At 63.4% G+C, this 57174-nt stretch carries 53 protein-coding genes, 1 tRNA gene and 2 pseudogenes (1 of these 56 only partly in view); 39 read left to right on the top strand and 17 right to left on the bottom strand.

The features are described 5' to 3' along the window. From DIE13_RS21870 to DIE13_RS21795, 16 genes are all read left to right on the top strand, one after another. Positions 1-1386: the 3' portion of a prohead protease/major capsid protein fusion protein gene (locus tag DIE13_RS21870; RefSeq protein ID WP_260435107.1), read on the top strand. 687 nt of this gene lie to the left of the window's left edge; only the last 1386 of its 2073 coding nucleotides appear in the window; its start codon lies beyond the left edge, outside the window; it ends in the stop codon at positions 1384-1386. Positions 1387-1451: 65 nt separating this feature from the next. Beyond that, complete coding sequence (locus tag DIE13_RS21865) at positions 1452-1787, top strand: DUF2190 family protein (RefSeq protein ID WP_124829204.1); 336 nt, start codon at positions 1452-1454, stop codon at positions 1785-1787. Between the two features lie 2 nt (positions 1788-1789). Beyond that, the gene (locus DIE13_RS21860) at positions 1790-2086 is read left to right on the top strand and encodes a hypothetical protein (RefSeq protein ID WP_124829202.1); all 297 of its coding nucleotides are present in this window, start codon (positions 1790-1792) and stop codon (positions 2084-2086) included. Further along, entirely contained in the window at positions 2083-2505 is a 423-nt protein-coding gene (locus DIE13_RS21855; protein ID WP_124829200.1) for a hypothetical protein, read from the top strand. The genes DIE13_RS21860 and DIE13_RS21855 overlap by 4 nt, the downstream gene beginning before the upstream one ends. 33 nt (positions 2506-2538) lie before the next feature. After that, positions 2539-3471, top strand: a complete 933-nt coding sequence (locus DIE13_RS21850; RefSeq protein ID WP_124829198.1) for a phage tail tube protein — start codon at positions 2539-2541, stop codon at positions 3469-3471. 75 nt (positions 3472-3546) lie between these two features. Beyond that, a complete protein-coding gene (locus DIE13_RS21845; RefSeq protein WP_124829196.1) occupies positions 3547-3885 on the top strand; it encodes a hypothetical protein in 339 nt (112 codons plus the stop codon). Beyond that, positions 3837-4268 (top strand): DUF1799 domain-containing protein, encoded by a 432-nt coding sequence (locus DIE13_RS21840; RefSeq protein WP_221622216.1) that lies wholly within the window; start codon positions 3837-3839, stop codon positions 4266-4268. Before DIE13_RS21845 ends, DIE13_RS21840 begins: the two co-directional genes overlap by 49 nt. 43 nt (positions 4269-4311) lie before the next feature. Next, complete coding sequence (locus DIE13_RS21835; RefSeq protein WP_124829194.1) at positions 4312-7155, top strand: phage tail length tape measure family protein; 2844 nt, start codon at positions 4312-4314, stop codon at positions 7153-7155. Next, entirely contained in the window at positions 7152-7649 is a 498-nt protein-coding gene (locus DIE13_RS21830; protein WP_124829192.1) for a hypothetical protein, read from the top strand. Before DIE13_RS21835 ends, DIE13_RS21830 begins: the two co-directional genes overlap by 4 nt. A gap of 71 nt (positions 7650-7720) precedes the next feature. Beyond that, entirely contained in the window at positions 7721-8266 is a 546-nt protein-coding gene (locus DIE13_RS21825; RefSeq protein ID WP_124829191.1) for a DUF1833 family protein, read from the top strand. Next, entirely contained in the window at positions 8266-8655 is a 390-nt protein-coding gene (locus DIE13_RS21820) for an NlpC/P60 family protein (RefSeq protein ID WP_124829333.1), read from the top strand. Before DIE13_RS21825 ends, DIE13_RS21820 begins: the two co-directional genes overlap by 1 nt. A gap of 91 nt (positions 8656-8746) precedes the next feature. Further along, entirely contained in the window at positions 8747-11782 is a 3036-nt protein-coding gene (locus DIE13_RS21815; RefSeq protein WP_185731212.1) for a host specificity factor TipJ family phage tail protein, read from the top strand. A gap of 66 nt (positions 11783-11848) precedes the next feature. After that, positions 11849-14341, top strand: coding sequence for a tail fiber domain-containing protein (locus DIE13_RS21810; protein ID WP_124829187.1), 2493 nt, complete (start codon positions 11849-11851; stop codon positions 14339-14341). Positions 14342-14424: 83 nt separating this feature from the next. Further along, positions 14425-14709: a phage holin family protein gene (locus tag DIE13_RS21805; RefSeq protein WP_124829185.1), complete on the top strand. Its 285-nt coding sequence runs from the start codon at positions 14425-14427 to the stop codon at positions 14707-14709. A 2-nt stretch (positions 14710-14711) separates the two neighbouring features. Then, a complete protein-coding gene (locus DIE13_RS21800; protein ID WP_124829183.1) occupies positions 14712-15287 on the top strand; it encodes a glycoside hydrolase family 108 protein in 576 nt (191 codons plus the stop codon). A 113-nt stretch (positions 15288-15400) separates the two neighbouring features. Beyond that, entirely contained in the window at positions 15401-15925 is a 525-nt protein-coding gene (locus DIE13_RS21795) for a hypothetical protein (RefSeq protein ID WP_260435105.1), read from the top strand. A 279-nt stretch (positions 15926-16204) separates the two neighbouring features. On the opposite strand, the gene DIE13_RS21790 is transcribed toward DIE13_RS21795, so the two are convergent. From DIE13_RS21790 to DIE13_RS21775, 4 genes and pseudogenes are all read right to left on the bottom strand, one after another. After that, positions 16205-16897, bottom strand: a complete 693-nt coding sequence (locus DIE13_RS21790) for a hypothetical protein (RefSeq protein ID WP_124829179.1) — start codon at positions 16895-16897, stop codon at positions 16205-16207. A gap of 708 nt (positions 16898-17605) precedes the next feature. Next, positions 17606-17932: pseudogene (locus DIE13_RS21785) on the bottom strand (DDE-type integrase/transposase/recombinase); the annotation flags it as partial. A gap of 101 nt (positions 17933-18033) precedes the next feature. Further along, entirely contained in the window at positions 18034-18861 is an 828-nt protein-coding gene (locus DIE13_RS21780; RefSeq protein WP_124829177.1) for a hypothetical protein, read from the bottom strand. A 667-nt stretch (positions 18862-19528) separates the two neighbouring features. After that, positions 19529-20434: an NYN domain-containing protein gene (locus tag DIE13_RS21775; protein WP_185731211.1), complete on the bottom strand. Its 906-nt coding sequence runs from the start codon at positions 20432-20434 to the stop codon at positions 19529-19531. A gap of 343 nt (positions 20435-20777) precedes the next feature. Between DIE13_RS21775 and DIE13_RS21770 the strand changes: the two genes are divergently transcribed. Continuing rightward, a complete protein-coding gene (locus tag DIE13_RS21770) occupies positions 20778-21404 on the top strand; it encodes a hypothetical protein (RefSeq protein WP_260435126.1) in 627 nt (208 codons plus the stop codon). Positions 21405-21473: 69 nt separating this feature from the next. Continuing rightward, a tRNA-Cys gene (locus tag DIE13_RS32960) sits at positions 21474-21582 on the top strand. A 271-nt stretch (positions 21583-21853) separates the two neighbouring features. Here the strand turns inward: DIE13_RS32960 and DIE13_RS21765 are convergent. Together DIE13_RS21765 and DIE13_RS21760 are read right to left on the bottom strand one after the other, a co-directional pair. Beyond that, on the bottom strand, positions 21854-22402 hold the full coding sequence (locus tag DIE13_RS21765) for a GNAT family N-acetyltransferase (protein WP_124829171.1): 549 nt from the start codon (positions 22400-22402) through the stop codon (positions 21854-21856). Positions 22403-22441: 39 nt separating this feature from the next. After that, the gene (locus DIE13_RS21760) at positions 22442-23065 is read right to left on the bottom strand and encodes a helix-turn-helix domain-containing protein (protein ID WP_124829169.1); all 624 of its coding nucleotides are present in this window, start codon (positions 23063-23065) and stop codon (positions 22442-22444) included. A gap of 124 nt (positions 23066-23189) precedes the next feature. Here DIE13_RS21760 and DIE13_RS21755 point away from each other — a divergent pair, with 124 nt between their 5' ends. Both DIE13_RS21755 and map read left to right on the top strand, forming a co-directional pair. Beyond that, positions 23190-23426 carry a ParD-like family protein gene (locus DIE13_RS21755; RefSeq protein WP_124829167.1) on the top strand — a complete coding sequence of 79 codons (237 nt, stop codon included), beginning with the start codon at positions 23190-23192 and terminating at the stop codon, positions 23424-23426. Next, on the top strand, positions 23426-24241 hold the full coding sequence (gene map, locus DIE13_RS21750; RefSeq protein WP_124829165.1) for a type I methionyl aminopeptidase: 816 nt from the start codon (positions 23426-23428) through the stop codon (positions 24239-24241). Before DIE13_RS21755 ends, map begins: the two co-directional genes overlap by 1 nt. Positions 24242-24351: 110 nt before the next feature. On the opposite strand, the gene DIE13_RS21745 is transcribed toward map, so the two are convergent. Next, positions 24352-24858 (bottom strand): GAF domain-containing protein, encoded by a 507-nt coding sequence (locus DIE13_RS21745; protein ID WP_124829163.1) that lies wholly within the window; start codon positions 24856-24858, stop codon positions 24352-24354. A gap of 130 nt (positions 24859-24988) precedes the next feature. Continuing rightward, positions 24989-25906, bottom strand: a complete 918-nt coding sequence (locus tag DIE13_RS21740) for a LysR family transcriptional regulator (protein ID WP_124829162.1) — start codon at positions 25904-25906, stop codon at positions 24989-24991. Positions 25907-26016: 110 nt separating this feature from the next. On the opposite strand from DIE13_RS21740, the gene DIE13_RS21735 reads away from it, so the two are divergent. Next, a complete protein-coding gene (locus DIE13_RS21735) occupies positions 26017-26883 on the top strand; it encodes a pirin family protein (RefSeq protein WP_124829160.1) in 867 nt (288 codons plus the stop codon). A 126-nt stretch (positions 26884-27009) separates the two neighbouring features. Next, positions 27010-27501, top strand: coding sequence for a GNAT family N-acetyltransferase (locus DIE13_RS21730; RefSeq protein WP_124829158.1), 492 nt, complete (start codon positions 27010-27012; stop codon positions 27499-27501). Between the two features lie 12 nt (positions 27502-27513). Here DIE13_RS21730 and DIE13_RS21725 read toward each other — a convergent pair whose 3' ends face one another. From DIE13_RS21725 to DIE13_RS21715, 3 genes are read right to left on the bottom strand one after another with little or no spacing between them, the layout of a single operon-like run. Beyond that, positions 27514-28374: a cytochrome c oxidase assembly protein gene (locus DIE13_RS21725; protein ID WP_124829156.1), complete on the bottom strand. Its 861-nt coding sequence runs from the start codon at positions 28372-28374 to the stop codon at positions 27514-27516. A gap of 10 nt (positions 28375-28384) precedes the next feature. Continuing rightward, the gene (locus DIE13_RS21720; protein WP_124829154.1) at positions 28385-28825 is read right to left on the bottom strand and encodes a copper chaperone PCu(A)C; all 441 of its coding nucleotides are present in this window, start codon (positions 28823-28825) and stop codon (positions 28385-28387) included. An 8-nt stretch (positions 28826-28833) separates the two neighbouring features. Continuing rightward, the gene (locus DIE13_RS21715; RefSeq protein ID WP_124829152.1) at positions 28834-29469 is read right to left on the bottom strand and encodes an SCO family protein; all 636 of its coding nucleotides are present in this window, start codon (positions 29467-29469) and stop codon (positions 28834-28836) included. A 283-nt stretch (positions 29470-29752) separates the two neighbouring features. On the opposite strand from DIE13_RS21715, the gene otsB reads away from it, so the two are divergent. Together otsB and otsA are read left to right on the top strand one after the other, a co-directional pair. After that, positions 29753-30505 (top strand): trehalose-phosphatase, encoded by a 753-nt coding sequence (gene otsB, locus DIE13_RS21710; protein WP_124829150.1) that lies wholly within the window; start codon positions 29753-29755, stop codon positions 30503-30505. Next, positions 30502-31881 carry an alpha,alpha-trehalose-phosphate synthase (UDP-forming) gene (gene otsA / locus DIE13_RS21705; protein WP_124829148.1) on the top strand — a complete coding sequence of 460 codons (1380 nt, stop codon included), beginning with the start codon at positions 30502-30504 and terminating at the stop codon, positions 31879-31881. Before otsB ends, otsA begins: the two co-directional genes overlap by 4 nt. Positions 31882-31961: 80 nt before the next feature. Here the strand turns inward: otsA and DIE13_RS21700 are convergent, their stop codons facing one another. Continuing rightward, positions 31962-33791 (bottom strand): ABC transporter ATP-binding protein, encoded by a 1830-nt coding sequence (locus tag DIE13_RS21700; RefSeq protein WP_124829146.1) that lies wholly within the window; start codon positions 33789-33791, stop codon positions 31962-31964. Positions 33792-34355: 564 nt separating this feature from the next. Here DIE13_RS21700 and DIE13_RS21695 point away from each other — a divergent pair. The 3 genes from DIE13_RS21695 to DIE13_RS21685 all read left to right on the top strand — a co-directional run bounded on the left by DIE13_RS21695 (position 34356) and on the right by DIE13_RS21685 (position 36960). Further along, complete coding sequence (locus DIE13_RS21695; RefSeq protein ID WP_124829144.1) at positions 34356-35420, top strand: glycosyltransferase family 4 protein; 1065 nt, start codon at positions 34356-34358, stop codon at positions 35418-35420. Between the two features lie 237 nt (positions 35421-35657). Continuing rightward, the gene (locus DIE13_RS21690) at positions 35658-36458 is read left to right on the top strand and encodes a hypothetical protein (RefSeq protein ID WP_124829142.1); all 801 of its coding nucleotides are present in this window, start codon (positions 35658-35660) and stop codon (positions 36456-36458) included. Between the two features lie 37 nt (positions 36459-36495). After that, positions 36496-36960: a DUF2214 family protein gene (locus DIE13_RS21685; RefSeq protein WP_124829140.1), complete on the top strand. Its 465-nt coding sequence runs from the start codon at positions 36496-36498 to the stop codon at positions 36958-36960. A gap of 157 nt (positions 36961-37117) precedes the next feature. Here the strand turns inward: DIE13_RS21685 and gudD are convergent, their stop codons facing one another. Next, complete coding sequence (gene gudD, locus DIE13_RS21680) at positions 37118-38470, bottom strand: glucarate dehydratase (protein WP_124829138.1); 1353 nt, start codon at positions 38468-38470, stop codon at positions 37118-37120. 422 nt (positions 38471-38892) lie between these two features. On the opposite strand from gudD, the gene DIE13_RS21670 reads away from it, so the two are divergent. Further along, entirely contained in the window at positions 38893-39654 is a 762-nt protein-coding gene (locus DIE13_RS21670; RefSeq protein ID WP_124829134.1) for a FadR/GntR family transcriptional regulator, read from the top strand. 218 nt (positions 39655-39872) lie between these two features. On the opposite strand, the gene DIE13_RS21665 is transcribed toward DIE13_RS21670, so the two are convergent. From DIE13_RS21665 to pdxY, 3 genes are all read right to left on the bottom strand, one after another. Continuing rightward, a complete protein-coding gene (locus DIE13_RS21665) occupies positions 39873-41021 on the bottom strand; it encodes a branched-chain amino acid ABC transporter substrate-binding protein (RefSeq protein WP_124829132.1) in 1149 nt (382 codons plus the stop codon). A gap of 354 nt (positions 41022-41375) precedes the next feature. Further along, positions 41376-43520 (bottom strand): phosphocholine-specific phospholipase C, encoded by a 2145-nt coding sequence (locus DIE13_RS21655; RefSeq protein ID WP_124829130.1) that lies wholly within the window; start codon positions 43518-43520, stop codon positions 41376-41378. 272 nt (positions 43521-43792) lie between these two features. Further along, positions 43793-44653, bottom strand: a complete 861-nt coding sequence (gene pdxY, locus DIE13_RS21650; RefSeq protein ID WP_124829128.1) for a pyridoxal kinase PdxY — start codon at positions 44651-44653, stop codon at positions 43793-43795. 175 nt (positions 44654-44828) lie between these two features. Between pdxY and DIE13_RS21645 the strand changes: the two genes are divergently transcribed. After that, on the top strand, positions 44829-45890 hold the full coding sequence (locus DIE13_RS21645) for an alpha/beta fold hydrolase (RefSeq protein ID WP_124829126.1): 1062 nt from the start codon (positions 44829-44831) through the stop codon (positions 45888-45890). A gap of 25 nt (positions 45891-45915) precedes the next feature. On the opposite strand, the gene DIE13_RS21640 is transcribed toward DIE13_RS21645, so the two are convergent. Then, positions 45916-46914 (bottom strand): LLM class flavin-dependent oxidoreductase, encoded by a 999-nt coding sequence (locus DIE13_RS21640; protein ID WP_124829124.1) that lies wholly within the window; start codon positions 46912-46914, stop codon positions 45916-45918. Between the two features lie 640 nt (positions 46915-47554). On the opposite strand from DIE13_RS21640, the gene hpnI reads away from it, so the two are divergent. The 10 genes and pseudogenes from hpnI to DIE13_RS21590 all read left to right on the top strand — a co-directional run. Next, a complete protein-coding gene (gene hpnI, locus DIE13_RS21635; RefSeq protein ID WP_124829122.1) occupies positions 47555-48730 on the top strand; it encodes a bacteriohopanetetrol glucosamine biosynthesis glycosyltransferase HpnI in 1176 nt (391 codons plus the stop codon). Between the two features lie 176 nt (positions 48731-48906). Then, positions 48907-50349, top strand: a complete 1443-nt coding sequence (gene hpnJ / locus DIE13_RS21630; RefSeq protein WP_311767805.1) for a hopanoid biosynthesis associated radical SAM protein HpnJ — start codon at positions 48907-48909, stop codon at positions 50347-50349. A gap of 3 nt (positions 50350-50352) precedes the next feature. Beyond that, positions 50353-51237, top strand: coding sequence for a hopanoid biosynthesis-associated protein HpnK (hpnK, locus tag DIE13_RS21625; RefSeq protein WP_124829120.1), 885 nt, complete (start codon positions 50353-50355; stop codon positions 51235-51237). After that, complete coding sequence (locus tag DIE13_RS21620; RefSeq protein ID WP_124829119.1) at positions 51234-52277, top strand: HpnL family protein; 1044 nt, start codon at positions 51234-51236, stop codon at positions 52275-52277. The genes hpnK and DIE13_RS21620 overlap by 4 nt, the downstream gene beginning before the upstream one ends. Before the next feature lie 87 nt (positions 52278-52364). After that, a complete protein-coding gene (locus DIE13_RS21615; RefSeq protein ID WP_124829117.1) occupies positions 52365-52922 on the top strand; it encodes a hypothetical protein in 558 nt (185 codons plus the stop codon). 267 nt (positions 52923-53189) lie between these two features. After that, positions 53190-53879: an ABC transporter permease gene (locus tag DIE13_RS21610; protein WP_124829115.1), complete on the top strand. Its 690-nt coding sequence runs from the start codon at positions 53190-53192 to the stop codon at positions 53877-53879. After that, a complete protein-coding gene (locus DIE13_RS21605; RefSeq protein ID WP_124829113.1) occupies positions 53876-54589 on the top strand; it encodes an ABC transporter permease in 714 nt (237 codons plus the stop codon). The genes DIE13_RS21610 and DIE13_RS21605 overlap by 4 nt, the downstream gene beginning before the upstream one ends. A 21-nt stretch (positions 54590-54610) precedes the next feature. Further along, positions 54611-55411 carry an ABC transporter ATP-binding protein gene (locus DIE13_RS21600; protein ID WP_124829111.1) on the top strand — a complete coding sequence of 267 codons (801 nt, stop codon included), beginning with the start codon at positions 54611-54613 and terminating at the stop codon, positions 55409-55411. 21 nt (positions 55412-55432) lie between these two features. Continuing rightward, positions 55433-56473 carry a GlxA family transcriptional regulator gene (locus DIE13_RS21595; protein ID WP_124829109.1) on the top strand — a complete coding sequence of 347 codons (1041 nt, stop codon included), beginning with the start codon at positions 55433-55435 and terminating at the stop codon, positions 56471-56473. A 106-nt stretch (positions 56474-56579) separates the two neighbouring features. Continuing rightward, a pseudogene (locus tag DIE13_RS21590) lies at positions 56580-57174 on the top strand (IS3-like element IS407 family transposase); the annotation flags it as partial.

The raw sequence follows: 57174 nt of genomic DNA, 5'->3' as shown, positions 1-57174 counted from the left end.
CAAAACGATACCCGTACCCAGTCGACGCCCGTACAAGCCCCGGCGCCGGCATCCCCCGACGTCGCTACGCAGCAAGCCGAGAGTGCGCGTGCTGAAGGAGCGCAGGCCGAGCGCCAACGCGTGATCGATATTCGCCAAGCGGTGCGCGCGAGCACGCTGGACGACCAGGACGCGCTGATTACCGGCTTCATCGATCAGGGCATCGGCGCGGACGCAGTGCGTGCGCACGTTCTGCGCATGCAGGCAGAGCGCTCTGCCGCTGCCGGTATCCGTGGTCAAGCGGATATCCAAACGGTCCAGGACGAAGCGGATACGCGTCGTGAAGCGATGACGGATGCGCTCATGCATCGAATCAACCCGCGCCACGCGCTGACCGACGTCGCACGCCAGTATCGCGGCATGAACCTGCGCGAGCTGTGCCGTTCTGGCCTGGAGGCCGCGGGCGTCGATACGCGCGGTATGGACGTGCGTGCACTGGCCGGCGCGGCGCTCGGGATGGGGGCGCGCGGTGCCTACAACACGACGTCGGATCTTCCGGTCGTCTTCGGCAACGTGATCAATCGCACGCTGCGTGAGGCGTACACCGCCGCACCGCGTTCGTTTTCGGCCTGGGCGCGTCAGGGCATGCTCACCGATTTCCGCGCTGCGACGCGCGTGATGGTGGATGGCGCGATCAAGCTCGAAAAGGTGAACGAGGCCGGCGAGTACAAGTATGGGTCGCTCGTTGACGGTGGCGAGGTGATCCAGCTCGGCACGTACGGGAAGATCGTCAACTTCACGCGAGCGATGATCATCAACGACGATCTGTCGGCACTCGAACGCGTCCCGGTGTTCTTCGGCCGTGCGGCTGCGAACCTCGAATCCGACCTGGTCTATTCGGCGCTGACCGGCAACGTGAAGATGTCGGATGGCAAGGTGCTGTTCGATGCGGCTCACAGCAACGTCGGAGCAGCTGGCGCGATTGGGATCGACACGCTCTCGGCGGGCCGCTCGGCAATGCGTACGCAGAAGGCTCCGGGAGACGGTACGGCGCTCAACCTGGCGCCCAGGTTCCTGATCGTGCCGGCGGCGCTCGAAACGGCGGCCGGGCAGTACACCAGCAACCAGTACACGCCGAACGTCGCGCGAGAGCAGAACCCGTTCTTCGGTGTGCTGACGCCGATCGTCGAGCCCCGCCTCGATGCGATCAGTCCCGACGCCTGGTATCTCGCAGCTGATCCGTCCGTGATCGATACGGTCGAGTACTGCTATCTCGAAGGCGAGGAGGGTCTGTACACCGAGCAATCGCTCGATTTCGACGTCGACGGCCTGAAGGTCAAGGCACGGCTCGATTTCGCGGCGAAGGCGGTGGACTTCCGGGGCCTGTACAAGAATCCGGGCAAATGATGCATGCGCTGCGCTCCCAGTGAGCGCGGCACTGTCGGCATATCAATTTCTACAGGAGTCTGACGATGAAAAACTACATTCAGAAAGGAAACACGCTGACGGCCACTCTCGCGGCGGCCGTTGCATCGGGGCAGCTCGTGCTGCTCGGCAATTCGAAGACGCCCGCTGTGTCGACCGGTACGTTTGCAGCGAACATGCCGGGCGAGTACGCGCTCGAAGGCGTCTTCGAGGTTCCGGCGGATACGGCAGCGGTGGCCGTCGTTGGCGACCTGGCGTACTTCGACGACGCGGCCGGCGTGGTGACGGCGACGGCGGGTGACCATGCAGTCGCCGGCATCTTCGCGGACGTGAAGGCGGCGAACGCCGGTGTTGCGCGCGTGCGTCTGCTCCGGACGTCGTAACCATGTTCGATCCGTCCGTGATCTGGGCGGCGATTGCTGCCGTCGGGATGCTCAAGACGGCGCAGGTCGATGGGGTTGCGGATCCGGTGCAGATCGGATTCGAAACGCCCGACCTGCTTGAGCTTGGGGCACAGGTGACGGTCGCGGAGTACCAGATGGAGTATCGCGCGCAAGACTTGCCGGACCTGGCGCGCGGTTCGGAACTCGCGATCGACGGCTCGCGCTATCGCGTGCGTAGGCCGCCACGCCGCAAGGGAGACGGCTACTTCATGATCGCTGATCTGGAGGAGATCAAGTGACCACGAAGCGAGAAATGTATATGCGGGATCTCGTTGCCCTGGTAGAGGCCGACATCGAGCTGCAGGCGCAGGGCGTGATCGTGGAGCGCTCCATCTTCGACGCGATCAGTCGGGAAGAAGGGCGCGTACTCGTGATCAGTCGCGGGCGCGACGTCATGGTCGACGACAACATCGGGCGGGTCACGCGGCGGTGTGAACTGCTGCTTACGGCGGTGATTCGCGCCAGCGCCCCGGACGGTGCCGCCGACGAGATCTTCGAACGCACTCATCCGATTGTGATGGCGTTCTCGTCTGACGATCTGCTCGGGGTCGTTGAAGTCGAGTCCGACGAGCCGCGCACCGCGAGTTCGGAGGGCGGGATCGGTGTCCTGACGATGAAGTACACGTTTGACTATCAGACGGCGACGAAGGCGCTGTAGCGCCGCCGCTCTATCCATATTGAAGGAGCCGACATGGCGAAATCCACCCGCAACACAGTCATTCTCGCGAAGCGGCAGGCCGCAATCGGTGCGCCGGCCATTCCGACGGGAGCTGACGACGCGATGCTGATCAGCAATCCGAGCCATACCCCTGTCGCAGCAACGATGGTCAGTCGAGACCTGATTCGGCCGTATTACGGAAGGAGCCAGGAACTGACTGCGGCTGCGCATACCGAACTGACGTTCGACGTCGAGATTGCGGGGGGCGGTGCTGCAGGTACGCCGCCGGCATGGGGGCGGCTGCTGACGGCATGCTACTTCACCGAGACGATCGAAGACGGCGTGTCGGTGAAATACGCGCCGGTGAGCGTCAAGCCGACCACGCCGCTGACGATCTACTACTACCTCGACGGCCTGCTGCATCAGTTGACGGATGCTTACGGGACCGTCTCGTTCGACATCACGGCGGGCGCGATCCCGAAGATGTCGTTCAAGTTCATGGGGGCGTACAACCCGGTGACGGATACGCCGTTGCCGGCTGGTACGGATTTCTCGAAGTTCCTGACGCCCAAGCTCGGCCTCACCGCGCACACGACCTGGTCGATGCACGGTTACACGGGCCCGCTGCAGCAGCTGTCGCTCGATATCGCGAACTCGCTCAACTGGTTCCAGCTCATCGGCGACGAAGGCGCAGAAGTGGACGATCGTCAGCCGACGGGGAAGATCGTCATGGAGCTCGGGAAGGTGTCGGACAAGGATTGGTGGACGGCATCGAAAGACGCTGTGCTCGGTCCGTTGTCGATCCAGCAAGGGCAGTCGGCCGGCAACATCGTGTTGTTCGAGGCGCCGCAGGCGCAGATCAGCAATCTGACCTACAGCGACCAAAACAACAAGGCGATGCTGAACGGCGATCTCGGCATCAATCCGGAAAACGGCAACGACGAACTGATCATCACGGTCATGTAATCGTCGACCAAAGTTGCTTTTTTTGATCCGCAATCACGGGCCGCTCTGCGGCCCTTTTCTATTTAGAGGACCGCAATGGCCTACGTTCTCACGCAACGTGCAGCATTCACCAACAAGGTCGTTATTCGCGAGCCGGGTGACTCTCCCGACGGGGCATTCGTCGAATCGACGTTTGTCGCGCGGTTCAAGTGGCTCAGCGAAGACCAGGTCACGGACATGATGAAAGAAAACAAACCGGTTCGTGTGGCATTGGGTGATCTCGTCATGGGTTGGTACGACCTGAACGACGAGTCGGGGCAGAGCATCCCGTTCAGTGCAGATTTGCTCGGGCAATTGCTCAGTCGCGGCCACGTTGCAGTCGCACTGTGGCAGTCCTTTCTCGATGGCCAGTCCGGCGCCCTGCGAAAAAACTGATCGATGCGGCGAGGCATTGGGCCGGGGCCTCGCCGCATGAGTTTCAGGTCGACGACGGAGTAGTCGACGCGCTCGCGGCGTTCGGTGCTCGACAGGACGACGTCGACGCGGCACGTGAGCGCGGAACGAAGAGCGACTTCGAGGTATTGCCACCGAACTGGAATGCGGTGCAGCTGTTTCTCGCGCTTACGACGCAATGGCGCTGCGTCGGGCTCGGAACGATGACGCGCTCGCAGATCGTACGAACCGGCATCGATTACGTCGCGGTCGAACCGGTCATGCGTGTGATGGGCATCAAGCGGCGTCGGCAGCGCGAGGCATTCGAGCAGCTGCAGGTGATGGAGCAGGCAGCGCTTGAGGTGCTGCATGCCGAGTTGACGTGAATCGTATTTATCCCGGCTCAGGGTATTTTCAGGGAGCGAAAACATGACTGGAACAACCGCATCTCTCGGTCAACTCGTCGTCCAGATCAGTATGGATCCGAGCGCCTATCAGGCTGGCTCTCGATCGTTGCAAAGCAGTTCGAAGACGGTCGGGCAGGCGATCGGAAATGCGGGCACCACCGGCGCCGCTGCGATGGACAAGGTGTCCGTCCATACGGCCGGCGCGCGCAAGGAATTGCTCGTGATGGCCCACGAGCTGGCGACAGGAAATTTCAAGAATTTCGGCGGCTCGCTGATGGTCTTCGGTGAGCAGATCGACGCGTTCAAACTGATCCTGTCGCCGGTCGGGCTTGCCGTCACTGCGGCGGCTGCGGCGGTTGGTTCGTTTGCGGTAGCGGCATATAAGGGATATGAAGAATCCAAGGCGTTCAACAACGCCCTGATTCTGACTGGCAACTACGCCGGACTGACCTCCAGTAGCTTCGAGGCCATGGCCCAGACGCTCAGCGATCGCACGCATACGAGCATGGGCACCGCGCGTGAGGCAATGATTGGGCTTGTGCAGAGTGGCCAGATTGGCAGTGAGTCGATGGTGGCCCTCGGCGATTCGGCCATTCACATGCACGAGGTGACGGGCCAAAGCCTCGAGGACATCCAGAAGGATTACGCGCGGATGCCGGACGGCGTCGCGAAGTGGGCTGAGCAGCATAACGCCAGCATGCATTTCATGACGACCGCGCAATACGAGTACGTCCGCGAACTCGAAGATGCAGGCGACAAACAGGGGGCGATGCTCGAGGTGGCCCGCACGCTCGATGCGCACTGGACGTCTGAATCGATCCCGAACCTCGGTGCGCTGGAGCGTGCATGGCGAGGTGTCGGTGACGGGATTCGAAGCGCATGGGAGTGGATGAAATCGATTCGTCGAGACGAGACGACCTCCGAAAAGATTGCAGCTGCAAGCGCCGATGTGTCGCGACTGAAGAATGCGCTCAATTCGCCCACCGGCAAGATGAACGCGGACCTGTACCAGGGACAGCTGAACGCAGCGCAGGAGAAGCTGGACAACCTCAACCACGAGGCGTCCCGGGAGCAGTGGTCGGCGGCCGTTAAGGCGCAGGAGGCTGCAACGCAGCAGGCGGGCATTGCGGCGTCCGACTACATCAAGAAACTCCGTGACGAGGAGAAGGGTGTCCAGCGGGTCAATGATGCTCTGAAAGAGTACCGGCAGCATGTCGCCGCGTATAACACGGCCAATCCCGACAACAAGGTCACTGCAGCGCAGCAGGCAGCCGACGAAGCTGCGATTCGGAAGCGGTACAGCGACCACAGTGGTGCCGGGGCGGCAAATAGATTGCGGAAGAGCATCCTCGACGCCGCGCTGCAGGAGACGAAAAACGATCTCGAGCTGATCACTGCCGCGTACAAGTCGCAAGATGATCAGCTGCAGGCATTGCACAAAGCCACTTTGGTTTCGGATCAGGCGTTCTATCAGGCCGAAATTTCGCTCGCGAACGAGACCGCTCAGAAGCAGATCACGGCCTATGAGCGAGAGAAGACGACGCTGCAGGATGCCTACTGGAAGGCTCCGGCAGACGAACGGATCCGGATTACGAAGGAGATCGGCGAGGTCGATACGAAGATCGCGAAGGTACAGCAGGACAACCACGCGAAGATCGCCGTACTGATGACGCAGGAAACGCAAGCGCAGCGCGAATACCTGAAGTCGATTCAGGATGCGCACAATGCGCTTCTGGCGCAGACCGGCGTGACGGCTCCGAAGGCACTGACCGACTACGACCAAAAGTATCGCGGTGCGATGTTGCAGGCGGTGACGACCGGCGATCTCTCGGGTGCAGCATTCCTCGACCAGAATCGCCTACTCACTGACCTGAGCGCGCGGTACAACGATATCGTGGCGCAGGCCAAGGACGCACAGGCGCAGATCTCGCTCGATCAGCAAACTGGCTTAAGTGGTTTGTTTGATGGGTTCTCGCGGCTTCGTGATAACTCGGAGTCGACCGTACAGTCGCTGCAGGTCCTGTATGACCAGGTCAACAGACTGTCCTGGTCGACGACGGACGAGGGCGTGCTGCGCAGTCTCGACCAGCTGCGCGACAAGATCCGGCAGTCGATGCTCGACAGCCGAGGCTATCTGCAGGACTTCACGACTGCAGGTAAGGACGCATTCAGCGGGATGTTTTCCGACATAGTTACGCGATCGAAAACGCCTGCAGATGCGGTCGCATCGATGGTTAGCAGCATGCTTGCGTCGTTTTCTCGGCTCTTTGCGGAGCGAACGTTTTCGTCGCTGATGAATTTGATCATACCGTCGCTCACCTCGGCTGGTTTATCGGCCGTGGGAAATGCATACGGATTTACGATGCCGTCGTCCATCAGCGGCAGTGGGTCCCTCTATGGTCTCGGTGCCGGGATGGAGATGCCCGGATTCACGCTGGCGCGAGCAGGCGGTGGATCGGTCTGGGGGGCGGGCACGAGTACCAGTGACAGCATCAACGCTCGTCTGTCGGATGGTGAGTTTGTAACGCGCGCGTCGGTAGCGTCGCGACCAGGTGTGCGATCGTTCTTGACCGCGTTCAATAATGGCGCGAGTTTGGGTGATGCCGCTCGCTATGCTGGTGGCCTTCCAATGTTGCAAGCGCCGAGCGCGAGTACGTCGCCGCCTGTCGAGGTGCACATTCATGGAGCACCGGAAGGCACGCAGACGACGCAGACGACCGGTGCGAACGGTGCCCCTCGAATCGACGTGTTGTTGCCCGCCATCGATCGACATATCGCGTCCGGAATCTTGTCTGGTAGAGGGGCGACCGCGAAGGCGATGCAAGGGCAATACGGACTCAATCGGGCGGTGGGGGCGAACAGATGACAGATATTGCCGAATGGCCCGCCACGCTGCCCGGGCCGCGTGCGAGCGGGTACGGTATGCAGCCGAAAGCGCGGTTCGCGAGCACGGACCTGGATAGCGGTCGCACACGTAATCGTCGGCGCTCGACGAATGCGCCGACGTCTGTCACCGTTAAGTGGCGCTTCACGCATGCTCAGATGGCGACGTTCGAGGCATTCGTCGAATACGAGATCAACGCCGGCGCTGCCCCTTTCTCGGTCGATCTAGTCAACGGCATTGGTGTCACGCCGGTGCAGGCGATGTTCACGGGCGATCCACCGTATCAGCCAGCGATCAGCGATTCTCGAGCATGGTTCGACGTGACCGCGACGTTGCAGGTCAAGCGTATGCCGGTGGTCAGCTTCGACGTCTACGAGGTGCTAAAGCAACATACCGAGCAGGAAATCGCTGCAATGTCTGACCCACTGCATACCTTCTTGCACGTTCAGTTGCCCGGTCCGTTGCGATGGGATTGATTTAGCTCGTTTTCTTCCTCAGGCTCCGCCCGCCCTGCAGCGATGCCCGGCGGGCTTTTTATTTGAAAATCATGGCGACAATCGACGAAGCGCTTGCGGAAGTCTATGCAAGCAATCCTCAGGATGATTTCGTTCTGAACACGTTGGAACTACGACATCCATCGTTCATCGATGACGCCGGCAATCCGACTGCAATCCGTGTCGTGGCTGGTCACGATTCGCTCGTGGCGCGACTTGAATCCGATGCACCGCTCGATGCGGCTCAAATGGTTCGATTCGAAGCGATGGCGTTCAACTTCAAGTTGCCTTCGATGCAGGAGGGGCAGGCCCCGGAACTGCAGATCACGCTCGACGGCGTAAGCGGCGAGGTTGTCGAACACCTGGAAAACGCCGTGACAATGACGGCGGACGTCGAGGTCACATTCCGCCGGTTCCTCGCGGCGAGTCCGGAAGCTGGTCCCCGGGATGGTAGGCCGATCACGCTCTATGCGTCGATGGCCAAAGCAACTTTGACGCAGGTGACGATGACGGCAAACCTGACGGACATCCACAACAAGGCGTTCCCGTGGCGGACATACTTGCCGGCCGTTTTTCCGGGATTGGTAAGGGGCTCGTGATGACGGCGGACGAGATCAACCGATATGTCGGCCTGCCATGGGTGGCGGGCGCATGCGGTCCCGGTGCGTTCGATTGTTGGGGGTTGCTTGCATGGGTGCAACGCGAGCATTTCGGTTTCGTGTTGCCGGAACGCTCTGTTGATCCCAATACGATGCGAGATCTATACCGCGAGCAGGTTACGGCGGGGCGCTGGCGAGTCGTGCCGAGACCATTGCATGGGTGTGGGGTGCTGCTGCGCGGCGGGGATCAGCCCCACGTCGGTGTGTATTTAAGAAACGACGGCGGTGGCGTTCTCCATGCATCGGAGGGAGTCGGCGTCGTCTTTACGTTGAAGCGGTATTTGGGGGAGGCGGGGTATGCGCGTGCGACCTGGTACGAGTTCCTATAGAGCGACTGTTATTCGTGTGACTGATCCAATCTGTCCGATGCGAGGTCGACAGGTCATTGCACTTGATGAGCCAATATCGATTCGAGAATGGTTGCGCGATGCTGCGATCGATCACTCGCGCCTGATTGTGAACGTCAGCGGCGACTTCTGGCTGCGCCATGAATGGGATCTTCTGATCCCGCACGGCGCTGTCGTGGTGGGGATGCCGGTTCCGCATGGCGGAGGAGGATCGAATCCGCTGTCGATGATTTTGCAGATCGCGGTGATGGCTGCAGCGCTTACGATTCCCGGGGCGCAGTGGGGTTTAGCGTTGACGGCGGGCACGTGGGGATTCGGATTGGCAACGGCCGGAATCATGTTGGGTGGAACGCTGCTCGTCAACGCGCTCGTGCCGCCGGCTAGGGTGAATCCGGCTGTTACCGGGACGACGACGAGCCCGACATATGGCTTGCAGGCAAATGGCAACCAGGCGCGTTTGCTCGATGCGATCCCTGTTATCTACGGGCACATGAAGAGTAAGCCGGACCTTGCATCGCAACCCTATACCGAATACGTCGGCAATGAGCAGTATCTGTATCAGCTCTTTTGCATCACGCAAGGGAAGTATCAAGTCGAGCAGATCCTGATCGGTGACACACCGATCGAGAACTTCAGCGAGATCACCTACGAGGTCATCGGGCAAAATCAGCCTGTCACGCTGTTTCCTGACAACGTCGTGACCAGCTCGGAGGTTGCCGGGATCGAGCTGCAGGCACCGAACGATAGCGGCGATTGGGTTGGCCCGTTCGTCGCGAATCCGGCTGGCAGCAGCGCGAACTTCATTGGCCTCGATCTCGTGCTGCCGTCGGGTTTGTTCTATGCGAACGACGATGGCTCTCTCGGATCACTGGCGCTCACGTTTGAGGCTCAGGCTCGCCGAGTCGATTACGCAGGAAATGCGACTTCGGACTGGATCCGGCTCGATATGCGAGAGCTGAAGATGGCCACGTCGCAACCGCAGCAGATGAGTTATCGGTACGGCGTCGCGTCAGGGCGCTACGAAGTGCGCATGCGTCGAACGACGAATCTGAACACCGACAGTCGGGCACAAAACCGGGTTCAATGGGTCGGCATGCGTGCGTATCTGCCTAGCGAGCGGTATTACGGTAACGTCACTCTGCTTGCCATGCGCATGCGGGCGACGAATAACCTGAACAACAACTCGGCGCATGACGTGAACGTGGTCGGCACGCGCATGCTGCCGATCTGGGACGGCACGACATGGAGTGCGGAGCAGCCGACTCGCCGCATTGCTTGGGCGTTCGCGGATGCCTGCCGCAACGCGGATTACAGCGTTGGTTTGCCCGACCGACGGATCGACCTCGACACGCTACTCGAGCTGGATGCGACATGGCAGGCGCGGGGGGACAATTTCGACGGCGTCTTCGACACGAAAGGTACGTTCTGGGATGCGCTGACCACGATTGGTGCCGCCGGGCGGGCGATGCCTATGTACTTCGGCGATGTCGTGAGCATCGTGCGCGACGAACCGAAAACCGTGCGGACGGCCATGTACACGCCGGATCGGATGTTACCGGCATCGCTGGAGATTCAGTATTCGTTCAATTCGAGCGACACGCCTGACTCAGTCGAGGTGCAGTACTACGATGCAACCACGTGGTCATGGCAGACGGTGATGTGCGTGCCTGCTGGGTCAGCCGGCGCCAACCCGGCGAGCGTCAAGATGATTGGCGTCACTGATCGGCAGCAGGCTTGGCGCGAGGGCATCTACAAGGCATATGCGAATCGGGATCAGCGTAAGCAGGTGTCGTTCTCGACGGAGCTGGAAGGATTGATTCCGCGTTATGGTGACCTGGTCGGTGTGGCGCACGATCTGCCGCGCTGGGGCATCTCAGGGACGGTTGATGGCGAGGAAAACGGCATCGTGCTCGTTGATCAGCAACTCGAGTGGGCGGTCGGCGCGCAGCACTATGTGTATTTCTCAATGCCGAACGGTGCTCCGACAGGTGGGATTCGCGTGCGGCAACCGACGGGCGATACCGAGGGCACGAGCATGGAGCTGATGGATCCGCTGCCGGCCGGATTTTTTTTCAGCGACGGCTTTTCATCGGAACCGACGACGTTCGCATTCGGCCCAGCGATCGATCGAGCGATGCAGGACGTTCGCCTGATTTCAGCGTCGCCGGGAGATAACAACCAGGTAGACCTCGTGACAGTGAACGCAGCCGATAGCCCGCATCTTGCGGAGACGCAACTGGATCCGCCGGCGCCGGTATCGCCTTCGTTGCTGCCAGGCATTATCCATGCGCCGATCATCGTGCAGGTTAATGTTGATTGGCGGATCGTGCCGGGCTCCGTGGCGATCACTGCAGGTGGTGCGCGCGGCGCGGTGACATACGAGTATCAAGGATCGGCGAATAACGGGGAATCTTGGCAACCGCTTGGGACGTCGCGCACAAATTCGCTCACGGCTCCGATCGCGATTGGCGACTGGATCTTCCGTGTACGAGCGTTTGGCGCCAGCGGCCTGCCCGGACCATGGACGCAATGGTCGGGAACGGTCGAGAAGTTTTTCTATCCACCGGCACCACCGGCATTGTCGCTACGTGAACCGTTCACGGGCAGTCAGTTGTCAGTCGAAATCCAGCGCTTGCCGGAGATTGATTATTTCCACGTGCAGGTCGTTGTTGGCGGTGTCGTGAAATACGAAGTCGACATCACGGCGCAGAATTTTACGTGGTCGCTTGAGCAGGCACGGCAGGCAGGTGCGGTCGCGCCGTCGTTTGATATTCGTGTCGCAGGCGGAAACATCGCCGGCTTGGGCAACTTCGCGAGCCTGACCGTCGTCAGCACGCCTCCGGATTCTCCGACTGCTTCGTTTGTACCCGGTTCCGGCTCGAACGGTACGTTGTCGTGGGCGTCGACGGGAACGATCCATACCGCGAGCTACGTCGTTCGACAGGACGGCAGCGTCATCTACGCAGGGACGAACACCAGCAAGGTCGTCGCCGGCAATCTGCAATACGCGATCACTTCTGTCGGCGATTGGGGTTCGGAATCAACACCGACGCTCATCGATACGTCGCTCACGGATCCGCCCGATACGGGCGGTGGCGGTGGGGCGTAAAAGGCAAAGCAACTTTTGAGGCACACAAGGCCGCTCTTCGGAGCGGCCTTTTTATTGGGCGAAACCATGGCGCTTACACCCATTCAGGCCATTGCACGGCTTCCTGTCGATGGCGAGATCCTTCACAAAATCACGCAGGGCCCGGCAACCGGTCCGTCGAGCCAGGTTCAAACGGAAAACGGCTTGGTCTCGACGGCCGCGCGAGCAATCTCGCTGGTGCAGGCCGTCAGTGCGCAGGCAATCGGCGAAATCCAGGCGCTTGCCGCGGCACAGGGATATCAGGTTCCCGTCGCATACGCAGCGGGAATTGTGCTGACCACGGCAAACCAGACGGTCGAGCACAACGGCCAGACCTACGCGCCGATCTCTAGCGCTCTGCCGTTCACGACAAGCGGCACATTCGAGGCGGACAAATTTCGGTTGATCCAGGGCGTCTCGGCTGCCGATCTGGCAGCTTCGACAGGTGCGTCGGGCGTTGGCTTTGCACAAAACTTGACCGGGGCGGCGACGCGTTCGGCTCAGGATAAGTTAGCCGAAATCAAGAGCGTGACGGACTGGCCTATTGGGCCACGCCTCCATTCGGATATGTTCTCTGCGGCGGTACAAAACGCACCTGGTGTCGACAATGTGCCGCCGCCGTATAACGCTATTCCGCATCCGATTACGGTCGTTTTGCGTGTTCCCGCAGGGGATTTTAAGCTGCCTGATCTGGTAGATACTCAAGGGCGCGAAGCGGTATACATCGTTGATCCGGGCGCGAAGTTCGACAACATCGATAATCTCAACGGGACCATCATTCGCGATGGATTTCGTAAAACTAAGCGCTTTCCGTTGGGTACGCTCGATCAGGCTACTGGCCACTACTTTGCGGTTGGCACTTCGAGCAACGATCGGAATCCGCCGGTGCTCGGTGTCACATCGACCCAGCAGATGGCCGACTATGCGCAGCGTGACGCCGTAGGACTCGTTGCCGCCGCATACTCGTACAAATACCTCGTCAATGCTGGGACAGCTACCTATACGGCTACCACAGCAACGATCGGTGCACTCGATTCCGATACGGTTAAGCGGTTGCGTCGCGGCATGGTTATCTATACCGGTCATGCAACTCGATGCTGCGGCATTCTCGATGGTTGGTCCAGCGATGGCTCGACGCTGTCCGTGATGGAGTGGCGTGCGAAGGGCGGTACGGCTGCTGTTACGCCGGCCGACGGTATTGGCCTCACCATCGGCACTGACAAGTTGTGGGCAATGAATGCTGTCGTGAACCTCGAGGCAGATGGCAGCGTCACGCAGGGTATTGGCATTGAAATCTCCGCTCGGAACCACAAGGGTGATTCCTCGACAGACATCGATAATCCCCTCTATCGGATGTGGGGTGTGCTGTCTTCGACGGAGGCTGCTGGTGTACCCGGCACGTACCAATCGCAGGCCGCTTTTGTTGCAAATGGCAACTGGTACTACGGTATCGTGTCACACTCGCAGCAAGTCGGTGTATACGTTCAATCGCCCTCAACTCAGCTGGGCTATCTGTACAAGGGGGTTGGCTATGTGATGCAGGTCATCAACGCCACCACAGGCAATCTATCCTATCGCCTGAATTACACCGGCGATGTTGAGATTGGGCAGCGAGAAGTTGCTTCAACCTCGGGCAAGAGCTTTCGTTTCAATACCAGCGGAAACCCATCCAATGGTGGAGACGTAACCATTATTGCCTCTGGTGGCACGTCTGCTTTTGGTAATGGCTCTTTGGCGATCAATGCCATCGATACCCGTTTCCAGGGGGTGGTTCGACCAGCCACCAGTAACGTTTGGGATCTTGGTTCCGCCACGTATCTCTGGAAAACCATCTACGGTGCTTCAGGTGCGGTAAGCACCTCAGATGCTCGTTTGAAGACCCTGCGGGGTGACGGTGGATTCACGGACGACGAGCTGGATGCTTGGGGTGATGTGAGCCAGAAGGTCTATCAGTTCAATTCCGCCATTGCCCTGAAGTCTGCTGAAGATGCTCGCCTGCATGCAGGCTATCTGGCTCAGGACTTCCAGGCGGCCTTTGCTGCAAGGGGGCTGGATGCATCCCGGTATGGCTTCTGGTGCCAGGATGAAGTGACCGAGGTAGTCAGGGAAGTTCAGTCTGTCACTCGCCAGAAGAGGGACGTCAAACAGACTGAGCAGGTCTATGTTGATGTCGTCGACGGGGTTCCGGTCCAAAAGAAGCGAACCATCGAAGAGGAAGTTGATGCCCTGGAGATGGTTCAAGTCGTGGATGAGAACGGCACGCCCTTGTTCCGCGAGTATGAAGTCACGCGGACAGATGATGACGGCAATTCCCACAAAGCCACTGTGGTTGAGCCCATCACCTACGGCATTCCTGTAATGGAAACGGTGGAGATGGAAGTGGAAGTAACCAGGCCTGCCGGTACACGTCTCGGTCTTCGCTATGAAGAGTGTGCCGTTTGGGAGGCAGCGTATATGCGCCGAGAGGTCGCGAAGTTGACGGCCGAAATCGTGGCGCTCAAGAATCCGGGAGGAAGTGCGCCGCAAACAACGAATCCTTGACGAGACCAGCTGCGCGTAGTCATAAGCCGCAGTAATTAATCACAAGCCGCCATTGCGCGGCTTTTTTTATTTCCGGGGAAGCGATGCAAGAACACGAAAAAACCTTTCTGGAGCTGATCGTCATGGGCGGATTGATCGGGGTTGCAAAGTTACTTGTCAGCAGCGAGCAACTGACGTTTCGCGTGATCGCCGGGCGTGCGTTGCTCGGATCGGCAACGTCGATGGTGGCTGGTGTTGTGCTGCTTCAGATTCCCGATTTGCCGCCGCTCGCGCTGCTTGGTATTGGGAGCGCGTTCGGCATCGTCGGGTCGCAGTACATCGAAGTGCTGCTCAAGCGCAAGGCGCGAAATATTTTCGGAGGAAAGTGAATATGGATTTGAACGGCAAGATTGATGCGCTGATCGGGCGCGAAGGCAAGTTCTCGAATGATCCGAACGACAAAGGGAACTGGTATCTCGGCAAGCTCGAGGGAACGATGTGGGGCATCACGGCCGCCGTCGCGCGCTCGTTCGGCTATACAGGGCCGATGAATCAGCTGACGCGCGACACGGCGATCGCGATCTACGCGCAGCGCTACTGGAGTGGAGTCAAGTTCGACCAGGTCGCCGCGCTCGACGATCGACTCGCTGAGCGACTGTTCGATATCGGCGTCAACGCGGGGCAGGCTACCGGGGTGAAGTTCTTGCAGCGCGCACTCAATACGCTGAATCACGGCGCCAAGGATTTCCCGGATCTGACCGTCGACGGGGGCATCGGCACCATCACGCTCGGGGCGATGAAGGCTTATATCGGACAGCGCGGCCAGCAAGGGCGCGACGTGCTGTTTTTCATGGTGGCCTCGATGCATTCGGTGTTCTATGTCGAAAGCGCTGAGAATCGCCCGGCCAACGAAGATTACGAATACGGCTGGCAAATCAACCGTGCAATGAATGGGGTGCGCGTATGAGCTCGACGTGGGGTGATGTGGCGGCGGCCGTTTCGAAGTTTGCGCCGATTCTCGGTAGCGCGGTGCCGGGTGTCGGCACGATCGTAGGAGCCGGCGTTGGTTTGGCCGCCGGCGTGATCGCGAAGGCGCTCGGCACGGAGCCGGCGCCGGACTGCATCATGGCGGCGATCGCGAGCGATCCGGAGGCGGCCGCGAAGCTACGGCAGGCGGAATTGGATCACGAGCGAGACCTCGCACAAATCGCGGCGCAGCGCGAACAGGCACAACTTGCGTACGAGCAGTCGATCTACGCGGCCGAAGCGGCCGACCGTGACAGCGCACGCAAGCTGGCGGCGCAGCAACCGAGGGACTGGATGCGACCCACGCTCAGTATTGCCGTCGTCACGGCGACGATCGGAATCGTGCTGTTGGTGCTGCTCGGCGTCGCGGACGGCACGCTGAAGGATCCGGTGATTGCTGCGACTGCCGGTGGATTGGTGATGTATTTCGTGCGGGAGTCGTCGCAGGTGCTCGGTTATTGGTTCGGTATGACGAAGGAGGCGAGCGTAACGAACGCGAAGGTGGCCGAATTTGCGACGGCGCCGGGCACCGTCACGCTTGAGCAGGCCGGAGCGTCCGGCACGCCGTCTTCGAACTGACATGGTCCGGAGAAGGACGGAGCCACCGTGTGGATGTAGCTGCATTCATGCAGTCGGTTTCTCACTGATATACCAGTGAATCAGCCGAGGCTCTGATTCCCATTGGTAGGCCGAATAATATTAGGAAAGACTTTGATAGTGACAAATCCCACCATCCCTTGGATTTGCCTAGGGGCGACGAGCGGCATCGTGAGCGCGTTATCGGACGATTTGCTCACCGTTGCTGCGTCGTTCCACGGTGACCCGTCGATGGACATTTCCCGACGGTCACTTCTAGCCTCATTGAGGCTCCCGTGCCATCGTTTTCGGACGCACATATCCCTCGTAAGCCTCGCGTCGCGGCCTCGGCGTTGGATCCACCGGGTTCGGGCCGGTGAATTTTTGATTTAAATGGACCGTGACGGCTACATGCTGGTTGAATACCGGGCTATTTGGCGTTGGCCCGGCAACGAGGGTATTTGTGTTAAAAACGCCAGCGACTGCTGCAATGCGTGATGAAACGTGTCGATTACCTTTCGTGATTTCTTCAATGCACTCAGCAAAAATCACACCGACGGCTGGGTCAGAATGACTCCCCCCGATCACAACAATCCCACCAATCGATCCAGTAAGTTGATCGCGTGCTGCCTTAAGTTCCTTTCTGACGCACTTTTCGATTTCATCTTTTGATGGAGGCGAAGACGGCCAAAAGAGTGCTCTCGGCGCTTTAACCTCGATTGATAAGCGATCGTTGGCTGAGGCGTTGATGTAGAGATCGGGTGACTGTCCTTCCTGAACTGGAGCAGTTATCCCAATTGCGGTTCCGTGATCAGCAAGGTGACTAGCGAAGCTCAGCATGGTCATAGCATGGTGGAATTCGTTGCATAACGATCTTCCGATGATGGGGAAGAGGGGGTGATGCGCCCATCGAGCACAAAAGTGACGAACAAAACTCAGATAGCCCATTGCTTGCCTGTCTTCGACACTTCCCATTACGCCCCCCTCCAACCGCTTTCTTAAGTGCACGATAGCCCACGCAGGTGGGCACTGGAGGAAGTAATGGTTTCCCGCTTGCACTGCTCGTTCAACGGACACCATCGCGGGCCTGAAGGACTGTCCGGTGAGTAGGTCGAGCTGTTCCACGGTAGCGTCAAGCGAATCATCATCCAACGAAAGGTTTCCTTGCGCCAGTTCTCGCCGCATTGCACCAGTGAGGGCTCGTACTCGTTCGATTTCTTGCTCTGATATGAATATTGTAGGGCGAGTCGTCATGTCGACTGTGCTCCCCAGCTTGTAGCGTCCGGTTCGCCCGACTGTCACGATTGGAATGGGAAGCGATTCTTCATTGGGCCAAGACGGTGTCCTAGTTATTCCGCCGCATGAGAAGCATTGGATATCAAGGGCGATCAAACGCCTGGGTTCATAGCCTTCCACTAGTAAATTTTGGCAATGAACGCAATTGAGTTGGACTCCGTGCGCGTTGCATCTGAATATTGGAAATTGGCTGACCTGAATCAATACGGGATAATCGGAAAGGTCGGGGGTAGTTGGTAATATCATTTTTTTATTCATGCAAATTACCCGGAGACGAGTGACAAGGCCAAGCAATATCGAAAAAAATCCTCGTAGCATCGTGGTTCAGTTCCGAACGGTGTTGACTTCCTAGGTGCGCCGAATTGCTTAGCATTCTATCTGATGCATCAGGCCGATGGCCGCTGCGAACCAGCGCATATCGTTGGCCGTATTGCCCGAACCGTTGTCGCGTAGCCACTCGACTTCGGACGGCGTATGCAGTTCGTTGCCAACCCGATTTTCCACTGCAGCCAGCATTACGTCGCGCACGATGTTGCCGCTGTGACCTGCCGTCGTGGCTGCCCAGTTCATCGTCTCACGGTCGCAGCAATCCAGCGCGAACGTTACGCGCAGCGGCTCCCTGTTGTCGCAGCCGAACTCGAAGCCGTCCGAGCACCATCGCTGATTGCTACGCTCGACGGTCTGCAAAGCCGTTTTGCCGTGGCGCCCGGGACGGTCAGTGCCGCGCTAGCATCCGGAGCATTGGCAACGCAGTGAGAAAGAGTCGCCGTATCTGGGCCAGATGGCGGTGGTAAAACCATTATTTTATTTTTTGATTAGTTGAGTTTCGAATTGGTATCCTCGTAATTTCCCGATTTGCAATATCTCAATTCACCACTATCGTTAGAAACGAAATAGCAAAATCTTAACCAATGTCGCATATTGAAGGCATCGATATAATCTATCCTTCCAATGATGTAGCTGTATCGCCAGTGCCCGGTGTTAAATAATGTAGGTGCATTTCCAGCGGTAATCAGAGGCAAGGTTGTCGCCATGTTCGGGGCTATAGATCCTGGTGTCCAGGAGTTTGTCGGGAATCTATCTGAAGTATTCTGCATTATCTCAATGGATTTCGGATTATCGAGAATGTCATCCCCGCCTTCGGGGTTATAGATCTTTGCCACAACGTCCCGTGCCACGGTTTTTCCAACATTTTGGATATATATCTGGTATTTGAAAAACTTTGGGAAGGCCGCCGAAGGTGTCTGTTGCTGAGGATCTGCGGACTTGATTTCCAACCATGCTCTTTCGTCAGTCTTAAATGCCTGCTCTGTTGCACGTAGGCTCTCGCGCGCGATTTCTGCCTGCCATGCCGTGCCAACAGCGGCTACAACAGCAACAAAAAAACTCAAACTGGAGATGTTAAATTTTATAAGCTTAAAAACAGAGCGCATGATAAATTCTTGATTTTTTTGCTGTTTCTGAGTTGCGGGTTGCGATTGTGGATTGCGACTCTTTTTCGATTCGGATCGATTTGTTTTTTCTGGAATAAATTTTATCCTCTTTAGGTGCTTTCGAATTGCCATGTCCGTGACGGCAGTCGCCCCGCATGGCCAGACGGCTGGTTGGCACAGTTGCGCGGCGGAGGCGCTGGTTCCTGACACAACAAAGTCCACAACTGCGCCCCGGTGTGATTCCGAAAATCTAATCTGAAGCGCAATGTAGGTCCCCGTCTATCCGGTAGACCGCCATTGGCCCTCAGGCGGATCTATCCATCTGGTGCGAATTGAAACTTGCGGTTGCGTCAGCTATTGTGCGGCCGCTTGAGTATCTTGTCGATCGAGGCCTGTTGCTGAAGCATTGGCGACCAAGGCAAGCTCGACGAGCGCGATGGCGCTCCAAGGGGGCGTGTGCGAGGTGCTGCCGGCTATCGTTGGTTGCGCGAGTGCGCAGGCAAAATAAAACTGGCCATGCGTTGCCGCGTAGCGGGCTGTATGGCAGCTCGCGTACTTGGGAGCTTACGCCGTCTGCCGGAGCGCTGCGGCCGTACTGCTGGCCGACTGATTGGCCGGGGCTGGCGTGGGCGGCTGACCTCCGTCCTGCTTCTTCTGCTGTACGTTGAGCCTGGTCAGATAAGGTGTTGTTGCAGCATTAGGCGATGCAAGTTGCTGTGCATCCAAACGGTGGGATCGGGTGCTTAGAGGCACAAAAGCCCTCTGCGAGCGGGCTTTTTTACGTGCTACAAATTTGCTACAGCAGGGGCGGAATTCTTGCTGGATAAGCCTTGCGCTTATCATTCCATCCCCTGAACTATGCGGTGAACTGACGTGGCTACTTCGTCGCGGTTTGTTTTCGCACCTCATCGCGAAGATATCGAAGCTCTTCGGACGTAAGTGACCGACCAATCGAATCGCGCGCTTGTGCCAGCACCTTACCGTCGTGCTCTCGGGGAACGCTTGAGCTCGAAGAAGCCATTGCAGACTCGAAAGCTGCTTTCTCCGGTTCGGTAAGTGACGCGAGATATTGCGCGACAACGGCGGGATAGTCGACAGTCTTCTCGGAAACCTTTTCTGGTGGTTTGGCGGGTTGGCTATTCCCGGTCGTAGGCTGCACGGCGCAGGTCCCTTTCATGGCTTGTGCAAATTTAGCCGCAGTTTGAGGAGGGGCCGCCTGTGCAGGCGCTTTTGCCGGTTGAGGTGGCGCGGCCGGATTAATTGTGAGGAATGTTGAGACTTCCTTCCGTGTGATTTGCGTGTTTGTGTCGGACTCTTGACGAAGCAAATTCGAGACATTCGTGCCTTCGACCGTCAACAGGTGAACGCGCACACCGCGTTCTTGAGCGAGCTCAACGCCAATACGCAGGTCCTCGTCGCCCCCTACCAGTACGGCATCGCATATCGCCGAATTTCTGGCCAGATCGGCTAGGTCGGTAACGATTCTGGCGTCAACCCCTTTCTGCTCGCCGACGGCGTTCACGATTCCCAGGCGCAGTTTGATATTGTCGGTCGAAGCCAAGCTTTGTTGGTCTGTCGACTGTCGGCCGTTCACGAGCCCGTCATACCAGTAAATTCTGAGTAACGGTAAGTCGCTGAGGGCGCAAGCCTTTTCCTCCAAGAGCGCAAAGATTGCTGGCACGTTCAGGGTTATTTCGTGGCGCTTCTTTGCGCTACCGCTGATGGAGGCCGAGCCGCCGGCAAACACGTGTCCAGCATCAACAAATACTGCAACCCGATCCAAGTCTGTCCCCGTAAATGTAAAGGCCCTCACTACGGAGTAGTGAGGGCCTGCTGTGTAACCGTCCCTAACGTAAGTGGTAGAGAGACGGTCTCGCAAGTATATGGCCAGTTGCCAGAATTGCAAGCCTTGTCGAGCGAAGCGCACCGAAGAATTTGGGGATGTCGCTGTGCAACACCCCTATGCCTTTTGTGAGAGTTTGCCGACATGTGCGTGGTATGTGTGTGTTACGCATAAAACTATTGTTTTATGCGTGATGAATTGGTAGTATGCGCATGTTGATGACTATGAGGGGCCGACTATGGCTTTCCGGGCAGACGAAGCGGCACGGGTGGGGCTGGCAAGTGTGTTGGACTATTTGGTTCCACGTGCTCAACACTTGGGCGAGAGTGAACGGGCGCGGAGCCGAGAGGCGCTGCTGGAAATTTCCGATAGGCTTGGGCCGGCTGTTGATGGTTATCCAAGTTGGCATCCACTGGTTCGAAACTACAAAGACGATACCTATCCGGTCATGCACCCTAACGAAGAGTGCGGATACCGCGGACTCGACCACACTCGGTATTTCGCAAATGGGTTCATTACGTGTCCATATGACGATGGCCAAACGGTGCTGGATTCGGTGAATGCACTTCCGTATCATCCGGCAGCGCGCATCTCAGCCGAACGACTTGATGTCAAGCTCTATAACCCGAGCTGTACTCCGATACTTGTCGAGTGTGAATGGGCGGAGCCATTGAATCCAGACCGTACAATTCCGCTGAGCGTCGCGATGCCGCTGCTTCTGGAAAAAGAGCTTCCGTGTGTTTGGCGAGCGCAAGTTGCGGAAACATGGGAATCGATGCGCCCTTACTTTTTGGGGCGTCCGTATGGCAGCAGGTCGTCGTTATTTATTAATCAAGAAGCCGGTCAGGCGCTCAAAAAAGTTTGGGAGGCATTGATCTATACTGGAATGTTCGGTCCGATCAAAGTTTGAGTGCCACGTCCTTGGACAAATGGCTTGCTCGATTGTGTGAAGTGCGATTGTCGTGTCGCTCGTAGGGTTGGCAGGGCGGTTGATGTGGGTGGTTAATGGATATAGTTCATTGAATACTAAGGATAGTTGACGGCCTGCAAAGCCGTTTAGGCCGGTTCGACTCCGGCTCGCGCCTCCAGCAAGAAAAGAAAAGCCCCGCTTCGGCGGGGCTTTTCTTTTTTCTGCGCTTCTACAAGTGCATCTATTCCTTCGGATGCGGCAACGGCACCCGCTCGCACTTCGATGTGCTATTGCCGTCGTCGTTGTAAATCACAAGTAGATACTGGCGCCTGGCGGCGATGCAACAATGCGCTGCGATGGGCTCGATTGATGGCACGTTGTCGCTGCGGGCGGAGTGCTGACAGCGGTGCGGAGCAGCCGTACCGCCCGCGTCGTCGTGACCTTGCCGATCAACCATCCACCGGTTGCGCCGGCGTTTCGAGCCTGAGCTGATAAAACGCCGCATCGAGCCAGCGGCCGAACTTGAAACCCGCTTCGGCGATCGTGCCCGAGTGCGCGAAACCGAGCCGCGTATGCAGCGCGACACTGCCGCCGTTGGTCGCGTCGATGCATCCGACCAGCACGTGCACGCCGGCTTCGCGCGCACGCCGGATCAACTCGCGCAGCAGAAACTCGCCGAGCCCGCGCCCGCGATGGTCGCGATGCACGTAGACGCTGTGTTCGACCGTGTACTTGAACGCGGGGAACGCGCGGAACGTGCCCCAGCTCGCGAAGCCGACCAGCGTGCCCGCTTCATCCACAGCGCCCACGACCGGAAAACCGCCTGCCCGCTTCGTTGCGAACCACGTGGCCATGGCTTCCGGCGGGCGCGGCCGGTAGTCGTACAGCGCGGTCGAGTTCACGATCGCCTCGTTGAGGATCTCGAGGATGGCGGCTGCATGCTCGGCCTCGCTGCAATCGATCAGGCGCACGTCGTCGCGCGGTTTCGGGGAATTCATACGGGCTCCTGGGCCTGTCGGCTGTCAACGAATGGTGGATTACACATTTCGCGCGCCGGTGGCGGCGGATACATCGCAGATCGCAACGACATAACGCGCGGCCTGCGACGACGGGTTGCTGAAAATCAGCGGCTGATCGAGCCGCATGGCCAGACAGTCGCCTTCGTGAAGTTCGTGAAGCTGGTCGCCGAACGTGACGTCGACGCGCCCGTGGACGACCCATACCTGTTGATGCAATGCGCTTTCGCGTCTGCCGCTGTCGTATGCGACGCGTGCGCCAGCCGGGAAATCGACCTCGACGAGTTGAATCGGCGACGGCCAGCCGGGCGGCGACACATTGCGCCGGATATAACCGGACGCCGGATCGCGCCATTCCGTTTGCTGTGCATACCGCACCAGCGGTTGCGCGGGCGTATCGTCGCGATCGCCGCCGAACAGTCCGGCCAATGACACGCCGAGGCCTGCCGCGAGCTTGTCGAGCACGACGGCCGTCGGGCTGGCCGACGCGCGCTCGATGAGCGAGATCATCGAACGACTGACGCCGGAGCGCGCGGCGAGTGCATCGAGCGTGTAGCCTCTCAGGGTGCGCAGGTCGCGCACGCGGCGGCCGATGCGTTCGTTGATGCCGGTATCGTCGGCTGTGGAGGCAGTCGTTTCTCGCATGATGGATTATTTTCCAGCAAGCTGGAATTCGATGTCAACGGGATTCATCGTGGCTGGACGCTTGCCCGGCGGTTATGTCGAGCGTAATATATGAAACGACTACAGTTCGTTTAATTAGGGATATATGGGAATCATCAAGATATCCGAGCACATGCACGAGCGGCTGCGCTCGACCAGCACGGCGTTGAGCCGCTCGATCAACGCGCAGGCGGAGCACTGGCTGCGGGTCGGGATGATGTCGGAACTCAATCCGTCGTTGTCTTACGGCGACATCTGCCGGATGCTGATCGAGGCCGAAACTCGCGGTGGCGATACTGGGCCGACGGAGTCGGTGGTACACGGCATCGAGCAGGTGGCGTAATGGCGAAGCGCGAAATTCCGATCCGCGGCGCTGCGGAAATCGCCAAATCGCGCGAGGCTGCAAAGCTCGCGTCCCAGGTGCTGACGATGATCACCGAGCACGTGAAGCCGGGCGTCACCACCGACGACCTGGACGTACTCTGCCGCGAATACATCATCGATGAGCTCGGTGCGATTCCCGCGAACATCGGCTACCACGGCTACCCGAAGACGCTCTGCACGTCGGTCAACCATGTGGTCTGTCACGGCATCCCGTCGTCGCGGCCGCTGCGCGACGGCGACATCGTGAACCTCGATATCGCGGTGATCAAGGACGGCTGGTTTGGCGATACGAGCCGTATGTACTTCGTCGGCGAGCCGGGCGAACTCGCGCGGCGCCTCGTCGCGGCGACCTATGAGGCGATGCATGCGGGGATTCGCGCGGTTCGTCCGGGCGCGACGCTCGGCGACGTCGGCTACGCGATCCAGCAGGTCGCGCATCGCGAAGGGTTCAGCGTGGTCCGCGAGTACTGCGGCCACGGGATCGGCGACGTGTACCATGACGAGCCGCAGGTGCTGCACTACGGCCGCCCGGGCACCGGCGTGCCGCTGCGGCCGGGGATGATCTTCACGATCGAGCCGATGCTGAATGCGGGCAAGCGCGATACGCGCGTGCTGGCCGACGGCTGGACGGTCGTCACGAAGGACCATTCGCTGTCCGCGCAATGGGAGCACATGGTCGTGGTGACGGAGCAGGGCTTCGAGGTGTTGACGGATGACGTGACGCCGCAAGCGTCCGAGGCGTTTTCCGGCACGCACGCAGCCCGAGACGCGTAGCAGGCCGCGTGAAGCGGCGGTGCAACGAAAAAGGCCCCGAACGGGGCCCTTCTGCATGTGCGGTCGCGCGGCGCCTTCCGCGCGGACAGTCGCGATCGGCAGCGTAACGTTTATTGACGGCGCGCCTTGCCCCATGCGTGTTCGACGAACACGCGGCACAGCGCTTCCATCCCGTTGCGGTCCTCATCGTCGAAACGCGCGGCGACGGGGCTGTCGACGTCCCACACGCCGATCAGCGTGCCGTCGGCCGCGACCAGCGGCACGACGATTTCCGATTCCGACGCGGCGTCGCATGCGATATGGCCCGGGAATGCATGCACGTCGCGCACGACTTGCGTTTCGCGGGTCTGCGCTGCCGTGCCGCACACGCCTTTGCCGAGCGCGATCCGCACGCACGCTGGCTTGCCCTGGAACGGCCCGACCACGAGCTCCGTCCCGTCGAAGAAATAGAAGCCGGCCCAGTTCAGGCGATCGAGCGAGTGATAGACGAGCGCGGAGAAGTTCGCGGCGTTTGCGGTCAGATCGCGTTCCGATTCGACGAGCGCGCGAGCCTGCTCGACGAGCGTCGCATAGAGTTCGGCCTTGGAGGCGTGAGGGTCGTTGGACAGCGTGAACATGGCGGGAATGCAATAAGGGTTGTGAAAAGCGCGATGCGCGTTCCGCAGTCTACGGTACGCACGGCTCGTCTGCAGTGTCCGGTGCGCCATCGTGCGGCAGAAACCGCGGCGCAGACCGGCGCGAAGCCTGTCAATCGGGTTCGAGTTCGGCGAACCGCTCAGCCAGGAAATCAAGTAGCGCGCGCACCGCGGGCAGCAGTCCGCGCCGCGACGCGAACACCGCGTGCACGATCTCGCGGCGCGGCGCCCAGTCGGGCAGCACGGTCGCCAGTTCGCCGCGCGCGACTTCGTCGCGCACCATCATCGTCGGCAACTGCACGACGCCCACGCCTGCAATGGCGGCCGCGCGCAGTGCGAGCATGCCGCCCGTCACGAGGCGCGGCTGGTGGTGGATTTCGGCCTGTGCGCCGTCGGGGCCGCGCAGCCGCCATACGTGCGAGGCTTGCGGCACGCCGTGATCGAGGCTGGGCAGGCGAGTGAGATCGGCGGGCACGGCGGGCACGCCGTGTTCGCGCAGCAATGCGGGGCTTGCGACAAGGCACTGGCCGCGCTCGGCCAGCACGCGCAGCGCGAGATCGCTGTCCTCCAGCGGTGGCGGGCGCACGCGGATCACGACGTCGATCCCTTCGCCGACCACGTCGACGCGCCGGTTGGTCGCCTCCAGATGAATTTCGACGCGCGGGCACGCGACCATGAACGCGGCGATCATCGTGCCGACCAGGGAGTCGAGCAGCACGACCGGGCAACTGACGCGGACGATGCCGCGCGGCTCCTCGTGCAGCAGCGCGATGGCTTCGTCGGCGGCATCCGCCTCGACGAGCATCGCGCGACAATGCGCGTAGTAGGTCTGGCCGACGTCGGTGACCGTGAAGCGGCGCGTGGAACGCTGGATCAGCCGCATCCCGAGCCGCGCCTCGAGCAGCGCGATACGGCGGCTCAGTTTCGATTTCGGCATGTTCAGCGCACGTCCGGCCGGCGCGAAGCCGCCGTGCTCGACGACTTGCACGAAGTAATAAAGATCGTTCAGATCCCGGTCGTTATCGTTCATGAAATAGAACGCTGAGTGCGATTTTGTCAGTCTACCGGATCGATCGTTCCATCTCTATATTCCTACTTAGGATGCGAAACACGTGTTTCGCCGCAATTCGGAGAAGGCAAATGAAGAAGATCCAGGGTGTCTACAGTGCGCCGCGCGGCCATTGGGTCGGTGACGGTTTCCCGGTGCGTTCGATGTTCAGCTATCAGTCTCACGGTGCGCACCTGAGCCCGTTCCTGCTGCTCGACTATGCGGGTCCGGCGAGCTTCGAGCCGGCTTCGGCACCGCGCGGGGTGGGCCAGCACCCGCACCGCGGCTTCGAAACGGTGACGATCGTCTATGACGGCGAAGTCGCACACCGCGACTCGACCGGCGCGGGCGGCACGATCGGCCCGGGCGACGTGCAATGGATGACGGCCGGGAGCGGGATCCTGCACGAGGAATTCCACTCCGAAGCGTTCACGAAGCAGGGCGGTCCGCTCGAGATGGTGCAGTTGTGGGTGAACCTGCCCGCCGCCGACAAGATGAATGCGCCCGGCTATCAGACGATTCTGGACGCCGACATTCCTGTGGTCGAACTGCCGGACGGCGCGGGTCGCGCGCGGATCATCGCGGGCGAATTCGAGGGGCGGCGCGGGCCGGCTCGCACGCATACGCCGATCGACGTGTGGGACGTGCGGCTTGCAGCAGGCGGTCGCGTGCGGTTCCCGATCGCTGAAGGGCGTACGCTCGCGGTGGTCGTGCTGAGCGGCACGTTGCTGGTGAACGGCGAGACGGTCGCCCGCGAAGCGCAGTTCGTGCAACTGAGCCGTGACGGCCGCGACGTCGAGCTCGAAGCGAACGGCGACGCCAAGCTGCTGATCCTGAGCGGCGAGCCGATCGATGAACCGGTCGTCGGTTACGGGCCGTTCGTGATGAACTCGCAAGAGGAAATCCGGACCGCAATCGACGATTTCAACAGCGGTCGCTTCGGCCAGATGCCGGCATGACGGGCAGGCCCCGCGCAATGCGGGGCCTTTTCATGCATGAAAGCGGCGGTCGTGTGCCGAGTGCGCTTCGAGGCATAATCGAGAGTTGTTCGCGCGCCGGCCGGCGCGCCCGAATCTGGACCGACCATGAACGCTTCCGCACCTGCCGCATCCCCGCGCGCCATCGATCTCGACTGGCGCTGGAAATCCTTCGACGCGCTGACGGCGCGCGAAGTCTATTCGATCCTCGACGCGCGCAGCGCCGTGTTCGTCGTCGAGCAGAACTGCGTGTATCGCGACATCGACGATGCGGACCAGGCTGCGTGGCATCTGGCTGCGTACGATGCGCAAGGGCGCGTTGCCTGCTACCTGCGCGTGCTGGTGCCGGATGCGCAGAACACCGACGTACGGATCGGCCGCGTGCTGACGACCGCGCCGTTTCGCGGTGCGGGCCTCGGCAACGCGCTGCTGTCGCGCGCGCTCGAGCACATCCGTGCGCAATGGCCGGATACGCAAGTGAGCCTGCATGCGCAGGCCCATTTGCAGCGTTTCTACGGGGCATTCGGCTTTGCGCCGAACTCGGACGTGCACGACGAGGACGGCATTCCGCACGTGTGGATGACCAGCGCGCGAGTCTGACGCGCCGCGCCGTCAGTGGGCGGTGCGCGTCACCGACGGGCGCGCGGCAGCCTGCTCGTCGATCAAACGGCCGCGTGCCGACAGCCGCATCCAGTGTCGCAGCGCGATCAGCGCACCGATCACGCTCATCATCGAACCGGGAATCCAGAGCAGCAGGCCGCCGATCTGCTGGTCGCGCAGCGGGCTCAACCACGTGAACGCGCGTCCGCAGATCGAGTAGATCGGATACAGCTCGTGCGGCGTGAAGAAGATCAGCGCGCCGAGCGCGATCTGCGGCGGGATGGCCGCGACGACGATCAGGATCCGGCGGCCCGGCGACAGCCGCGCGGGCGGCGCGGGGCGCGGATCCACGACGAGCCACCAGAACAGCAGCCCGTCGATCACCATGCTCCAGTTCATCACGCGATACAGACGCCAGTCGAGCATCGCGACGAAGTGGATCGGCGACAGCAGCCAGAAATAGATCAGCCCGACGAACAGCACGACCGCTACGACCGGATGGAACACCACGTCGAGCGTCGCGCGCACGGGCGCCCACGCGAGGGCGGGACGCACGAAGCGCTGTCGCCAGCGAAACGGAATGCCCGCGCGGATCGCCGCGCCAGGGTAGGCGAGCGCGATGAAGAACGGCCCGAGATGGTGCAGCACGAGGTGCTGCGCGCGGTGCATGAAGAATTCGTGCTCGAAGAAATAGTCGAGCCGCGTATGCAGCGCGATGTAGAGCGCCGTCAGCCCGAACCAGAATGAGAATTGCCGCAGCGGCGTCACTTTCGCTTTTTTCACGCCGCGCGCGAACAGCACGGCGGCCGTCAGCACCGCGATGACCACGGTCGGCGACGGTTCCCACGGATCGAGCCAGTACAGGACGTTCATCGCGCGCGCATCACTTCGCCTGGGCCGGCGACTTCACGGCGAACGGCGTGTCGACGGTCTCGCCATCGGAGAACTTCAGGCGCAGGTGCACGGTGTCGCCCGGCTTGATCGTGTGCTTCGGTTCCTCGAGCATGAAGTGATAGCCGCCCGGCGCGATGTCGACCTTGCCGCGTGCGGGGATCGTCAGCTTGTCGACCATTTCCATCTTCTGCGTCGAGCCGTTCGACACGGTCTGGTGCAGCATCGCCATCCCGTAGTCGGGGCTGTCGACGTCGACGAGATCGACCGGCTTGTCGCTCGTGTTGACGAGCGTCACGTAGCCGCCCGCAGGCAACTGGTTCGGCAGCCAGCGCACCCATGCATTCTGCGCGGTGATCCCGCCGGCGGCATAGGCGTGCGCGCCGGTACACAGTGCGGCGAGGAGGGCGAACGTCTTGAGGGTCGTCTTCATGTCGAAATTCAGGTGGCGGAGGCAGTGTCGATGATCCGGCGCACATCGGCGGCGATGGCGTCGGGCGAATCGCGGCCGGTCGCGAGCAGGCGCGCGCGGCCGTTTGCGTCGAAGATGTAGACGGCCGAGCTGTGCGTGACTTCGTAGCCGCCGGACGGATCGCGCTTTTCCATCTGGTATGCGACGCGATAGCGCTTCGCGAGCGATTCGATCTGGCCGTCGGTGCCGGTCAGTCCGCGTGCGTGTGCAGCGTCGAATGCGGCGACGTACGACTGCATTGCCTGCGGCGTGTCGCGCGCCGGATCGACCGAGACAAACAGGATGCGCACGTCGTTGGCCTGCGGGCCGAGTTTCGCGAGCACTTCCATCAGTCGCGCCATCGTTTCGGGGCAGACGTCCGGACAGTGCGTGTAGCCGAAGTACACGAGCGCGACGCGGCCGCGAAATGCGTCGGCGTGGATCGGGCGACCGTCGCCGCCGGTCAGCGTGAACGACAGGTCGGGCAGGTGGCCGGTGACGTTGGTCAGGTGCCAGTTCGGCTCGTCATGCGTGCATGCGGCGAGCGCGACGGTGGTGGCCAGCGCCGCGGCCGTGCGGATGAAGCGGTTGAAGCGCCGGGGCGGCGCGGAACGGGCAGACGACATCCTGGGGCTCGATCGGATGGAACGGTCGTCGGCCGGCGCAGCGCCATGCGTCGCACCGGCCGACGGTTGCCGACTGTAGCGCAATTCCCGCGCCTGCGTCCTTTCGAAACCCATACGGGCGGGCAAGCGGGGCAATATGTCGCAGTTGACGCGGCGAGCGGCGCAAGGCCGGCAGTGCAGCGGTTTCGCCCATCTCGGTACTCAGGCGCGGTAAGATGCGCACAATTTCATTCGCGCAGCGGCGGCCCGGCGTTTGCTGGTCGTCCCTCAGACTATCGAATCGATGCAATCCGTTCCGGCTTCCCTGTCCCTGACCGATACCGCGTTCTTCTTCGACTTCGACGGCACGCTCGTCGAGCTGGCACCGACGCCCGACAGCATCCATGTGCCGCCGTCACTGCTGACGCTGCTCGATGAACTGCGGCGCCGCTCGCACGGCGCGGTCGCGATCGTGTCGGGTCGCGGTATCGACAACCTCGACACGTTCCTGAACATGTCCGGCCTGCCGATCGCTGGCCTGCACGGCGCCGAGCGGCGCGACGCGAACGGCGACACGCAGCGCATCGGCTTCAACGACGAACGGCTGCTGCGCATCGAGCGCGAGCTGGCGTCCGTCGTCGACCGTCACCCGGGCATGCTGCTCGAAATCAAGGGGGCGGCCGTCGCGCTGCACTACCGCAATGCGCCCGAGCGCGAGCCGGTGGCACGCGAAGCGGCCGAGCGCCTCGTTGCCGAATATGCCGATGCGTACGTGCTGCAGCCCGGCAAGATGGTGTTCGAGATCAAGCCGAAAGGCGTCGACAAGGGCCGTGCGCTGGCCGCCTTTCTCGACGAGCCGCCGTTCGCGGGTCGCGTGCCGCTGTTCGCGGGCGACGACCTGACCGACGAGAAAGGCTTCGCGGTGGTCAACGCGCGCGGCGGCCTGTCGATCAAGATCGGCGCGGGCGAGACGTCGGCCCGGACGCGGCTCGACTCGGTCGACGCGCTGCACGCGCAGATCGCGCGCTGGCTCGACGCGGAGCAGCCGGGCGCATGAGCCGACTCATCATCGTTTCAAACCGCGTCGCCCCGATTTCGGAAGGCGAACCGGCGGCGGGCGGCCTCGCGATCGGCGTCTACGACGCCCTGAAGGAGACGGGCGGCATGTGGTTCGGCTGGAGCGGCGAGGTGGTCGCGTCCGGGGCGCCCCAGATCCGCATCGAGGAGCGCGGGCCCGTGACGTTCGCGACCGTCGGTTTGTCTCGCCGCGATTACGACCAGTATTACCGCGGCTTCTCGAACGCGACGCTGTGGCCGGCCTTCCACTATCGCGCGGACCTGATCCAGTACGATCGCCACGAATTCGACGGCTACAGCCGCGTGAATGTCTGGCTTGCGCAGCAGCTCGTGCCGCTGCTGCAGGACGACGACGTGATCTGGGTGCACGACTATCACCTGATCCCGTTCGCGCGTGCGCTGCGGGCCGCCGGCGTGAAGAACCGCATCGGCTTTTTCCTGCATATCCCGTTTCCGGCCGCGCAAGTGCTCGTCAACGTGCCGCCGCATCGCGAGCTCGTCGAATCGCTGTGCGCGTTCGACCTGCTCGGCTTTCAGACCGAGCCCGACCTGCGCGCATTCTGCGATTACGTCGAGTTCGAGGCGGGGGGCGAAGTGGCGCGCGAAGGGCGCACGGTGCGCGTGAGCGCGTTCGGCAAGACGCTGCGGGCGGCAGCCTATCCGATCGGCGTGTATCCGGACGAGATCGCGTCGCTTGCGCAGGCGGGCGAGCATGGCAAGGCGGTGCGCACGCTGGCGACGTCGCTGCGCGGGCGCCAGCTGATCATGAGCGTCGACCGGCTCGACTATTCGAAGGGGCTCGTCGAGCGGTTCCGCGCGTTCGAAAAGTTGCTGGAACACCAGACGTCGATTCGCAACCGCGTGTCGTTCCTGCAGATCGCGCCATCGACGCGCGCCGACCTGCGCGCGTACCAGGACATCCGCCTGCAGCTCGAAGCGGAGTCGGGCCGCATCAACGGACGCTATGCGGAGCTCGACTGGGCGCCGATCCTCTACATTCACCGCCAGTACGACCGGCAGGTGCTTGCCGCGCTGTACCGGCTGGCGCGGGTGGGGTTCGTCACGCCGTTGCGCGACGGGATGAACCTCGTCGCGAAGGAGTATGTGTCCGCGCAGAATCCGGACGATCCGGGCGTGCTCGTGCTGTCGCGCTTCGCGGGTGCCGCGCGCGAGCTGACGGGCGCGCTGATCGTCAATCCGATCGATATCGGCGGGATGGCCGATGCGTTGTCGCAGGCGCTGACGATGCCGCTCACCGAGCGGCGGGCACGTTACGCGGACATGATCGCGCAGTTGCGCGAGAACAACGTGTCGGTGTGGCGCGACAACTTCTTGCGCGACCTGCAGCACGTGTAGCCGGCACGCTGCGTGACGGGAGGAAAAAAGCCGCCGTGCGTCGAGCACGGCGGCTTTTTTATCGGATGTACGCCGCGACGTCAGGCCGCGCGTTCGCCGGTCGGAGTGGTGCCGTCGGGGGCGTGATGACGGCCGTGCTGCTTCGCGAGCAGGTCGCGGTACAGGCCCGGACGATTGCGCAGCACGTCGGGGTTGCCGTCGTCGATCACCTTGCCGTTACTCATGACGATGATCCGGTCGAAATTGCGCAGCGTCGACAGCCGGTGCGCGATCGCGATCACCGTGCGGCCGACCATCAGGCGGTCGAGCGCGGCCTGGATCGCTTCTTCCGACGCGCTGTCGAGCGCCGACGTCGCTTCGTCGAGCAGCAGGATCGGCGCGTCTTTCAGGATCGCGCGCGCGATCGCGATGCGCTGGCGCTGGCCGCCCGACAGCTTCACGCCGCGGTCGCCGACGATCGTGTCGTAGCCTTCCGGCATCGCCTCGATGAACTCCGAGCAGCGCGCGTCGCGCGCGGCGGCAAGCACTTCCTCGCGGGTCGCCTCGGGGCGGCCGTACGCGATGTTGTCGTAGATCGTCCGGTGCAGCAGCGAGATATCCTGCGGCACGAGCGCGATCGCGTGGCGCAGGCTGTCCTGCGTGATGCCCTTCACGTCCTGCCCGTCGACCTTCACGGCGCCGTCCTGCGTGTCGTAGAAGCGTTGCAGCAGTGCCAGCACGGTCGACTTGCCGGCGCCCGACTTGCCGATCAGGCCGACGCGCTGGCCCGGTTCGATATGCAGGTCGAAGTGATCGAGGATCGCGCGGCGGTGCGGGTACGCGAACGTCACGCGTTCGAAATCGACGCGCCCGCCCTTGGCCGCCAGCGGCTGCGCGTCGGAGCGGTCCGGCATTCCGTGCGGCTCGAGCAGCGTCTTCACGGCTTCGGACAGGCGTGCCACGTGCTGCGTGACGTCGACCAGCGCGACCGCGAGATCGCGCGTGCCGTGCAGGATCGTGAAGCCGAGCGAGCTGACGAGCACGATGTCGCCGGAGGTCGCGCGGCCCTGGTCCCACAGCCACAGCGCCCAGCCGAGCAGGCCGGCCGACAGCATCGCGGTGATCACCGCGTGCAGCAGGCGCAGTTTCTCGAGATAGAGCAGGCTTTGCTGGCGCGCGTCCATCTCGGCCTTGACCGTCGCGCCGAAACGCTTCTGTTCGCGCAGCGTCATCCCGAACGCGCGGACGAGGCCCATGTTGCCGATCACGTCGACGAGCTCGCCGTCGACCGCGGCCGCCTTCGACGCGAATGCGTGATGGCGTGCGGAGCCGCGCCCGGCGAGCTTGAACAGCACGACGGCGAGCACGGCCGAGCAGCCGAGCAGGCCGGCGGCCATCAACGGGTTCACGACGATGATCATCAGGATCGCTCCCATCACCGCGATGCACGGTGGCAGCACGTTCCACGCCATCGTGTTCTCGGACGTATAGACGGCGTTCGACGTGGCGGTGATGCGGCTCGCGAGCGTGCCCGGCTGCTTTTCCGAGTAGTAGGTCGGCGAATGGCCGCTCAGGTACTGGAACAGGTCCCGCCGCAGGTCGCCGGTGACCGCGACGAAGGTGTGCGCGGCGACCCAGCCGCCGACGCGCCACAACAGATTGTCGGCCGCGATCAGCCCGACGAGCAGCGCGAAGGCGCTCCACAGCGGGCCCGGATGATGGCGCCCGGCCGCGAGCACGTCGATCAGGTGCTTGATCGCGTATTGCGAGCCGAGCGCGCAGCCGACGGCGGCCAGCACGCTGCAGAGCACGATGAGGTGCGCGACGGGATGCAGGCGGATGTAGCGGAACAGGAACGCGATCGGCCGATGCGCGTAGCTCGACAGCTTCGCATTATGGGCGTTGCGCTGGGCAGGGGTGAGAGATTCCAAAATATGCGTGCGGTGATTCGGTGATTGAGCGTGGCGGCTGGATCGCAGCCGGCGATCGCCCGGACTGAATAATCCGGCATTGTAAACAAGGCCGTGCATTGCGCATGCGCGAATCTTGCCTTGGTCAGGGGCGTGCGATCAATTTTGAGATAAAATCCGGCATCCGTCCTGCCGTGTACGCCGGAATCGCATGCCGACAGCGACGAGATGACTCGGAGCGCCAAAAGGGCCTTCCACTCTAGAACGGACACCCAAGTCCGCGGGTTGCAAAGTGTTGCACCTTTGTAACAAAGTAAAGTGTTTGAAATGTTGTGCGCCGTCTCGGGATTAACCCTAGATAATCGGCTCCGGGTTCGATTCCAGGTTTTTTACGAACCCCTGTCAACGGGTCTTCGTTTCAAACGTTCTATGCCTGTCGCGTCGCCGACGCTCCTTGAGCAGCGCGGGTTTCGACGCTCCCGGCAGGCTGATTCGTCTGATGGTCGGACGAAATGCATCCAGCCCGGACTGCCGGCAGGTTGCCGACCCATACCTGGTTTTTAGCCGATTTTTTAGGAGTTACGCATGCGAATCGCCCAAATCGCTCCGTTGCACGAAGCGGTTCCCCCGAAGCTGTACGGTGGTACCGAGCGAGTGGTGTCTTATCTGACCGAAGCACTTGTCGAGATGGGGCATGACGTCACGCTCTTCGCGAGCGGCGATTCGCAAACTTCCGCGAAGCTCGAAGCGTGCTGGCCGCAGGCACTGCGCCTCGACCCGACGATCCGCGACGTGATGGCACCGCACATGCTGCTCCTCGAGCAGGTGCGCCGCCGCGCGGAAGAGTTCGACGTCCTGCACTGCCACATCGACTACTACCCGTTCTCGCTGTTCTCGCGCCAGCCGGTCCCGCATCTGACGACGATGCACGGCCGTCTCGACCTGCCGGAACTGCAGCCGATCTTCAACGCTTTCAGCGACGTGCCGGTCGTGTCGATCTCCGACAACCAGCGCATCCCGCTGCCGCAGGCGAACTGGCTGTCGACCGTCTATCACGGCCTGCCGGAAAACCTGCTGACGCCGATCCCGAACGTGAAGCCGAGCTACCTCGCGTTCCTCGGCCGCATCTCGCCGGAAAAGCGCGTCGACACGGCCATCCGCATCGCGGAGCAGGCCGGCCTGCCGATCAAGATCGCCGCGAAGCTCGACAAGGCTGACCGCGCGTACTACGAAGAGAAGATCAAGCCGCTGTTCGCGCTGCCGCACGTCGAGTACATCGGCGAAATCAGCGAGTCGGAAAAGACCGAATTCCTGGGAAATGCGCATGCGCTGCTGTTCCCGATCGACTGGCCGGAGCCTTTCGGTCTGGTGATGATCGAAGCGATGGCATGCGGCACGCCGGTGATCGCGTTCAAGCGCGGCTCGGTGCCGGAAGTGATCGACAACGGCGTGTCGGGCTTCGTCGTCGAAGACGAGCTGTCGGCCGTCGCGGCGCTCAAGCGCCTCGATATGCTGCCGCGCGAGAAGGTTCGCGCTGCGTTCGAAGCACGTTTCTCGTCGAAGGTGATGGCGCAGAACTACGTGAAAGGCTACGAAGAACTGCTGCGCCAGAAGCGCCGCACGGTGCTGCGCGAAGTCAACGCAAGCTGATGCCGGACTGCCGGCCGCGGAGGTGCGCGGCCGTCACCGACGCCCCGTCCGGGTTTCCGGCGGGGCGTTGTCACATCTGCGGCGCGGATCTGTTGTATTCTCGCCGCGCCCGGCGCCACGAACGGCCCCGGAAGCGGTCCTGCACGCCATCCCGCCGTCTGTCCAGACGGTAATGTCCCTATAATGGCCGTGCCGTGAAATCCGGCCCCCCGCACGAACATCGAGAGGAGAGCAGTCTTGGCGAGAACGAAAACCACGCGCGCAGCGCCGGCCCCCGGCGCCGGCGTGATCTTCGCGTTGCGCGCGATCGGTCTCGTGCTGTTCGCGCGCTGGCTGTTCTCGATGTCCCAGATGGGCTATCGTGCGTCGCTGTCCGCAATGGTGTCGTCGCCCTGGGCGTTCGTCTACCTCGTGCTGATCTTCCTGCTGCTCGCGCTGCCGGGCGCCGCCGCGCGCGCCGAACGGCCGTTCCATCCGCTGCCGCAGTGGCTGCGCCAGGCGTTGCGCGTCTTCGCGCTGATCGGTTTCCTGTTTGCCGTGTGGTCGATCGGCGCGTTCGCGTGGGCGGCTGGCTGGCGGCGTGCACTGCACGCGGTGACGGCGACCAACGGCTGGCTCGTCGCCGCGCCGGCGCTCTATGCGGCGATCGTGTGGATGTGCCGTCCGCGGCCGCTGTGGCGTACCAACGTGGCAGCGCGCCGCTTCGCGGTCGGCCGCTATGCGATTTCGCTGGACACCCTCACGCGCACCGCGATCGTCTGGATGGAAAGCCGCAAGGTCGGCCAATACGACGCGCGCGAACTGTCGGTGCGCTGGCCAGGTCGGGCCGTGTCCGCCGCCGGTGAGCAGGGGGCGCAGCCGGCGGTCGTGCCGCCGCGTCGCGGCAGCCTGTTTCGGCGGCCGAAGGTCGAGTTGCTGTGGGATTCGCCGGCGGCCGTCGGCCATAACCGGCAGATCGTGATGCGCACGCCGCTCGCGACCGAGGGCGACCGCGTCGCCGTGCTCGCGCTCGACGCGGCGCTCAAGCAGATCGTCTGACACGGCCTGCGCGGCGCGCGGGCGACAAGGAGGCGCAATGATCGTCCGTTGGTTGCTGGCAGCCGTTCATCTGATGGCGTTCGGGGTCGCGTTCGCCGCGATCGCAGCGCGCAACCGTGCGCTGCGCCGGGTCATCGCGTCGGTGCAGGCGGCCGACCTGCCGGGCGTATTCAAGGCCGATGCCGTGTGGGGATTGTCCGCGCTGGTGCTGATCGCGACGGGGCTCACGCGCGCATTCGGCGGCTTCGAGAAAGGTGCCGCGTACTATCTTCACGAGCCGCTTTTCCACATCAAGATGACCGCGCTCGTGCTGATCCTGCTGCTCGAGATCGTGCCGATGCTCGGACTGATTCGCTGGCGCGTCGCTGCTCGGCGGCGGCAGATGCCCGATCTCGGCCGCGCGCCGACCTATGTGCGCATCGGCCATTGGCAGGCCGTGCTGATCATGATCATCGTGTTCGCCGCATCGGGGGTGGCGCGGGGGATTGGAGCAGGCGGGTAGGGCCGAGCGGATAGACGTTGCCGACCGGATCCGAAGTCGGCCGCAGCCTGCCGGTTCCGTTTTTTCCGGGCATTTTCATTCGACGCCCGCCGATATGCGCGGGAATTCGCGCATCGATGCGTGACCGGGCGGACCCGCCGCCCGGTTCGTCCCGCACTCAGCGCACGAGGCAGGGGCGCTTGTTGTTGAACGTCCAGCCCGGAATCAGATACTGCATCGCCGCCGCGTCGTCGCGGGCGCCGAGCCCGTGCTGCTTGTACAGCTCGTGCGCGCGCGCGACCGCATCCATGTCGAGGTCGACGCCGAGGCCCGGCCGCTTCGGCACTTCGACCAGCCCGTTCTCGATCTTCAGCGGCTCGCGCGTGAGCCCTTCGCCGTCCTGCCAGATCCAGTGCGTGTCGATCGCGGTGACCTGACCGGGCGCCGCGGCGGCGACGTGCGTGAACATCGCGAGCGACACGTCGAAGTGATTGTTCGAGTGCGAGCCCCACGTGAGACCCCAGTCGCGGCACATCTGCGCGACGCGCACCGAACCCTGCATCGTCCAGAAGTGCGGGTCGGCGAGCGGGATGTCGACGGCCTGCAGCTGCACTGCGTGGCCCATCTGCCGCCAGTCGGTCGCGATCATGTTGGTGGCCGTCGGCAGTCCGGTCGCGCGGCGGAATTCGGCCATCACTTCGCGGCCCGAGTAGCCGTTTTCCGCACCGCACGGGTCTTCCGCGTACGCGAGCACGTGGTGCAGGTCGCGGCACAGCCGCACGGCTTCGTCGAGCGACCATGCGCCGTTCGGGTCGAGTGTCACGCGGGCTTGCGGGAAGCGCTCCGCCAGCGCCGTCACGGCTTCGACCTCGCGAGCGCCTTCGAACACGCCGCCCTTCAGCTTGAAGTCGTTGAATCCGTAGCGTGCATGCGCGGCTTCGGCGAGACGCACGACTTCCTCGGGCGTGAGCGCGGCTTCGTCGCGCACGCGCGTCCAGTCGTCGGTCGCGCCGCGGCCGTCGCGGTAGGGCAGCGCGGTCCTGGTGCGGTCGCCGACGTAGAACAGGTAGCCGAGCATTTCGACGTGCTCGCGCTGTTGCCCCTCGCCGAGCAGCGCCGCGACGGGCACGCCGAGGTGCTGGCCGAGCAGGTCGAGCAGCGCGGCCTCGAGCGCGGTGACCGCGTGGATCGTGGTGCGCAGGTCGAAGGTCTGCAGGCCGCGGCCGCTCGCGTCGCGGTCGGCAAAGGTGCGCCGTACCTCGTTGAGCACCGCGTGGTAGTTGCCGACCGGCTGGCCGACGACGAGCGCGCGCGCATCATCGAGCGTGCGGCGGATGCTTTCGCCGCCCGGTACCTCGCCGACGCCGGTCCGGCCCGCGCTGTCCTTCAGGATCACGAGGTTGCGGGTGAAGAACGGGCCGTGCGCGCCGCTCAGGTTGAGCAGCATGCTGTCGTGACCGGCGACGGGGATGGCTTGCAGGTCGACGATGCGCGGCGTGTCATGGGAAGTCGAGGCGTTGACGGCGTTCATGGCGGCGATGGCAAAAGAGTGGGCGATGCCGTGCGGCAAAATCTTTGCCGCGCGCGGCGGGAGGTGCGATCATTCGACAACCGACGTGCGCGGCGCGCAAGCCCCGCATGTCGACGGCAACCCGAAAGGGTGAGGGCGACCCGCTCGATGCCGGCGGCGCGACGGATCGGAGCCAGGCGCGAATGCGCGCTTCGATCGACCGCGACACCGGGAGCCGGCAGACGCGCACGGGCGCGAACGCTGGCCGATCGTGAACACGGGATCCGGCTGGTGCTTGCGCCGGCCTGGGTCACAGGAGATCCGTGTCGAGATCATCAGTCGTCGGATGACTTGTGACGCAGTATAATGAATCATCGGCGTTCGCTCAAACCCCGCGTAAACCCTCGGCTCACATTACTACGATATTCAAAGGAACCGGCCTCATGTCCGTGCCCACGCTTCCCGCAGCGCCGCGCCGTCGCGCACGCAGCCTCGCACAAGATGTCGTCGACGCGCTGACCGCGCAGATCGAAAACGGCACGCTGCGCCCCGGTGACAAGCTGCCGACCGAGACCGAAGTCATGGCGGCGCAAGGCGTCAGCCGCACGGTCGTGCGCGAAGCAATCTCGCGGATGCAGGCGAGCTGCCTCATCGAGACGCGCCACGGCATCGGCAGCTTCGTGCTCGAGCCGTCGCGTCGCCAGACGCTCGGCATCGATCCCGCGACCATCACGACGCTGCGTGACGTGCTCGCCGTGCTGGAGCTGCGCATCAGCCTCGAAAGCGAATGCGCGAGCCTCGCCGCGCAGCGCGCGAACGACACCGACCTCGCCGCGCTGCGGCGCGCGCTCGACGCGATCGCATCGGGGGCGGGGGGCGGCCGCGACACGGCCCAGCTCGACTTCCAGTTCCATCTGCAGATCGCGCAGTCCACCGGCAACCGCTATTTCGTCGACATCATGACGCAGCTCGGCGCATCGATCATTCCGCGCACGCGTGTGAATTCGGCGCGCTTCGCCGGCGATGACCTCGAGCGCTATGTCGGCCGGCTCAATCACGAGCACGAGGATATCTACGAGGCGATCGCGCGTCACGACCCGGAGGCCGCGCGCGCCGCGATGCGCACGCACCTGACCAACAGCCGCGAACGGCTGCGCCGCGCGCACGAAGCGGCCGAGGCGGAACGCGACACGCAGGCCGGCTGACCGGCGACCGACAACGGCGGCGCGGCCCGCGATGCGCGTGTGGCCGCGGTCGGCAGGCTGCGGTCAAGTACCCAAAACATCAGTCGTCATATGAGATCGGTGCGCGTGCACCGATCGTTCCGCACGTGTGTCGTCTGTTCGGGACTCCCATGCGAAGAGGGCCGGCCGGCGTTCCTCGCCGCCGGCCCCCGGTTACCCGATGCGCCGGGTCGGCCCGATCAGCCCCCCTTCGTCACGATGGTCTTCCACGTGCCGTTCTTCACCTGATACAGCGTCGACATCCCGCTCTTCAGAGAGCCGTCGTTCGCGAACGAGATGCGGCCTGTGATGCCCTCGAAGTCGACCTTCTTCAGCGCCGGGCGGTAGACCTTCGGATCGGTCGAATTTGCCGCCTGCATCGCCTTGATCGCGGCCCAGGTCGCGTCATAGCCGAACTGCGCGTACGACAGCACGTCGACGCCGAAGCGCTTCCTGAAACGCTGCTCGAAATCCTTGCCCTGCGGCAGTTCGTCGAGCGGACGCCCATATTCCCACGCCATCGCACCTTCTGCCGCCGGTCCAGCGATCTTGATGAACTCGTTGTCCTTCACGCCGCCGCCGCCGACGAATTGCGCGTTCAGCCCGAGCTGGCGCATCTGCTTGATGAAGTTCGCGGCGAGCGAATCGAGGCCGCCGAAGAAGATCAGGTCCGGACTCTTCCCCTTCAGGTTCGTGATCTGCGCGCGGAAGTCCACCGCCTGGTTGCTGGTGAACTCGCGGTCGATGATGTTGCCGCCCGCCGCCTTCACGGCCTTTTCGAACTCGTCAGCTTCGCCCTGGCCGAATGCGGTACGGTCGTCGATGATCGCGATGCGCTTCGCCTTCGTCACGTCGACCGCGTACTTGCCCGCGTTGCCCGCGTTCTGCCCGTCGGTCGCGATCACCATGAACATGTTCGCGAGCCCGCGCGACGTGAGCGTCGGGTTGGTCGCGGCCGGGTCGATCACCGGGATGCCGGCCTTGTCGTAGACCACTGACGCCGGAATCGTCGTGCCGGAGTTGAAGTGGCCGATCACCACCGATACGTTCTGGTCGACGAGCGCCTGCGCGGCCTGCACGCCGATGCGCGGGTCGGCCTGGTCGTCCTGCACGACGAGGTTGAATTTCGCGGGCTTGCCGGCGATCGCCACTTTCTGCGCGACGGCATCGTCGAGCGCAAGCTGCACGCCGTTCTGGAGATCCTTGCCGTAGCCGGCGTTCACGCCGGTGAGCGGCGCGGCGAAACCGACCTTCACGTCGGTCGTGTCGGCGGCCTGGGCGACTTGCTGCGAGAGGAGGGTAAGCGCGGATACGACCGACACCGACAGCAGGGAATGACGGAATTTCATGTTCTTTCCTCTTGTTCTACACCAGCGGGTGGGTACCGCACGCATCCGGCGGGCCGGGCGCGTGCGACGGGCGGGCGGTTCGACCGCTTCTCTGAATCGGGCGGGGAGGTCGGCATGATGAATTCCCGGAAGAATCTCCCGTCAGGCTCCATGAGGAGCCCCGATCGCCTCGATATATAGGTCGCCGATATGCGCAGGTCTTGGCAATTTACCGCGCATTCGCTGCGGATTTGCGCATAGCTTCCGCGCGTGCGGGGGCGGCCGGTATCGGGAGTTTCCCGTCACGAACGGACGGCAGGGGCGTGCGTGCGGGCGGCGCGGCTCGCCACGGGCCGCGCCGCGTCCGCGCCGTCGTCAGTCGGACAGGGCGTCCGACGCTGCCTCGATGTGGTCGTGCGACGCGTTCGTGCGGATCAGCGGGTCGCTCATGCTCGGGCGGCCGGTCTCGACGTGGCCCGCGAAGCGGCGCACGAAGCCGAGCAGCCGGCCGTCGCTGACCGTCAGGTCGTACCAGCCGTGGCTGCCGCGCAGATCCCAGTAGTCGTCGATCTGCGCGCCCGGCGCCAGGTCGAACGTGCGCGTGCCGCCGTGGCCGTACGCGTTCGTCACCTTGAGCCGAACCGCCTTGTGGCCGCGGTTCATGAGGCGCAGCGTGACGTTCCCGTTCGCGACGTCGTAGCCGTAGATCACCTCCGGGTTCACGCTCGCGCTGCCGACGCCGGTCGCGAACGGGCCGCGGAAATGGCAGTAGAAGCCGTTCGGGCCGTACACGTCGAGGTCGTACAGGCCGAGCGATGCGGCCGCGCTCCACGTGTCGGCGATCCGCTTGCCGGCTTCGACGGTGTACGTCCACGGGCCGTCGAGGCGGTTGCGCGACTGCACCTGGAATGACGCGCCCGCGCGGCCCGTGTTCGCGAAGGTCAGCCGGAACTGGCCGTTCGCGGCTTCGACGCGGCCGTGCACGAACAACTCGTACGGCAGCGCGCGTGCCGGCCGCAGCCCGGCCTCCTGTTTCGGCAGCTTCTGCAGCACCGGCGGCACCGGGATGTAGTCGGGGTGGCGTGCCCGGTCGGGCGGCGCATAGCCGGTCGTGTCGGGCAGCGTCGGCCATGCGGCGTCGGACGTCGCGAAGTCGAATGCCGCCGTCAGGTCGCCGCACACCGCACGGCGCCACGGCGCCACGTTCGCGGCCGTGACCGGATACTGCGCGCCGAACCGTGCCTCGATGAATTGCAGCAGCGACGTGTGATCGAACGTCTGCGAGCAGACCCAGCCGCCCTTGGTCCACGGCGACACGACGAGCATCGGTACGCGCGGCCCGAGCCCGTACGGGCCGGCCATGTGCGTTGCGTCGCCGGCGAACACCTCGTTGGTGGTCGCGACCGTTGACAGCCCGTTGTCGCGCGATTGCGGCGCGAACGGCGGCGGCACGTGGTCGAAGAAGCCGTCGTTCTCGTCGTAGGTGATGAAGAGCGCGGTCTTGCTCCACACGTCCGGGTTCGACACGAGCACCTGCAGCACCTGCTCGATGTACCACGCGCCGTAGTTTGCCGGCCAGTTCGGGTGCTCCGAGTACGCCTCCGGCGCGCAGATCCACGACACCTGCGGCAGCGTGCCGTTCTTCACGTCCTGCTGCAGCACGTCGAACAGCGTGCCGCCGGCGCTGATGTTGGTGCCGGTGCGCGCCTTGTCGTACAGCGGCGTGCCGGGCAGCGCATTGCGGTACTGGTTGAAGTACAGCAGCGAGTTGTCGCCGTAGTTGCCGATGTACGGGTTTTGCGTCCAGCCCCACGAGCCGTTCGCGTCGAGCCCGGTACCGACGTCCTGGTAGATCTTCCACGACACGCCGGCCTGTTCGAGCACCTCCGGATAGGTTGTCCAGCCGTAGCCCTTTTCCTCGTTGCCGAGCACCGGGCCGCCGCCCGTGCCGTCGTTGCCGACGTAGCCGGTCCACATGTAGTAGCGGTTCGGGTCGGTCGAGCTCGGGATCGCGCAGTGGTACGCGTCGCAGATCGTGAACGCGTCGGCGAGCTGGTAGTGGAACGGGATGTCGTCGCGCTTCAGGTACGCCATCGTCGTGGTGCCCTTGTTCGGCACCCACTGGTCGTAGCGGCCCTTGTTCCAGGCGGCGTGCATGTCCTGCCAGCCGTGCGGCAGGTCCTGCAGGAACTGCAGGCCGAGCTTGTCCGCGCCCGGGTGGAACGGCAGGAGTTCGGCCGGGCCGACCGGCTGATGGAACACCGACTTGCCGGTCGCGAGACGCAGCGGGCGCGGGTCGCCGAAGCCGCGGACACCGCGCATCGTGCCGAAGTAATGGTCGAACGAGCGATTCTCCTGCATCAGGATCACGATGTGTTCGATGTCGCGGATCGTGCCGGTACGGCGGTTCGCGGGAATGGCGAGCGCATCGCGGATCACGGGCGGGAACAGGTTCAGCGCGGCGGCGCCGGCGGTGCCGGCGGCGACGCGCAGGAAGTCACGACGGTTCGATCGGGTCATGGTCGTTATCGTGCGGTAATGGAGGGAGCCGATTGGCGGGACATGCGAAGAATGTGAGCGCGTCCGGGGCGCAGGATGCGGCTGCGCCGGTCGTGCCGCCGCGAGCATAGCGAGGATTCGGTGTCATTCATGTGAAGCCCGGAAACGTTTGCATGCGTGTTCCGGAGGAGCTTCGGCCGGTGTTGCGCCGACGAGCCTGCTTGGGGAGAGGAGGTGGTGAGGGGGCGGGGCGGCGCGTGTCGCACGCCGGTGAAACGGACGAAACGGACGCGTCAGGCGTCGGTCACCCACGCGCCGAACCATTCGCTCGGGCGCGCGATTTCATCCTGCGCGGCGACGAGTTCGAGCTCGTAGCGGCGCGCGTCGTAGGTCGCTTTCACGACCGCATGCACGGCTGCCAGCGTGTGCTCGAACGCGGCGCGCACCGAGTCGCCGCGCAGCCGGCGCGCGACGAAGATCGCGCTGGTGAGGTCGCCGACGCCGACCGGATGCCGCGGAAACGCATACAGCGGACGCTGGCCGATCCACGCTTCGGTTTCGGTGACGGCGAGCATGTTGAAGCGGTCGGCCGCGCTGTTGCGATCGTGCAGGTGCTTGACGAGGATGATCTTCGGGCCGCGGCGGATCAGTGCGCGGCACGCGTCGACGGCTTCCGCGACGGTCTCGATGCGCCGCCCGGCGAGCTTCTGCAGCTCGGTGTGATTGGGCGACATGCCGTCGGCGAGCGCCGGCATTTCCTGGACGATGAACTCCTCGACGCCGGGCTCGGGCCGGATGCCGCCCGTCTGGCCCATCGCCGGATCGCAGAAGTACCACGCATTCGGATTCATCGCCTTCACCGCGCGCACGATTTCGACCGTTGCGCGCGCCTGCGCCGGTGAGCCGACGAAGCCGGACAGCACCGCGTCGCAGCGCTTGAGCGCGCCGATCGCGGCGACGCCGTCGACGAGCTGTTCCATCTTCGCGGCGTCGATCGCGCTGCCGGCCCAGTGGCCGTACTGCATGTGATTCGACAGCTGGACAGTGTTGAGCGGCCAGACGTTGACGCCGAGGCGCTGCATCGGGAACACGGCCGCGCTGTTGCCGGCGTGTCCGTAGATGACGTGCGACTGAATGCTGAGGACGTTTTTCATGGGGTATTCGCCTACACGCGTTTCAGGGGGCACGTCACACGATACCCGAGTTCATCGCGCACGCGGAAGTCGCCCGGCCATCGAGTGTTGCGCGCCGTCGTCAGCCGACCGCGTAGAATCGCTGGGCGCGGAGCCGTCCGGCTGCCCGCGTGCATTTCCCCTTACAGTGATCGCCATGCTTTCGATTTGCAAGATGTTGTCCCTGGGGCGCGCTGCCGCGCTCGGCGCGGGCGTCGCCGCCGCATGCGCGACCGCCGTCGCGGCCACCGTCCCGGCGAGCGTCGGCAACGACGGGCCCGTATACGGCTCGCGCCTGGAAGGCTTCACGTATCCGGAGCCGGTGCACCGCTACGCGTTCGTATCGCAGCGCGAAACCCTCGAGATGATGTACATGGACGTGCAGCCGGCCCATCCGAACGGCCGTACCGTCGTGCTGCTGCACGGGAAGAACTTCTGTGCGGGGACCTGGCAGGACACGATCGGCGTGCTGAGCCGCGCCGGCTATCGCGTGGTCGCGCCGGACCAGATCGGCTTCTGCAAGTCGTCGAAGCCTGACCGCTACCAGTACAGTTTCCAGCAGCTCGCGCGCAACACGCATGCGCTGCTCGAGTCGATCGGCGTGAAATCGGCGACGATCGTCGGCCATTCGACGGGCGGGATGCTCGCGATTCGCTATGCGCTGATGTATCCGAAGGCGACCGACCAGCTCGTGCTGGTGAATCCGATCGGCCTGGAGGACTGGAAGGCCCTCGGCGTGCCGCCGCTGTCGGTCGATTACTGGTATGCGCGCGAACAGAAGACGACGGCGGACGGCATCCGCCGCTACGAGCAGTCGACCTATTACGCGGGCAAGTGGTCGCCGGCGTACGAACGCTGGGTGCAGATGCTCGCCGGCATGTATCGCGGCCCGGGCCGCGACGCGGTCGCGTGGAATTCCGCGCTGATCTACGACATGATCTTCACGCAGCCGGTGGTCTACGAACTCGGCGCGATTCGCGTGCCGACGCTGCTGCTGATCGGCGACAAGGACACGACCGCGATCGGCAAGGACGTTGCGCCGCCCGACGTGCACGCGAAGCTCGGCCACTACCCGGAACTCGCGAAGCGCACGCAGGCGGCGATTCCCGGCGCGCAGCTCGTCGAATTCCCGGCGCTCGGACATGCGCCGCAGATCCAGGATCCGGACGCGTTCCACAAGGCGCTGCTCGACGGGCTGGAGGCAGTGCACCCGCAGTGAACCGGCGGCGGGCGCGCCTGGCCGCTCAGCGGGTTTCGTTCGCGAGTTCGTCGCGGATCTGCGCGGCCAGCTCGAACGAACGCACGCGGGCGGCGTGATCGAAGATCTGCGCGGTGATGATCAACTCGTCCGCGCCCGTCTGCGCGATCCGGTCGCGCAGCTTGTCGCGCACCGTGTCGCGCGAGCCGACGGCCGCGAACGACAGCGCATGCGCGACGTTCGCGAGTTCGAACTCGCTCGCCTCGAGCACGTCGACGGGCGGCGGCAGCTTGCCGGGTGTGCCGCGACGCAAGTTGATGAACTGCTGCTGCAGCGACGTGAACAGGCGCCGCGCCTCGTCGTCGGTGTCGGCCGCGAACACGTTGACCCCGACCATCGCATGCGGCTTCGGCCACGCGGCCGACGGCCGGTATTGCGCGCGATAGAGTTCGAGTGCGCGCATCAGGTAGTCGGGTGCGAAGTGCGACGCGAACGCGAACGGCAGCCCCAGCATCGCGGCAAGCTGTGCGCTGAAGAGGCTCGAGCCCAGCAGCCACACGGGCACCTCGAGCCCCGCGCCGGGCACCGCGCGCACGCGCTGGCCGGGCACCGGCTCGGCAAAGTAGCGCAGCAGCTCGGCGACGTCGTCCGGAAACGAGTCGGCGCTGCCGATCAGGTCGCGGCGCAGCGCGCGCGACGTCGTCTGGTCGGTGCCGGGTGCGCGGCCGAGGCCGAGGTCGATGCGCCCCGGATACAGCGACGCGAGCGTACCGAACTGCTCGGCGATCACGAGCGGCGCGTGGTTCGGCAGCATGATCCCGCCCGAGCCGACGCGGATCGTCTTCGTCGCGCCGGCGACGTGACCGATCACGACGGCGGTCGCCGCGCTGGCGATGCCGGGCATGTTGTGATGCTCGGCCAGCCAGTAGCGCCGATAGCCGAGGCGCTCCGCGTGCTGCGCGAGATCGACGGTGTTGCGGAAAGCCTGCGCGGCATCGGCGCCGTCGGGAATGGGGGCAAGATCGAGTACGGAAAACGGAGTCATCGGGTGGCCTTCGAAAGGGAGGGGCGCGGTGATGCGCGTGCGCAACAGATGCCGACGATTTTGCCAAAGGGTTCCGGAACGCGCTGGCGATGCGCGGATACCCATGCGCCTTTCAGGGGTGCAAGGCAGATGGATGTGATCGTTGCAAAAATCGATCCAATCTCCAAATAATTACCAATCTCTACGGCGATTGGGCATGTCTTCGCATCGACGTACAAATTTGCACGAATCGTTTGATTTCCAAGGCTGCAATACGCCTGCAAAGCGCTTACGCTAATGTGAACGCGGGGGTGCCGAAGGGGGCGGCCGGCCGCGCAGCTTTGCTGGAATTGCACCAGTCCGTTTCGCGCGGTGCCCAAGCGCGGGGTGGCTCGGGCTGCTAAAATCCGGCCCCTGTCCATGTTGTGCCGACGCTGCCATTCGAGTCTTCCCGTATCCCGTTCGCGGATGGCGCGACGATGCGCCACGCGAAGCCGGGCATGGCCGCTTTCGGGGAATGGGCGTGCCACCCCCAATACATTGACGCTGCTGGAACAAGGAGTCGGGTCGTGCCCGCGTTCGTTGCTGCCGGAATACACAATCACGTTCAATCAGGTTCGATCGACTGCCATGGCGCCCGGGTTGGCGGGGGGCGTCGCGCATGACGCCGACCGTCACACTGCTCGACTGGCTCCTCGTCGTGTTTGCGCTTGCTGCGGCCGGCTACGCGCTCCTCGCGGCATTCGCGCCGGGGCCGCGTACGCCGCGCACCGCCGCGCGCGACGGTTTCGAGCCCGTCAGCGTGCTGAAGCCGCTGTGCGGCGCGGAGCCGCACCTGTACGAGAACCTCGCGACGTTCTGCGAGCAGCGCCATCCGCGCCATGAGGTGCTGTTCGGCGTCGCGTCGGCAGCCGATCCGGCCATCGCGGTGGTCGAGCGGTTACGGACGGACTATCCGGAATGCGACATCACGCTCGTGATCGACGCGCGCGTGCACGGCAAGAACCTGAAGGTCAGCAACCTGATCAATCTCGCCGAGCGCGCGAAATACGACCGCATCGTGATCGCGGACAGCGACATCGCGGTGCAGCCGGACTACCTCGAGCGCGTGACGGCGCCGCTCGCCGATGCGTCGGTCGGCGTCGTCACGTGCCTGTATCATGCGCGCAGCGTCGGCGGGTTCTGGACGCGCATCGGCGCGCAGTTCGTCGACGCGTGGTTCGCGCCGTCGGTGCGAATCACGCACCTCGGCCGCTCCAGCCGCTTCGGTTTCGGTGCGACGCTCGCGCTCACGCGCGACACGCTCGAGCGCGTCGGCGGTTTTCTCGCACTGAAGGACGAGCTGGCCGACGATTTCTGGCTTGCCGAGCTGCCGCGCCGCCTCGGGCGGCGCACCGTGCTGTCGGAGGTCGACGTCGCGACCGACGTGATCGAGCCGTCGTTCGGGCCGCTCTGGCATCGCGAGACGCGCTGGCTGCGCACGATCCGTTCGCTGAACCCGGGCGGCTTCGCGTTCCTGTTCATCACGTTTACCGCGCCTTGGCTTGCGATCGGCGCGGCGCTCGCGCTGCGACTCGATGGCACCTTCGCCGGCACCCTGGCCGGTGGGGCGGCCGTCGTGGGCGCGTTCGGGCGGCTCGTGCTGCACGCGCGCGGCGAGGACGGCTGGCGCGCGTTCTGGCGCGACCTGCCGCTCATCGCGGTGCGCGACACGCTGCTCGCGCTCGAATGGCTCGCGGCCGTGTTCGGCACGCACGTGGTGTGGCGCGGCGCGAGGATGACGGTCGTCGGCGGCGAGCGCGCGACGGCGGCCGTGGAAGGCGGCGACGGCCGCTGACGTACGTCAGCGGCGCAGGACATCCGGGAGCAGCGGCGAACCCGCTGCCCACCGAATCCGGCCCGAAGGCCGAGACGCGCCGCGCGGCCACGCCGCGCGACGCGACATGACAGAGAGGCGGGCGCCGGCAGGGCGGCCCGCGGGTGATTGACTGAATCGTTGAAACGAATCGAACTATGCAGGCTACCGGAGCATTCATGAAAACGCTGTTCTTGCAGGCCCCTTCTTATGACGGCTTCGACGGCGGAGCCGGTTCGCGCTACCAGGCGAAGCGCGAGATCCGTTCCTTCTGGTACCCGACGTGGCTTGCGCAGCCGGCCGCGCTCGTGCCGGGCAGCCGCGTCGTCGACGCGCCGGCTGACGGCCTGTCGGTCGAAGAGACGTTGAAGATCGCGAACGACTACGACCTCGTGATCATCCACACGAGCACGCCGTCGTTCCCGACCGATGCGATGTTCGCGCAGGATCTCAAGAAGATGAAGCCGTCGATGCTGGTCGGCATGGTGGGCGCGAAGGTGATGGTCGATCCGCACAACTCGCTCACGGCAAGCGAGGCAATCGACTTCGTGTGCCGCGAGGAATTCGACTACACCTGCAAGGAAATCGCCGAAGGCAAGCCGTTCCCGCAGATCAAGGGTTTGAGCTGGCGCGCGAAGGACGGCTCGATCGAGCACAACGAAGCGCGGCCGATCCTCGAGAACATGGATGAACTGCCGTTCGTCGCGCCCGTCTACAAGCGCGACCTGAAGATCGACAATTACTTCATCGGCTACCTGAACTATCCGTACGTATCGATCTACACGGGCCGCGGCTGCAAGTCGCGCTGCACCTTCTGCCTGTGGCCGCAGACGGTCAGCGGCCATCGCTACCGCACGCGCTCGGTCGAGAACGTGCTCGCGGAAGCGAAGTGGATCCGCGACAACATGCCGGAAGTGAAGGAGCTGATGTTCGACGACGACACCTTCACCGACGACCTGCCGCGCGCCGAAGCCATCGCCATCGGCCTGGGCAAGCTCGGCATGACGTGGTCGTGCAACGCGAAGGCGAATGTGCCGTACAAGACGCTGAAGGTCATGAAGGAAAATGGCCTGCGCCTGCTGCTGGTCGGCTTCGAATCCGGCGACGACCAGATCCTCGTGAACATCAAGAAGGGCGTGCGCACCGATTTCGCGCGCCGCTTCAGCGCGGACTGCAAGAAGCTCGGCATCAAGATCCACGGCACCTTCATCCTCGGCCTGCCGGGCGAGACGCAGGAAACCATCAAGAAGACGATCGAGTACGCGAAGGAAATCAATCCGCACACGATCCAGGTGTCGCTCGCCGCGCCGTATCCGGGCACGACGCTGTACAAGCAGGCCGTCGAAAACGGCTGGATGGAAGAGAACAAGACCATCAACCTGGTGAGCAAGGAAGGCGTGCAGCTCGCGGCGATCGGCTATGCGCACCTGTCGCGCGACGAGATCTATCACCACCTCGAGCAGTTCTATCGCCAGTTCTACTTCCGTCCGTCGAAGATCTGGGAAATCGTTCGCGAGATGCTGACGAGCTGGGACATGATGAAGCGCCGTCTGCGCGAAGGTGTCGAGTTCTTCCGCTTCCTGCGCGCGCACGAGGCCTGATTCGTGACGACGCAGCGGGCAGCGCGGTCGCTGATCTTCACCGCGGACGATTTCGGGCTGCACCCGCGCGTGAACGCGGCGGTCGAGCGCGCGCATCGCGACGGCGTGCTGAACGCCGCGAGCCTGATGGTCGGCGCGCCGGCCGCGCAGGATGCGATCGATCGCGCGCGGCGGCTGCCGTCGCTCGCGGTCGGCCTGCATCTGGTGCTCGCGGACGGCCCGGCCACGCTGCCCGCGCATGAAATACCCGCGCTCGTCGGCCCCGACGGGCGGTTCGGCGATGCGATGGCGAAGGACGGCTGTCGCTTCTTCTTCCTGCCGCACGTGCGTGCGCAGCTGCGCCGCGAAATCCGCGCGCAGTTCGACGCATTCGCGGCGAGCGGCTTGCCGCTCGACCACGTGAATGCGCACAAGCATTTCCACCTGCATCCGACCGTGCTGTCGATGATCGTCGAGATCGGCCGCGACTACGGGCTGCGTGCGGTGCGCCTGCCGTACGAAACGAGCGCGCCTGCGCTGCTCAAGCCGTGGATCGCGCTCGTGCGCGCGCGGCTCGACCGTGCCGGGCTCGCGCACAACGACTACGTGGTCGGGATCGAACATACGGGCGCGATGGACGAGGCCGTGCTGCTCGACGCGCTCGCGTCGCTGCCGCCCGGTGTCGGCGAGATCTACTGCCATCCGGCCGAGGCCGGCGACGGCCCGATCACGCCGACGATGGCCGCTTACCGTCCGGTCGACGAGCTCGACGCGCTGCTGTCGCCGCGCGTCGCGGCCGCGCTGAAGACGGCCGGCGTCGCGACCGGCGGGTTTGCGGATGTGTTCGGCCAGGGGGCCGCGCACCGCGGGGCGCGTACGTCGCACGAACCGGGGGCGCAGCCGTCATGACCAAGTGGATCAAATGGCTCGGCTGGCCGATCGGCATCGGGATCCTGCTCGCGCTGGGCCTGCACGAGGGCATCGGCGACGTGTCGCAGATGCTCGAGCGCGCGGGTTACGCGCTGCTCTGGCTCGTGCCGTTTCACGCGCTGCCGCTGCTGCTCGATGCGTACGCGTGGCATCAGTTGCTCGATCGTCGCGCGTCGCTGTCGTTCCTGTGGTGGATCGCGACCGTGCGCGAGGCCGTGAACCGGCTGCTGCCCGTGGTCGGGATCGGCGGCGAGCTGGTCGGAATCCGGATGGCGCGCTGGCAGGTGCCCGACGCGAGCCGCGTGACCGCGTCGGTGATCGTCGAGGTGCTGGTGACGATCGTCGTCCAGTATGCGTTCGCCTCGCTCGGCCTCGTGCTGCTGCTGGCGACCACGCACGACATGGGCGGCGGCACGATCGGTCTCGCGCTGCTGCTCACGTTGCCGCTGCCGGTGCTCGGCGTCGTGCTGATGCGTCGCGGCGGCGTGTTCCATGCGATCGAGCGGTTCGCGGGGCGCCTGCTCGGCGATTCGCACCGGTTGCTGCAGGGCGTCGACGGCCGGCGGCTCGATGGCGACATCGATGCGCTGATGTCGCGCACGGGCCTGCTGTTCAGCGCGTTCTTCTGGCAACTGGCCGGCTACGTGCTCGGCTCGCTCGAAATTTACTGGGCGCTCGCGCTGCTCGGTCATCCGGTGTCGATCGGCGGCGCCGTCGCGATCGAAGCGATGACGCAGGCCGTGCGGCATGCGGCGTTCATGGTGCCGGGCGGCCTCGGCGTGCAGGAGGCGACCGTCGTGCTGCTCGCGCAGATGTTCGGCGTCGACCGCGAGGCGGCGCTGTCGCTCGCGCTGGTCAAGCGCGGCCGCGAGGTGCTGTTCGGCTGCCTCGCGCTCGGTTCGTGGCAGCTTGCCGAACTCGTGCGTACGCGCCGCAGCATCGGGGTGCTCTCGGCACCGCCGCGCACCCCGCAGCCGGCGGCCCGCGAGGCCGAGGTCCGGACCGAAACGACGCATTGAAACCGAGACGGGCCGCGCGCCCGTCTCGCGCTTTTGGCGTGGCGCGAGTATCCTTGCCGCGTGTTTTCTCGACGCGCATTTCCTCCGATGATTTTCCGTTTCCGGCTGTTTTCCGTGACGATGCTGGCCGCCGCGCTGGCGCTGACCGGGTGCGACGACAAGCAAGGCCATCTCGACGTGCAACGTATCAGGGATTTTTTCACCGCGATCAAGCCGGCGCCGCTGCTGCTCAAGGGGCTGAAGGTCGGCGTATCGACCGAAGAGGACGTGCGCGGCACGATGGGCAAGCCCGAGACCGAGCGCGTATTCACGGATGGCTCGAAGCGTCTCGAGTATCCGCGCGGCCCGATGGGCAACCAGACGTGGTTTGTCGATCTCGACGCGAACGGGCGCTACACGGGCGCGACGCAGGTGCTGACCGCCGAGAATTTCGCGAAGGTGCGCCCCGGGATGAACGAGGATGAGGTGCGGCGCCTGCTCGGCAAGCCGGGCGACATCGCGCAGTACCCGCTGAAACCGGAGACGGTGTGGAGCTGGCGCTGGCTCGAGGACGGCGTCAACACCGACGCGTTCTTCAATGTCCATTTCGGTCCGGATGGACTTGTCTATACGACTTCGCGCTCCGACATCCTGAAGGGGCGGTAAATACCGCCTTCGTCGCTATATCGAAAAAGCGACCGGAAAATTGCAAAAAGCCCGCTTCCCCGCCCGTTATCGGACTGTCAGGAAGCGGCTTTTTTCCTTTCGAAACAGCGATGTAGGCGATGCCTGCAAATGACGGGACGAATTGTTGCGACGCAGCAATCGTGCGCACGGTGATTTGAGGCAATCAATTTCGCTTGCGACTATCCGCGTCAGCCCGGCGTGGGACAGGTTATCCGCGCCGGTGTCCAATCAACACTGGAGACGCGCGTGTTCCTTTACGGCTTTGGTCCTGTCCTATGGGCCGGCACCGTGCAGACCATCGAGCTGTCGGTGCTGTCGCTCGCCGCTGCGGTGGCGCTGGGGCTGATCGGCGCGGTGGCGAAGCTGTCGCACAACCGGGTGCTGCGAGCGATCGCGACCGGCTATACGACGCTGATCCGCTCGGTACCCGACCTCGTCCTGATGCTGCTGTTGTTCTACAGCATTCAGATCTGGCTGAACCAGTTCACCGACTTCGTCGGCTGGGACCAGATCGACATCGATCCGTTCGTTGCCGGCGTGCTGACGCTCGGCTTCATCTACGGTGCGTACTTCACCGAGACGTTCCGCGGCGCGTTTCTGTCCGTGCCGCGCGGCCAGCTCGAGGCGGGCGCCGCTTACGGGATGAGCGGGTTGCGCGTATTCGTGCGGATCATGTTCCCGCAGATGATGCGCTTCGCGCTGCCGGGCATCGGCAACAACTGGCAGGTACTCGTGAAGGCGACCGCGCTGGTGTCGATCATCGGTCTCGCGGACGTCGTGAAGGCCGCCCAGGATGCCGGCAAGAGCACGTTCAACATGTTCTTCTTCATCCTCATCGCGGCGCTGATCTACCTTGCGATCACCACCGTTTCCAACCTCGTGCTGATCCAGCTCGAGAAGCGTTACTCCATGGGCGTGCGGCACGCAGAACTATGATCGAGATCCTCCAGGAATTCGGCCAGGCGTTCCTTTACTGGGACGGCCAGCGCCTCTCCGGCCTTGCGGTGACGCTGTGGCTGCTCGTCGCGTCGATTTCGCTCGGCTTCGTGTGTGCGGTGCCGCTCGCGGTCGCGCGCGTCTCGAAGAAGAAGTGGGTGTCGATGCCGGTGCGCCTCTACACGTACGTGTTCCGCGGCACGCCGCTCTACGTGCAGTTGCTGCTGATGTATACCGGCATGTACAGCCTCGAGTTCGTGCGCTCGCACTCGCTGCTCGACGCGTTTTTCCGCAGCGGTTTCAACTGTGCGATTCTCGCGTTCGCGCTGAACACCTGTGCGTACACGACCGAGATCTTCGCCGGCGCGATTCGTGCGATTCCGCACGGCGAGGTCGAGGCGGCGCGTGCCTACGGGATGTCGCCGTTCACGATGTATCGCCGCGTGATCCTGCCGTCGGCGCTGCGCCGTGCGCTGCCGCTGTACAGCAACGAGGTGATCCTGATGCTGCACGCGACCACCGTCGCGTTCACGGCGACCGTGCCCGACATTCTGAAGGTCGCGCGCGACGCCAATTCCGCGACCTACATGGCGTTCCAGTCGTTCGGGATCGCCGCGCTGATCTATCTTGCGGTATCGTTCGCACTCGTCGCGGCATTTCGCCGGGCGGAGCGCCACTGGCTCGCGTATCTCGCGGCCGGCCGTCATTGATTTCACTTCGAGGAGAGCCAGTTGGCCGAGATCACTCAAACGAGCGCGTCCGCTTCCACCAAGCTTGCCGCGGTCGACATTCACAAGCGCTATGGCGATAACGAGGTGCTCAAGGGCGTGTCGCTGAACGCGAAGGCCGGCGACGTCATCAGCATCATCGGCGCGAGCGGGTCGGGCAAGAGCACGTTCCTGCGCTGCATCAATTTTCTCGAGCGGCCGAATGCGGGGCAGATCGTCGTCGACGGCGAGACCGTGCGCACGAAGGCCGACCGTGCCGGTGCGCTGGAGGTTGCCGATCACAAGCAGTTGCAGCGCATCCGCACGAAGCTTGCGATGGTATTCCAGCACTTCAATCTGTGGGCGCACATGAACGTGCTCGAGAACGTGATGGAAGCGCCGGTGCATGTGCTCGGCATCCCGAAGAAGGAGGCCGAGGAGCGCGCGCGCGAATATCTCGAGAAGGTCGGCCTCGCGCCGCGCGTCGAGAAGCAGTATCCGTCGCATCTGTCGGGTGGCCAGCAGCAGCGTGTCGCGATTGCGCGTGCGCTTGCGATGCATCCGGATGTGATGCTGTTCGACGAGCCGACGTCGGCGCTCGATCCGGAGCTCGTCGGCGAAGTGCTGAAGGTGATGCAGAAGCTTGCCGAGGAAGGTCGCACGATGATCGTCGTGACGCACGAGATGGGTTTTGCGCGCAACGTGTCGAACCACGTGATGTTCCTGCATCAGGGGCGGACCGAGGAAGAGGGCGATCCGAAGGAGGTGCTGGTGCGTCCGCAGAGCGAGCGTCTGCAGCAGTTCCTGTCGGGCAGTCTCAAGTAACGCGCGGGGCGGGTTTCATACGTGGTACCGGTGTCTCGTCCCGCAGGCGCCACCCGCACGACGCAGGTGGCGATCGTTGCATTGCCGCCCGTGTCGATGTCGGGTGTGGGTCCGATCGTCGATGCGTTGAATCTCGCGAACGAGATCGACGGGCGGTTGCTGTATCGCTGGCAGGTGTGTTCGTGGGACGGGCGGCCGGTGCCGCTCGCCGGCGGTGCGCAGTGGCATGCCGATGCGGCGTTCAACGATGCGATCGCGTGCGACTGGCTGATCGTCGTGTCGGAGCGGTTTCAGCAGTTTGCCGATTACCGGTTGTTTCTCGCGAGTCTTGCGCGGGTCGGGCAGCGTACGCCGGTCGTGACCGGCATTCACCATGGCGTGTGGTGGCTCGCGATGGCCGGGCAGCTTTCCGGGTATCGCGTGAGCGTGAACTGGGAGACGTATCAGCAGTTCGCCGAGCAGTTCGAGCGCTCGATCGTCACGCAGCAGATCTTCGAGATCGATCGCGATCGGGCGACCTGTGCGGGTGGGCAGGCCACCGTCGATTTCATGCTGGCCATGATCGGCCGGGAGCATGGCGTCGATCTCGCGGAGCGGATTGCCGATGCGCTTGGCGCCGGCACGCTGCGCAGCGGCGAGGAGCGGCAGCGGATTCCTTTCGTGACTGCGCCGGGCGAGCGGCATCCTCGGCTCAACGATGCGTTGCTGCTCATGGAGGCCAATATCGAGGATCCTCTGACTACCGACGAGATCGCCGGGCTGGTCGGCGTTTCGCGCCGACAGTTGGAGCGGCTCTTTCGGCAGTATCTCGGGGCGATGCCCTCCAAGTATTACCTCAATCTCAGATTGCTCAAGGCCAGGACTCAGCTGCAGCGGACCAGCAAGTCGGTGGTGCAGGTCAGTCTTGCTTGCGGGTTTTCTTCTGCTGCGCACTTTTCCAATGCCTACCGCGAGCGGTTTGGGGTTACACCACGGGAAGATCGACGGGCCTGGCTCGAAAAGCAGACTGGCGGGGGGAGCGAGCCTCGAGGGGGCGCGCTCGTCGAGCGCGGGAAGGATTGAGGTTCTTTTTTTTAGGGGGGCCGGGTTTGGGGTGGTCCTGACCTGCCCCCTGCAAACCGGGCCAGCCGGAGTCTAGTAAAGTTCGTTTTCGGAGAAGAAGACGAACATGAAGAAGCGCTTTACGGAACAGCAAATCATAGGGTTTCTGAAGGAAGCTGAAGCCGGCATGCCGGTCAAGGAACTGTGCAGGCAGCACGGGTTCAGTGACGCGACGTTCTACACGTGGCGCGCAAAGTTCGGCGGCATGGAAGTCTCGGAAGCCCGCCGGCTCAAGGACCTCGAGGTGGAGAATGCCCGGCTGAAGAAACTGCTGGCCGAAGCAATGCTCGATATGGAAGCGTTGAAGGTCGTCGTCAAGGGAAAGCCCTGAGCCCGCAAGCCAAACGCGAAGCAGTGTCGGCGATTCGGGAGAAGGTCAACATCTCCGAGCGCCGCGCCTGCCGGCTTGTCGGGCTTTCTCGCAGCGTGCTGCATTACGACGCGAAGCCGGACCACGAGAATGAGGTGCTCGCGGCGCGTCTGGTGGAGTTGGCGCACGAACGTCGTCGATTCGGCTACCGTCGACTGCACGCCCTGGTGGAGCGCGAAGGCACGCACGCCAATCACAAGCGCATCTATCGCCTGTACCGTGAGGCAGGGCTGGCTGTGCGGCGCCGTCGCAAGCGCCAGGGCGTCATGATTGAGCGCGAGCAACTGGCATT

The organism is Burkholderia sp. Bp9016 (assembly GCF_003857765.1).
Taxonomy (GTDB): domain Bacteria; phylum Pseudomonadota; class Gammaproteobacteria; order Burkholderiales; family Burkholderiaceae; genus Burkholderia.
Note: the sequence above shows the minus strand (reverse complement) of the source record. Positions and strands in the feature narration are given on the sequence as shown.

What these genes read in the sequence shown, in the direction of transcription:
- DIE13_RS21730 (WP_124829158.1), top strand. Translation starts at nt 27,010, where the DNA reads ATGAACGCTTCCGCACCTGCCGCATCCCCGCGCGCCATCGATCTCGAC.
- DIE13_RS21850 (WP_124829198.1), top strand. Translation starts at nt 2,539, where the DNA reads ATGGCGAAATCCACCCGCAACACAGTCATTCTCGCGAAGCGGCAGGCC.
- otsB (WP_124829150.1), top strand. Translation starts at nt 29,753, where the DNA reads ATGCAATCCGTTCCGGCTTCCCTGTCCCTGACCGATACCGCGTTCTTC.
- DIE13_RS21825 (WP_124829191.1), top strand. Translation starts at nt 7,721, where the DNA reads ATGGCGACAATCGACGAAGCGCTTGCGGAAGTCTATGCAAGCAATCCT.
- DIE13_RS21725 (WP_124829156.1), bottom strand. Translation starts at nt 28,374, where the DNA reads ATGAACGTCCTGTACTGGCTCGATCCGTGGGAACCGTCGCCGACCGTG.
- DIE13_RS21800 (WP_124829183.1), top strand. Translation starts at nt 14,712, where the DNA reads ATGGATTTGAACGGCAAGATTGATGCGCTGATCGGGCGCGAAGGCAAG.
- DIE13_RS21670 (WP_124829134.1), top strand. Translation starts at nt 38,893, where the DNA reads ATGTCCGTGCCCACGCTTCCCGCAGCGCCGCGCCGTCGCGCACGCAGC.
- pdxY (WP_124829128.1), bottom strand. Translation starts at nt 44,653, where the DNA reads ATGAAAAACGTCCTCAGCATTCAGTCGCACGTCATCTACGGACACGCC.
- hpnI (WP_124829122.1), top strand. Translation starts at nt 47,555, where the DNA reads ATGACGCCGACCGTCACACTGCTCGACTGGCTCCTCGTCGTGTTTGCG.
- DIE13_RS21760 (WP_124829169.1), bottom strand. Translation starts at nt 23,065, where the DNA reads ATGCGAGAAACGACTGCCTCCACAGCCGACGATACCGGCATCAACGAA.
- DIE13_RS21685 (WP_124829140.1), top strand. Translation starts at nt 36,496, where the DNA reads ATGATCGTCCGTTGGTTGCTGGCAGCCGTTCATCTGATGGCGTTCGGG.
- DIE13_RS21845 (WP_124829196.1), top strand. Translation starts at nt 3,547, where the DNA reads ATGGCCTACGTTCTCACGCAACGTGCAGCATTCACCAACAAGGTCGTT.
- DIE13_RS21620 (WP_124829119.1), top strand. Translation starts at nt 51,234, where the DNA reads ATGACCAAGTGGATCAAATGGCTCGGCTGGCCGATCGGCATCGGGATC.
- DIE13_RS21805 (WP_124829185.1), top strand. Translation starts at nt 14,425, where the DNA reads ATGCAAGAACACGAAAAAACCTTTCTGGAGCTGATCGTCATGGGCGGA.
- DIE13_RS21695 (WP_124829144.1), top strand. Translation starts at nt 34,356, where the DNA reads ATGCGAATCGCCCAAATCGCTCCGTTGCACGAAGCGGTTCCCCCGAAG.
- DIE13_RS21745 (WP_124829163.1), bottom strand. Translation starts at nt 24,858, where the DNA reads ATGTTCACGCTGTCCAACGACCCTCACGCCTCCAAGGCCGAACTCTAT.
- DIE13_RS21835 (WP_124829194.1), top strand. Translation starts at nt 4,312, where the DNA reads ATGACTGGAACAACCGCATCTCTCGGTCAACTCGTCGTCCAGATCAGT.
- DIE13_RS21755 (WP_124829167.1), top strand. Translation starts at nt 23,190, where the DNA reads ATGGGAATCATCAAGATATCCGAGCACATGCACGAGCGGCTGCGCTCG.
- DIE13_RS21790 (WP_124829179.1), bottom strand. Translation starts at nt 16,897, where the DNA reads ATGGGAAGTGTCGAAGACAGGCAAGCAATGGGCTATCTGAGTTTTGTT.
- DIE13_RS21735 (WP_124829160.1), top strand. Translation starts at nt 26,017, where the DNA reads ATGAAGAAGATCCAGGGTGTCTACAGTGCGCCGCGCGGCCATTGGGTC.
- DIE13_RS21830 (WP_124829192.1), top strand. Translation starts at nt 7,152, where the DNA reads ATGACAGATATTGCCGAATGGCCCGCCACGCTGCCCGGGCCGCGTGCG.
- DIE13_RS21615 (WP_124829117.1), top strand. Translation starts at nt 52,365, where the DNA reads ATGATTTTCCGTTTCCGGCTGTTTTCCGTGACGATGCTGGCCGCCGCG.
- DIE13_RS21765 (WP_124829171.1), bottom strand. Translation starts at nt 22,402, where the DNA reads ATGAATTCCCCGAAACCGCGCGACGACGTGCGCCTGATCGATTGCAGC.
- DIE13_RS21605 (WP_124829113.1), top strand. Translation starts at nt 53,876, where the DNA reads ATGATCGAGATCCTCCAGGAATTCGGCCAGGCGTTCCTTTACTGGGAC.
- DIE13_RS21820 (WP_124829333.1), top strand. Translation starts at nt 8,266, where the DNA reads ATGACGGCGGACGAGATCAACCGATATGTCGGCCTGCCATGGGTGGCG.
- gudD (WP_124829138.1), bottom strand. Translation starts at nt 38,470, where the DNA reads ATGAACGCCGTCAACGCCTCGACTTCCCATGACACGCCGCGCATCGTC.
- DIE13_RS21860 (WP_124829202.1), top strand. Translation starts at nt 1,790, where the DNA reads ATGTTCGATCCGTCCGTGATCTGGGCGGCGATTGCTGCCGTCGGGATG.
- DIE13_RS21665 (WP_124829132.1), bottom strand. Translation starts at nt 41,021, where the DNA reads ATGAAATTCCGTCATTCCCTGCTGTCGGTGTCGGTCGTATCCGCGCTT.
- map (WP_124829165.1), top strand. Translation starts at nt 23,426, where the DNA reads ATGGCGAAGCGCGAAATTCCGATCCGCGGCGCTGCGGAAATCGCCAAA.
- otsA (WP_124829148.1), top strand. Translation starts at nt 30,502, where the DNA reads ATGAGCCGACTCATCATCGTTTCAAACCGCGTCGCCCCGATTTCGGAA.
- DIE13_RS21810 (WP_124829187.1), top strand. Translation starts at nt 11,849, where the DNA reads ATGGCGCTTACACCCATTCAGGCCATTGCACGGCTTCCTGTCGATGGC.
- DIE13_RS21655 (WP_124829130.1), bottom strand. Translation starts at nt 43,520, where the DNA reads ATGACCCGATCGAACCGTCGTGACTTCCTGCGCGTCGCCGCCGGCACC.
- DIE13_RS21865 (WP_124829204.1), top strand. Translation starts at nt 1,452, where the DNA reads ATGAAAAACTACATTCAGAAAGGAAACACGCTGACGGCCACTCTCGCG.
- hpnJ (WP_311767805.1), top strand. Translation starts at nt 48,907, where the DNA reads ATGCAGGCTACCGGAGCATTCATGAAAACGCTGTTCTTGCAGGCCCCT.
- DIE13_RS21740 (WP_124829162.1), bottom strand. Translation starts at nt 25,906, where the DNA reads ATGAACGATAACGACCGGGATCTGAACGATCTTTATTACTTCGTGCAA.
- DIE13_RS21720 (WP_124829154.1), bottom strand. Translation starts at nt 28,825, where the DNA reads ATGAAGACGACCCTCAAGACGTTCGCCCTCCTCGCCGCACTGTGTACC.
- DIE13_RS21640 (WP_124829124.1), bottom strand. Translation starts at nt 46,914, where the DNA reads ATGACTCCGTTTTCCGTACTCGATCTTGCCCCCATTCCCGACGGCGCC.
- DIE13_RS21715 (WP_124829152.1), bottom strand. Translation starts at nt 29,469, where the DNA reads ATGTCGTCTGCCCGTTCCGCGCCGCCCCGGCGCTTCAACCGCTTCATC.
- DIE13_RS21645 (WP_124829126.1), top strand. Translation starts at nt 44,829, where the DNA reads ATGCTTTCGATTTGCAAGATGTTGTCCCTGGGGCGCGCTGCCGCGCTC.